Origin of the sequence: Novosphingobium marinum, from assembly GCF_013408095.1 — a bacterium.
Lineage (GTDB): Bacteria > Pseudomonadota > Alphaproteobacteria > Sphingomonadales > Sphingomonadaceae > Novosphingobium > Novosphingobium marinum.
Map to the genome: position 1 here is coordinate 504,223 of NZ_JACBZF010000002.1, position 54,375 is coordinate 558,597.

Sequence of the window (54,375 nt, forward strand, 5' to 3'; positions counted from 1 at the left end):
GGGCGAATTCGGCTTCGTCCTGTTCGCACAGGCGCAGGAGGCGCTGCTCATCGCGCCGGAGGCGGTCAGCCTTTTCGGGGCGGTGATAACGATCTCGATGGCGTCCACGCCGTTCCTGATGGCGGCGACCCGACGCCTGCGCCGGGAAGACGCCGCGCAGGAGGCGACAGGCGAACGCGACGGCCCGCTGGCGGACGGGGCAAGCGCCATCGTCATCGGCTACGGGCGGTTCGGCCAGACCGTTTCGCAGATGATGCTTGCCAGCGGTGTCTCGGTCACGCTCATCGACCGCAACGTGAGCCAAATCGACATGGCGGGCGAATTCGGGTCGAAGGTCTACTTCGGCGATGGCACGCGGCTCGACGTGTTGCGGCAGGCAGGTGCCGCCCAGGCCGATGCCATCCTCTACTGCGTCGATGGGGAGCGCCTCACTCCCGAATTCCTCGACGAGGTGTGCAAGGCCTTCCCGAAGGCCCAGATCTACATCCGCGCCTTCGACCGGCGTACCGTCATGCGGCTCGGCGAGCCGAAGGGCATCACGGTCGTACGGGAACTGCTCGAATCCGCGATCCGGATGTCGCGCCAGTCGCTCGAGGACATCGGGCTCTCGCTGGAAGACATCGACCGTGCCGAGGACCGCTACCGCCGCAACGACCGCGAGCGCCTCGACCGGCAGATCGAGTCGGGCGACCTCAAGGCCGCGCGCGACAGGATATTCACCCGGCCCGCCAGACCCGGAGACGATGCCTGACGGGCAGCGAACGAACAAACGAGAATTGCAGCGCACACACTAACGGAGGCCCGATCGATGAACACTGCCAGCCCCTGGTCCCACCAGCGCCAGTCGGGCGTTTCCGACGACATCGATTTCGAGGTCAGGGGACACGAACTCCAGTTCGTCGAGATCGAGCTCGATCCCGGCGAAAGCGCGGTTGCCGAGGCGGGCGCGCTCGTCTGGAAGGACGGGACGATCGAGATGACCACGGTGTTCGGCGACGGTCGCGGCCAGGACGGCGGTTTCATGGGCAAGATGCTCGGTGCCGGCAAAAGGCTGGTGACGGGCGAAAGCCTGTTCACGACCGTCTTCACCCACCGCGGATCGGGCAAGGCGCGCGTCGCCTTCGCCGCGCCGGTGCCGGGCATGATCATGCCGCTCAAGCTCACCGACGTGGGCGGCACGCTCATCTGCCAGAAGGACAGCTTCCTCGCGGCGGCGAAGGGCGTTTCCATCGGCGTCCACTTCCAGCGCCGCATCCTCACCGGGCTGTTCGGAGGCGAAGGTTTCATCATGCAGAAGCTCGAGGGCGACGGGTGGATATTCGTCCAGATGGGCGGCACCATCGTAGAGCGCGAACTGGCCGCCGGCGAGGAATTGCACGTCGATACCGGCTGCCTTGCCGCCTACACGTCGGGAGTGGACTTCGACCTGGTGCGCGCGGGCGGGGTCAGGAGCATGGTGTTCGGCGGCGAGGGCGCGTTCTTCGCGCGGTTGACCGGGCCGGGCAAGGTCTGGATCCAGTCACTGCCCTTTGCGCGCCTGGCGGGCAGGATGCTTGCCGCCGCGATGCCCAGAGGCGGCCAGAACCGGGGCGAGGGCTCGGCGCTCGGCACGCTGGGAGACCTGATCAGCGGCAACTGACGGCCTGCATGGTTACTTGACCGAAAGGCGATTGGCGCTACAGCGCTTTCGCCCCGGCAAGCCGGGACAGGGCGGTTAGCTCAGTTGGTAGAGCATCTCGTTTACACCGAGAGGGTCGGCGGTTCGAGACCGTCACCGCCCACCACATTTCCATCCAGTAGTGTCCAAATTCGTCTTTACAGCGGCAGGAAAACCGCCGTATTTTGCCTTTCATTGGCCGATAGCGTCCAAGCGTGTTCGCTGGAAGCCACTCCGGATTGGGGGCCTGATTGGGGCCTTTTCGAATCCGGGGCTTTTGAAAGGCCCCCAGAATGGCGCTCACAGACACGGCAATCAGGAAGGCCAAAGGTCGCGAGAAGGAATACAAGCTCGCAGATGGGGGCGGGCTCTACCTTCTCGTCACGCCGGCTGGCGGACGACTCTGGCGCCTCAAGTACCGCGTCGATGGCCGCGAAAAGAAGCTGGCGATCGGCAGCTATCCGGAGATCAGCCTGGCCGATGCCCGCAGGCGGCGCGATGAAGCCCGCGAACTGATCGCGGCCGGCGTCGACCCTTCCCGCGAGAAGCAACAGGCGAAGCATCGTGCCAAGGTGAATGCCGCCAACACCTTTGGCGAGATCGCACAGGAGTTCATCGACAAGCGTCGCCGCGAAGGGCTTTCAACGTCCACGGCGGACAAGAGCGAGTATTACATTTCGCGCATGGGACCAGCGATTGCCCGCCTGCCAATTTCAGAGATCACTGCCCCCGATCTGCTGGCGGTGCTGCGCCGGATCGAGGCCAAGGGAAATTATGAGACGGCGCGCCGGGTGCTGCAGCTGGCTGGGCGCGTCTTCCGCTATGCCGTGGCCACCGCGCGGCTGGCATCGGACCCCAGCCGCGATTTGCGCGGCGCGCTTACCTCTCCCCAGCCCAAGCATTATGGCGCAATCATCGAGCCCAAGCGTGCTGGCGAACTGCTCCGGGCTATCGACGGTTATGAAGGGCAGGCGATAACCAAGATCGCCATGCAGCTTTCTGCCAACGTGTTCGTTCGTCCCGGCGAACTGCGCCACGCCGAATGGGGCGAGATCGATCTGGACGGGGGCTTGTGGACCATCCCCGCCGACAAGATGAAGATGCGCCGGCCACACCAGGTGCCGCTGTCCCGCCAGTCCGTTGAACTGCTGCGGCAGGTCCATGAGATCAGCGGGCCAAGCGGATACGTGTTTCCGTCGATCCGCACTAGCATGCGACCGATGAGCGAGAATACTATCAACGCGGGTTTGCGGCGGCTGGGATTCGGCGGCGACGAAATGACCGCGCATGGCTTCCGCGCCATGGCGTCTACGTTGCTGAACGAGAGCGGCAGGTGGCATCCCGATGCGATCGAGCGCGCCCTGGCACATGGCGACGAGGACCGCGTGCGCGCGGCCTACCATCGCGGCGCGCATTGGAGAGAGCGTGTCGCAATTGCCCAATGGTGGAGCGATTATCTCGATCAACTCCGCAAGGGCGCGGACATCGTGCCGTTTCCCGACAGGGAAGCGGGATAAATCCGATGGACGACAGACCCCGTATCGGCATTGATCTGGAGAAACTCGCTGACGCCCTGCCAGCCGAGTACACACAGCTGGCCGGCAAGATTCGCCGATGCCGCGATAGCCATTCGGTCCATACTGACCTTATGCTCGCATCCGACATGATCGGCTCAGTTGAGGCCGCCTTCCGAGCGACGCAGGACGGGGTTGAGTGGGCGCAGCATGCTGTCCCCGCTTTGGTCTACAGCGCCATCATTCTGTATGCCCGCGCGATACACACGGGCTCTGGACATCGCGCGCGGATCAACCTGACCAAACATCTCACGCCAGCTCAAAAGGCGCGCCACGAACGTATTGTGACACTCAGGAACGATGCTCTTGCGCACTACGGTCCTGGCGAGACTACCGAGGGCTTTACATGGAACGAGGAACGGCTGGTGATCCCCCTCGATCGGCCGAACGATGCTCGGATCATGTTGGCCAGCCGCCGGGTCGGATATGCTCCGGGCCTACCTTCCGAGATGGCCGTCCATATCGCTCAGGTGTTGCTCTTGGCCCAACGGGAAATTGAACGGCGCGATGCCGAGTTGGTCGATGCGCTGAACGCCGCCATCGATAGCGATGACGGGTTTTTCGATTTGGCCGCTCAACACAAGATCGATCTGAACGCCATGTTTGGAGGCCACCCGGCAGCAGCGCTGCTTGACGGGGACCGCACTGGCTTGCGGACGGAGATCGTATGGGGCTCGAAGGTGTAGGCAGCGCAAAAGCTCATGTGTCTAACTGGCGCTGCCCTCAAGTATTAGGCAGCTCGAAGATCACGTCTCTGCCAAACACCACACCGCATGCTTCGCAACCCGCTTTCATGATGCGATGTTTCTCCCGATTTGCGATGTTCGTCCCAACAAACCAGCCTGGCACAAGTTCTACAACGGTGTGTGCTAGGTCAGGTCGATCAGGATAAACTTCTGCGGGCGAACGCGCGATATGATTGCGGGTACGTCCTTTGGCGGCGGTGGCGATTTGCTCCATTCTTTCCGGAAATTCGGCTGCCAGCGCCCTCAACAACTCGAGAAACATCGCTGTCGCATCTCGCCCGTGGAGGACGTTTCCACGAAATGTTGCAGAAAGCTGTCGCGGAGTAGCCGGCCTTATCGGACGCGGCTCGGAGCTGGTTTCGGCATCGAGAAAAGCAGGCCGTTGTTCCGGGGGCGCCTTTATAACGCTCGTTTGCCTTTCGGTCGCAAAATCCAAAGTTGATGGCCTACGTAGGATAAAATTCTCGGCCGCTTCCAGCGGGGGACGGATTCCGCACAATGCCTCTGTTCTCTCAACCAACAACTCGATTAGCAAAGGGTCGGGTTCGGTAACGAGTTCCGACCAGGCACGCGCCAAGGTGTCGGAGGCCATGCGCTCGTTGGCACGACTTGCATAGTCTTGCTGCGCATCGGATTGAGCTACACCGCTCCGTTGGCGATCATATGAGAGATAGCGAAAGAGTATGCGCTCACACTCCTCGGGAGACCGTTCCAACAAATCTAGTTTGTAAAGGCGGCGATCTTCATAACTTCCTTGCGCGGATGGGAGATAAAAGCTCCATTTCCTTCCATCAGTAAGGACCGCAAATGGAATGCCTTCGTGAAACGCATACTCAAATAATTGCCTGTCAGCCGCTTCGACTTTTCCTATAGCTTTCGCTTCAATGAAAACACTCGGGCGAGCAGGATAGGCGCACAGCGCATAGTCAACTCGTCTTCCCTGCGAGCTATATTCGGGTAAAACTGTTTGCGGATCGGCGGTATCCCATCCCAGCTTTCCGAGAATAGGCTCGATAATCCCAATGCGAATGGCTGCCTCATTTATGTAGGAGCCACTTTCTAGCCGATGTGCAATCTTTTGAAGAAGGTCAATCATCCCTGTCCCCCCCCTCTCTGAGGGGAACGGTAAAGCTTGAGAGCCCCTTGAGCAACGGTTCACGGTGGACGATGATGGATCAGATTGAACGCGCCAGTACTGTATCTGCCAGCAGACGGGATGGGTAAGGCGAGCCTGCCAGCGCGCTTTTCCGGCGTCCTGTAGAGCTGATTGCGAGAGGGTTATGTCGAGTGATATTCCGCGCGATCTTCGCCGCGTGGTGTTCTTCAAAAATAGAGACGGCACGCGGGGAAAGGATGCGTCCGGCAACCTGCTTGTCGACGCTCTTGGCATGCCAAAACGCCATGAGGTGTCGCCGATTTGGGCAATGGTCGGCCCAGAAGGCAACAAGGCCGATGGTGAAATTCTCCCTCGATACCAGGAGGCGGCCATCTCTCTCGCCACCTCCCCTTTCTTCAAGCGCACATGGGATTCGGACTTCGACGGCGCGAAGTTCTTTATGATCCGCGATCGGTGGATCGAGGCGTGCGAGGCAGCTCGAGCGCACGATTGGGATGTTGATCTGCGTCATGCCGAGTTTCGCCGGTCCATGGACGAAAGAGCTGCCGAAGTCGGGCGGTCCACACGGCGGTTTCGCAACGCGATCGCCATGGATCGACAATGGGGCGCACAAAAGCTCGCATTCTTCCTTTGGGCTGCATTCGAGAATCGCGACGTCGGAGACGATGAAGCCGGGAAGATGATGAGTTCGGTTCCGACCGACGCGATTCTTTGCGCGCTCGATCGCTTCGCAGAGCACTGTGAAACGCCATTAGGTCGCGGCAGCGGCTCGATACCCTTCGGGCCAGTTCATTTTCTCAAGCTACCAAGGCGGCTGACCGCAAGTATGGTTGAGGTGGCGCTGGCGCTGGAACTGGCGGACCTTTTTTCTTGCTGGCGGGCCTATACACCGAAAGTGCTGCCATTGGCGGGGCGCACGCCGAGCCTCACTAGCGGTACGCCGTGGAAGCCGCTTACGCACTTTGTCGATGCGGCGTTCGGGAACGAGGGATCAACGCCCGGCCTTCAAAAACGGGCGGAAGCTATGGCCGTGAACGTCGTGATCTGGGGTCTTCCTTCCCGCTGAACGAACGGTGCCATCATTCTTTGAGCTTCGTTCAGTGGTCGAGGTCGCAATAATTGGCCGGGCTTGTCGAACGTCCATAACTGTTTAGCCCTCGCCAACCGCAAACGAGGTGCGCCAATGCAGTCTCAAAATCTCAATCCTCCGAAGATCGCCTACAGCATCCGCGAGGCCGTTCAGGTCTCCAGCCTGTCCCGCAGCACGATCTACAACCACATCACCGCCGGCCGCCTGAAAGCGAACCGGATTGGAGGCCGCACGCTGATCCCAGCCGACAGTCTGCAAGCGCTGATCGCAGGGGAGGCATGACCAATGTCACAGACATGCAAAACCCCGCCGGTGGGCGGCGGGGCTTCGCGCGATCAACTTGGCGGCTGGTCGCGAAGCCTTCATACCTCTGAGGTCCACCGGACGCAATTCCCGATGGCCCGGCGCCATGGCGACCGCGGCGATGCGCTTCGGGAGGGCATCCGCAATGGCTGAGCCCTTCACAGACTTTCGCGCCGCGGCGCGGGCGCTGCTGACCGTCGATGTGCTTTCCGAGAAGGAAGGGCAGTTCTGCGGCGGGCTCGCGTTTCGATCGGCATCGCTAAGCGAGAAGCAGGCGAACTGGCTGCGCATCCTGCTCGCCCGCCACGCCCTGCCTGCGCTGACCGCGGGAGGCGAGGATGGTTGATCCCCCATCAGGTCGCCAGGAGGCTCCACAGGCCGCTACGGAGCATCTGGGACGGTTGCAGCGTCTTTCCCTCGCCGTCGTGCGCCTGGCGGGCCCTCAGGGGCTTACGGCACACGAAACGGCATATTGGCTCAGGATTGACCGCGCCACGATCCAGCCGCGGCTCTCCGAGCTGCGTAGCAAGGGTCGGATCACGGATAGCGGCATGCGTCGCCGCAATGCCAGCGGCCGACGCGCGATCGTCTGGGTCGTGAGGGATGCCTTTGCCGGTGGTTAAGGATCGCAGGCGACGCAACAGGCCGAATGCTACCGGGAGGAATGATACCAGCCGTTTCGTTCGGCTGGACTATCGCCTGCTCCACAGCAACGCCTATCGCAGTCTCACGCCCAATGCTCGCGTCCTGCTGATCGAACTCGGCATGCTCTACAACGGTGACAACAACGGCTCGCTCTATCTGGGCGTGCAGGATGCCGCCCACCGTATGGGCCTGGCCGATCATCATGCCGCCGGCCGCGCCTTTGACGAGCTGCAATCGCTGGGTTTCATCGAGATGACGCAGGATGCTTATTTCGAGGTCAAGGCATCGGAAACGTCACGGGCACGAACCTGGCGTCTCACATGCTTTCCGCGGCCGGGTCGCAAGCAAGCGGACTGGACATTCATGGAGCGGGAGCCCGAACCGCAGACGGCGGAGCGGCGGCGAATGGAACGCGGTCAGCGCGCCTTGAAGGCATACCGGAAGGCCCGCGATCTGAACAAGCTACCGGTGGTGGATTCCACCACGATAAAGAAAAATGCCGGTGGTGGATTCCACCATGATGGCCCTGTTTCGGACGGAGACCGGTGGTGAATTTCACCACGCGAATCGAGCGTAATGGGGGTTTTCCGCCAAAGCCCTGCGTGGTGGATTCGCACCACTACATAGCTATTACCATGCGTACTGTAGCGCAGCGGTGCGAACTTCGCTGCGTACCCTGTTCGCAAGCTCGTCCGACCTTTGAATGCTTGCGAGACTGGAACTTCTAACTGAACCCAATGCCCGGAATGGCATCTGGCAGGAAAAAAGCGGTCCCCTAGCGCTTCGGCTGGATGGACTTGCGAGGTAGGACCCACGGATTTCATGCATCCGATCGCTGCACGTTGACTCGATGCCTCGCTCGCATAGCTTGCTGCCCATACCTGAACGAAGGGGCAATTCGTGCACAACGGCTTCACCAGAACGCTAATGCCGTTTCTGCTTATCGCGCCTACGGCCTTGTCTGCGGCCATCCCTGTCAGGCAGCAATGGAAGGTTGGCGAGGAACGAGAGGTCGATGAAGGGATTTACTTCCGGCTCCTCAAGGTCGAAAGCGGCTGGCGGTTGTGGCGTATCGAGACGCGGGGGAGCGTCGAATGCCGCGCGGTCAAATCTGCTCGCGGACAAGTGCACCCGTTTCCGATCGGTGCTGGTGCGATGTTTGGCTTTGGTGAGCCCTACATCACGATCTGGAAGCATCGGGGTGAATTGCGGTATTTCTGGAAGGGCGTCGATTTTGAGAACTCGATGGTGCAGATCAGGCGTCAAGGTGCAAAGTTTTGGGACATCGATAACGGCGAACAGGTCTTCAACGACACCAACGTTGTCGAGGTGAAAATCGGTAGCTGGGAATATCCCGCTGTCCGTGTTGGCTATCATGAGACCAAAGGGGTGATGGACTTCGCAGGCTGGTCGGCAATGAGAATGGCCGTCGACGAATGTGATGAAGCCCGATGATGTCCCAGCGAGAAACTGGAAGTAACTGTTCCTTACGATCGCGCATGGACGTGACAGAGGGGGACCGAGAAACAACGGTTCTTGGCGGGTTTCGTCGCCCATAACGCAATGGTGCTTGGCCCCCTGGCGGCAAGAACAATGTTCGAGAGGAGCACTCAGTGCATGTTTTTCGGCCCAACCGGTGGGTCAAGAACAAGCCACCTGATTGGTGGAGCAGTTGCGGTCAGCGATGGCGGATTCCTGCGCCTTCGCGACCGAGTTATGCAGATTCAAATGGCCCGCCTCCTACCAAGTCAGATTTGATTGAGAAGCTGCCATCTCCCGAATGCCCCGGCTTTCCGCCATTTTTGACCGCGATTTGTCGCGCAGAGTGTGTAGTCATTCACTCGCCAGCCGGGACCGGTGATCCTCCCCGACTCGGTCAACGGACCTGCAGCTTCATTCCGGCTGGTGTTCCGGGAGTCGGTTTCAGCGCTCAAGCATCGACTTTGGGGGCCTGATTGGGGGCTTCTCAAAATTCACATTCCCACAGAACGTCTAAAATAAGCCAATCTTGGCTGCCTATGTGAGCCCGTCACCGCCACCATGGCCTCAAGGCGGCGCTACAGCCCCTCGGCCAGCATCTCCGCGGCTTTCGCGTCGTTCCATTCCATTCCCCCGACATAGCGCCACACTTCGCGGCCCTGCGCGTCGTAGAGAACGGTCGTCGGCAGCGTGCCCGTGGCGTAATGGAACGAAAGCTGGTTTTCCGGATCGAGCCACGCCTCCAGGTTGTCGCCCCCTTTCTCGCGCAGGAAATCGGCCACTCCCGATGCGCGCCCGGTGTCCTGCGACACCGTCAGCACCTTCAGTTCCTCGCCACGCTTTGCGGCGACTTCGTCGAGCGTCGGCAATTCGACGACGCACGGAGCGCACCAGGTCGCCCAGAGGTTCAGGAGCACGGGCTTGCCCCTCAGCGACGGGAGCGAGAGGCTTTCGCCGTCGGCGGTGCTCACCGTGAAGTCGGGGATCGGCTGTCCGGCCCGGCTGCGGTCGATCACGCCCGCAAGGCTCGGCGCGTTCGATTTGCCCGCGTCATCGCCAGGTTGCGCCGGGGCGGTGCTTTGCCTATCGCAGCCGCCGGCCATCAGGGCGATCGACAAGGCGAAAAGCGTGAGTGGACGGGACGTGAGCAAGACGGAAGGCTCCAATGCCATGTGGGGCGGGCGGTTCGCCGAGGGACCCTCGGCGATCATGCGCGAGATAAATGCCTCGATCCCCTTCGACAAGGCGCTCTGGCGTCAGGACATCGCCGCGTCGAAGGCGCACGCGGCGATGCTGGGAGCGCAGGGCATCGTCGCGGCGGCCGATGCCGAGGCGATCATCGAGGGCCTGGAGCGCGTCGCTGCCGAGTACGAAACCGATGGCGTGCCCGAGGACTGGGACCTCGAAGACATCCACATGACCACCGAAAGCCGGCTTGCCGAACTCATCGGACCGGCGTCGGGCAGGCTGCATACCGCGCGCAGCCGCAACGACCAGGTGGCGACCGATTTTCGCCTGTGGGTGCGCGATACGATCGACCAGATCGATCGCGGGCTGGAAGCGCTGCAGGTGGCGTTCGTCTCCCGCGCGGGCGAGCATGCCGGTTCGATCATGCCCGGCTTCACGCACCTGCAGACCGCGCAGCCGGTCACGCTCGGCCACCACCTGATGGCCTACTATGAGATGATTGCACGGGATCGTTCGCGGTTTTACGACGCCCGGGTGCGCCTCAACAAGTGTCCGCTCGGTTCGGCAGCGCTTGCGGGAACTGGATTCCCCATCGACCGGTTGATGACCACGCAGGCGCTCGGCTTCGATGCGCCGACGGCCAACAGCCTCGATGCGGTGTCCGACCGCGACTTCGCGCTCGATTTCCTCTCGGCGACCGCGCAGTGCGCGCTGCACCTGTCGAGGCTCGCGGAAGAGATGATCGTCTGGGCGAGCCAGCCGTTCGGCTTCATCCGGCTGCCCGACAGCCTTTCCACCGGCAGCTCGATCATGCCGCAGAAGAAGAACCCTGACGCCGCAGAACTCGTGCGCGGCCATGCCGGGCGCATCGTCGGCTGCCTGACCGCCCTGATGGTGACGATGAAGGGCCTGCCGCTCGCCTATTCGAAGGACATGCAGGATGACAAGCCGCCCGTGTTCGAAGCCGCCGGCCTCCTCGCGCTGTCGATCGCCGCGATGGAGGGCATGATCGCCGGCGCGACTTTCAACGTCGAGCGAATGCGCGGCGCCGCCGAACTGGGTTACGCGACGGCGACGGACCTGGCCGACTGGCTCGTCCGCAAGAAGGACATCCCTTTCCGTGAGGCGCATCACATCACCGGGGCGGCGGTGAAGCTTGCCGAAAGTCGCGGCGTTGCCCTCGATGCGCTGTCGCTTGAGGACCTGCAAGGCATCGACAGGAGAATCGACGACGACGTCTACTCGGCGCTTTCCGTCGAAGCTTCGGTGGCGGCTCGTTGCAGCCACGGCGGCACGGCCCCCGACGAGGTGCGCAAGCGCGTTGCCGAGGCCCGTGCGGAACTGGGGATCGAGCCATGAACGTTCGCGCATTCGCCGCGCTGCTGATCGTGGCCGGGCTGGCCGCCTGCGGGCAGCGAGGCGATCTCGAACCGAGGCCCGGCCAGTCGCTTCCGGTCGCGCCCTATGGTCGCGAGGAGCGACCGACCGCCTCCGAACTGCTCGAAACGCCGCCGCTCGCCATGCCCGAGCGAAGCGTGGAACTGCGCCGCCGGTCCGAGGAGCGCGAGGACGATCCGTTCGACCTGCCCCCGCCCGAAGACGCGTACGACGAGCCCGACGCCGCCACCGGCGTTGCCGATCCGGACTGAGGCATGGACCATTTCGCGCTCAGGAACGGCGTTCTCCACGCCGAGGACGTCCCGCTTCCCGAAATCGCCGAAGCCGTCGGGACTCCCGTCTACGTCTATTCCCGCGCGACCCTGACACGTCATGCGCGGGTTTTCCGTGACGCGCTTTCGGCGCTGCCGAAGGTGCACCTGGCGTTCGCGGTGAAGTCCAATCCCAACCTTGCCGTGCTGCGCGTGCTGGGGCGCGAGGGCTATGGCGCGGACGTCGTGTCCGAAGGCGAGATGGACCGTGCGCTTGCCGCCGGGATCGCGGCGTCCGACATCGTATTCTCCGGGGTTGGCAAGACCCGCAGGGAACTGCATGCGGCATGCCGTGCCGGGATCGGGCAATTCAACATCGAAAGCGAGGAGGAGGGGCTCGAGCTCTCGCGCGTGGCGGCAGGACTGGGAATGCGCGCGCCGGTGGCGCTACGCGTCAATCCCGACGTCGATGCCGGCACTCACTCGAAGATTTCCACGGGCAAGGCCGACAACAAGTTCGGCGTTCCCTATCACGAGGCAGCCGGGATCTTCGAGCGTCTGTCCGCGCTCGCTTCGCTCGACATGCGCGGGCTCGCGGTCCACATCGGAAGCCAGATCACCGACCTTGCACCTTCGCGCGCGGCGTTCGAGAAAATGGGTGCCCTGATGCGCGAGCTCCGCGGTCGGGGCTTGTCCGTGACGCACATGGACCTCGGTGGCGGGCTCGGCGTGCCGTACAAGTCCGGAGAGAAATTGCCGGGGCCTGCCGAGTACGGCGCCATGGTCGCGGAGGTCACCGCCGACTGGGACGCCACGATCATGTTCGAGCCGGGCCGCGTCATTACCGGCAACTCGGGCGTTCTTGTTACCGAGGTCGTGCGGGTAAAGCCGGGTGCGGCCTGCCCGTTCGTGGTCGTCGATGCCGCGATGAACGACCTGGCGAGGCCGGCGCTGTACGATGCCTGGCACGATTTCGTGGCCGTCCGCCCCTCCGGCGAGCGGATGACCGCGTCCGTTGTGGGCCCGATCTGCGAATCGTCCGATACCTTCGCCACCGCGCGAAAGATCGACGCGGTCGCGGCAGGCGACCTCGCCGTGTTCCGGACCGCCGGCGCCTATGGCGCGACGATGGCAAACACCTACAATTCGCGCGCGCTGGTGCCCGAAGTCATGGTCGACGCAAGCCGCTGGGCGATCGTCGCCAACCGCATCGAACCTGCCACGATCCTGGCTGCCGAGCGCGTTCCGGAATGGCTTGAATAGTGCCTGCCCGATGATCTCCTCGCTCCCCCTGTTCCACCGGGTCGCGGGACAACCGGTGATCGTGCTGGGATCGGGCGAGGCGGCAGAGGCCAAACGGCGGATCGTCGAGCGCGCCGGAGGCGTGGTCGTGGACGACATGCAGGAAGGCATCGACAAGGGCGCCCGCCTTGCCTTCATCGCCTGCGACGATCCCGATGCGGCACAGGGGGACGCGATCCGGCTGCGGTGCGCGGGCCTTCTGGTCAACGTCGTCGACCGGCCGGAGCTGTGCGATTTCACCACGCCGTCGATCCTCGACCGCGAGCCGGTGCTGGTGGCCATCGGCACGGGCGGGGCCTCCGCTGGTCTTGCCAAGGCGCTGCGCCTGCGGCTCGAAGCGCTGCTTCCGCAGTCGCTTGGAGAACTGGCGAGGAAGCTGGGCGGCGCGCGTTCGGCATTGCGCGAACGCCTGCCCGACGCTGGCGAGCGACGACGCGCTCTCGACGGGGCGCTCGCGGCATCGGGACCGCTCGACCCGCTCGACGAGAATGCGGCGAATTGCGTGGACGAATGGGTTGCCAGCGGGACATCCGGCAGGGGCGGCGGCGTCGTGGAAGTCGTGCTGCGAAGCGCCGATCCGGACGACCTGACCTTGCGTGAAGCGCGGCTGCTCGGCTCTGCCGATCTCGTCGCGCACGAACCCGGCGTGCCCGCATCGGTCCTCGTCCGCGCGCGGGCCGACGCATCGCGGGTAGCGATCGCGACAGGCGAAACGCCCCGGGCCCCGGACGGGCTGGTCGTCATCCTGAGAGCCTGACCCCGGCAACCTCGCCCGGCATATGTAATATCCCGCAATTACAGAATTTTAACTGGGTTAGCCAACGCTGCCACCCCAATGGTCCTGCCCCGGAGCGCTCCTGCTCCGGAACATGCAATCAATGGGGGACCCTGATGAACCTTCCGAAAATCGATCTTTCGATGCTTCCCGATCTCGAAAAGCTGACCGGCGTGTTCGGCAGCGTGGCCACCGACCTCGTCCGCCTGCAGTCGGACGATTCGCTCGCCATCATGATGGCCTTCATTTACGACCTGAAGTGAGGCCGGGGGGTCGGGACGAATGATCGAGCACCCCGACCTGCGCGCGCTGCGGGGCGATCCCGCCCTGCAGCGCAAGGCGCAGGATCGTCTGTTTGCCGCCGTCGGAGCGTGGCAGGAACGCGATCCCGCCGCCGAGGTCCTTGCCGAGGTGAAAGCATTCGCGCGCGCCCGCTCGCTGGCCGAATGCACCGCGCTGTCCGCGCTCTTCGAAGATGGCGGCATGGCTGCGATCGAATTCGCCTCCGGCTTCGTCGAACAAGTCGCGCGGACGCTTTCCGAAGCGCCGCTCGCGCAAGTGCCCTTGCGCCATTTCACCGACGGGTCGCTGTCGACGCTGGTGCTGGCGCGCGAAGGCCCGGTGACGTTGACGCTGGTGTGCACGACGGCCGAGCGCCTGCGCGGGCTGGCGGAAAGCGAGACTGCGCAGTTTCCCGCCACCGAATGCTGGGAAGTATTCGTGGCGGGGCGCGGACGGGCGGAACTGATCGAGCGACGGCCTGCTCCGGGTGGTAGCCATTCGATCCGCCGGGCGCCCCTGTCGATCGAGCCTGGCAGGACGGTTTGCCGCGATGCGCAGCGACAGGCGCTGCACCTGCTCGCCTGCGACGGAAATCTCGTTTCGCTGCGCCTTCAACGCCGCAAGGCCGGCTTCGCCGCCACGGATGGAATCGGTTTGCGCGACGGCGCGATCGTGCGTCGCTCCGCCGGGGACCCCCTTGAAAGCCGCGTCGAACTGGCGATGGCGATCCTCGGAAGGATGGCGCCGACGCAGCGCCGCACATGGCTGCAATCGCCCGGGAGAGCGGTAGCCCGGCGTTGCGCTGGCAAGCCCTGCGCGAGTGCCTGTCCCTCGACACGCTCGCTGGATTCACTGTGCTCACGGAAATTGCCCGCTCGCCGTCCGACGAACTGGCGCCCGCTGCCGGAGCCTTGCGCTCGCAACTTGTCGAGGCCCATCCGGAACTGGACGAGGTTGTGCCATGCCCCGCGTGATGTCGCCGGAAGGCTGCGAGACGCACACGCTGGAAGAGTGTATCGAGGCCCTGCGCATTCGCGGCTTCGATCCTTCCGACGAGGAAAGCCTCCAGCACGGCGCGCAGGCGTTGCGCGCGCTCGGCAACAACCGGACGTTCCTTGGCGACCGGCTGGTTTCGGAAATCGCTGGCCTGTCGCGCGCCGAGGATACCGGTGGATCCTACGGGCCGCAGGTCATCGTGCTGTCGCGCCCCGACCAGGGCGACTTCTTCCTCCGCGCGAACGTCTGGCCATCGCGCGACGAGCACATGATGCGGGCCAGCGGCGATGCCAGTTTCGTCTACGGGCTGGCGCATGATCACAACTTCGACTTCCTCACCATCGGATACTTCGGTCCCGGCTACTGGAGCGAGTACTACGAGTACGAATATGCCGATGTCGCGGGATATGCGGGCGAGCCGGTGGACTTGCGCTTCGTCGAGCGGTCGCGGCTGGAGGAGGGACGCATCCTGCACTACCGCGCGCATCGCGACGTGCATGCCCAGCAGCCCGCCGATGCGCTTTCGGTGTCGATCAACATACTCCATCGCGACCCCGCGCAGGGCTGGCGCGATCAGTACGCCTTCGATCTGGAAGCGGGCCAGGTCGCGCGGATCGTCAATCCCAGCTCGAGCGAGGCGTTTCTTCGCATCGCGGTGGGCCTCGGCACGCCGGAGGCGCTGGATCTGGCGGAGCGGTTCGGCAAGCGGCACCCTTCCGACCGCATGCGGTTCGCCGCGTGGGATGCGCTTGCCTCGCAGGCGCGGTCCCCAGGCGAGGCGGACCGTATCTGGGCCGGTGCGGAGGCCTCGGGCAGTCGCCTGGTCGCAGGCGAAGCGCGGCAGCGGCGGGCGGCCCTAGAGAATCCCGCCCGATAGCGCGTCGATGGCGCCCTGCAGGATGACGGCCGCGGCAGCCGCATCGATCCGGTCGGCGCGCTTTGCGCGGCTCATGTCCTGTCCGATCAGTCCGCGCTCGGCGTCGGCGGTCGACCAGCGCTCGTCCCACAGGAGGATCGGCAGGCCGAGGACGCCAAGGTTGCGTGCGTAGGCGCGGCTCGCCTGCGCACGCGGGCCCTCGCTCGCATTCATGTTGAGCGGAAGGCCAAGGACGATCCCCGCAATCGAGCGCTCCTTCGCCAGCTTTTCGAGCGCTTGTCTGTCAGCGCCGAACTTGCCGCGCTTCAGCGTCCTGGCAGGAGATGCGAAGTGCCAGCCGGCATCGCAGAAGGCAGTGCCGATCGTCCTGGTGCCGAGGTCGAGGCCCATGAGCGGGCCGCCTGCGGGCAGCGCCGAGCGAAACTCGGCCTTCTGCGTGGTGATCAGGGTTTCCATGCCTCGATCCGGCGCGTCACGTCGGCGCGAAGGTTCGCCCAGAACAGCGGTATGTCGTAGACGTGGTAGTTGTTGCCGGGCAGCACGTAGGGGCCCATTTCGGGTGGCTCGCCGATCAGCAGCAGCCCGCGTTCGTCGCACCGCGCCGGGACGAGGTCGGGCTGGAGGCTCCCGGCGAGAAGGTCGCCCGATGGCACCAGCGTGCCGAGATTGGCATCGGCGGGCGCGCTGCCTCCGACGCCGCCGGTCAGCGGGTTGGTGCACAGCGGCGCTGCATCGAACCGGTTGCCGCCGTCGAGCGCCAGCCCGGCGGGATAGCCCGGCTTCGCCTCCGGAGGCTCGGCCGGTTCGGCAAAGGTCGACCAGCTCATCACGCATCCCGACTGCGCCGGCGTGGCGCATGCGGGCAGGCCCATTTCGGGCAAGTCGTGTTCGAGCGAGATCGGCCAGCCGACGACGTAGGCGGCGGCGATGCGGCCTGCCAGCGGTTTTCCGGCGACCCTGTCCTTCAGCAGGCGCATCAGGTGGAGCGAACCCTGGCTGTGTCCGGCAAGGACGATGGGCTGACCCTCGTCGATACCCTCAAGGAAATAGTCGAACGCGCGCAGGACGTCGTCATAGGCTGCGTCCACCGCCATCTTGCCTTCCGGCTCCTCGGTCAGGAAGGCGCCGAACGTGGCCTGCCGGTAACGCGGCGCCCACAGTTCTGCGGCGACGTTGAAGGGGCTGGCCATCCCCTTGACGTAGGTGAGGGCGCGATTGCGCGATTCCTCGTGGTCGAGCGGGGCGTTCCAGCTTTCCTTCTGGAGGTAGCTGGTCGGATGCACGAAGAAGACGGCGGCATTCAGCTTCTCGACCGGTTCCTCAGCGCCCTCCGGCAGCCAGAGGGCCGGATCGGTCTCGCCCATTCCGGGCCGAGCGATCCACATGTCCGGCATCGCGTAGACGTTGCTTTCCAGCGCAGGCTGCCGGGTGAATTCGGCCGAAGGCACGAACGTCAGCTGCGTGATCTCGTCCGCCCAGATGCGCAGGGCCAGCAGGCCGAGGAGGATCAGGACGACGATCGCCGCCACGAAGTACAGGAACTTGCGTGCCATCAGGTCTCTTCCGCTTGCGCTTCCTCTTCATGCCGGGCGGCGGAGCGTTCGAACCAGGTCTTGATCATCGCGACCAGCGGATCGGCGAGGAACAGGCCGAGGATGCCGAACAGCACACCCATGATGAGCTGTGCGCCAAGCGTGAGAGCGGGCGGCATGTCAACCGTCCGGCGCGCGACCATGGGGATAACGATGTACCCGTCGAACGCCTGGACGAAGACGTATACGCCAATGGTGTAGAGACCCATGTCGGTGCCGCCGGAAAATCCGACCAGCACCATCAGCAGTCCCGAAACGATCGCGCCGATGTTCGGAATGAAGGCAAGCAGCCCGGTCAGGATACCCAGGAGCGCGGCCATCGGCACGCCGTAGATCGCCAGCAGAGCCCAGGTCGCCACGCCTTCGATCACCATCCCGAGCAGGCGGCCAGCCAGCAGCCTGCGCAGCGAGCGCCCCATGAGCGAGGCCGTCTCGCGATAATAGTCGCGCTCGTGCCGGGGCACCATCCATGCGACGCCCCGGTTGTAGAGCTTTGGTTCGAGCGAGATGTAGATGCCGAGCACGACGATCAGCACCATCGTGGTGCCCGCGCCGATGATGCCGCCGACCATGCTGGTGAGCTGGCCCATGCCGCCAAGGACCTGCTGCGCCATGCCGCGCACGTTCTCTCCCCGGATGCCGAAGCCCTGTTCCTCGAGCCAGGAAAGCACCATCGCCGTCTGCCGTTCGAGGATCGCGGGCAGGGAGGCCGCCTGCGCGGCAATCTGCGAACCCGCGAACATCACGAGCCATACAAGGAAGATCGCCGTCAGTATCAGGACGATGGCGACGCGCCAGGTGCGGCCGATGTCCAGCACCCGTCCCAGCAGCCGCGCACCGCCGTCGATCAGCGCCGCGAACACGATTCCGCCGAAGATCGTCAGTATCGATTGCGAGACGAAGACCGCCAGCGCGATCAGCGATGCGATACCCAGCCAGACGAGAGCGCGGCGCGCCTCGACCCGCATCAGCGGATCCTGGATATCCGTGGGCCCCGCACCGTGTCTGTCCGAGTTGGGGCCCTTCAGTCGCGGGTCGTCATTCGCCATCGGCGGCTGGTCCTCTTCTCAGTTCCGGTCGCAGGCTGCGCCATGCCCGGTCGGTCCGCAATCCGTCCCACCACGACAGCGGGTTCCAGCCTTCGCTCCCGCTCAGCGAGAAGGTAATGAACTCGGCACGCCCGCCGATGTCCGACAGCGGGACGGGGCCGCCAAGGCCATTGCCCGCCAGCGTCGCGCGGCTGTCCGCGGAATGGTCGCGGTTGTCGCCCATGAGAAAGACGTGGCCTTCGGGAATGCGTGTCAGCTGCATGTGGTCCAGTGTCTGGTCGAGGTGATCGATGACAAGGTAACTCGCGCCGTTCGGCAGGGTTTCGCGCATGACCGGCAGCTCGCACACCTCGCGCCCGGATGGCAGGCGCGCCTTCATCTTCGGGAAGGTGAAGGCCTCGCACGGCTGGTTTTCGTCGACCGGCAGTTCGATTGCGGGTTCGACGTCCTGCGGGACGGGCTTTCCGTTGAGGATGATCCGTCCGTTACGCACCTCGATCGTGTCGCCGGGAAGGCCGACGACGCGCTTGATCAGGTCCTCGCGCCGGTTGCGCGGAACGACGATCACGATGTCGCCGTACTGTGGGGTATGGCCCAGAAACCGCCATTCGCCGCGCGGAAGCACATGGAACGAGGCGGACGACCAGTTCCACCCGTACGGGTACTTGCTGACGACCAGCCGGTCTCCGACCAGCAGGTTGGGCATCATCGAGATGGACGGAATGTAGAACGGCTTGGCGACGAGGCTGTGGAACGCGAGCACCGCCAGCAGCATGAGGGCGAGGCCACGCAATTCGCCCAGCCAGTCGACCTTCTCGTCGGCTTCCTCGACGGGAGGAACCTCCGGCAACTCGAAATCGGAAGAGGGCGGTTCGGTGGTCAAAGCGGGCGCGCCTCGATCACGACGAAGGCCAGTGCCCACGGATGGTCGTCGGTAAGCGTCACGTGTACGAACGGCTCATGCCCTTCGGGGATGAGGGAAGCAAGGCGCGCCGCCGCGCCGCCGGTCAGCGCAAGCGTCGGCGCTCCCGATCGCGCGTTGACCACCCCGATGTCGCGCATGAACACGCCGGCCCTGAACCCGGTGCCGACTGCTTTCGAGAACGCCTCCTTGGCCGCGAACCGCTTGGCGTAGGTGCCTGCGCGCGTATAGGGCCGCCGCCGCGCCTTCGCGCGCTCGACTTCGGTGAACACGCGGTTTTCGAAGCGCTCGCCGAAGCGCTCGAGAGAGGCCTCAATGCGCTCGATGTTGCAGAGGTCGGATCCGATAGCGATGATCATGTCAGCGCGCCGCGTCCATGAGCTCGCGCATGCGGCGCACACTCGCTTCCAGGCCCACGAAGATCGCCTCGCCGATCAGGTAATGCCCGATGTTGAGTTCGGCGATCTGCGGGATCGCGGCGACCGGCTGCACGTTCTCGAAGTTCAGCCCGTGGCCGGCGTGCGGTTCGATCCCGTTCTTGCTGGCAAGCGCGGCCATGTCGGCGATCCGCTTCAGCTCGCCCGCCCGGGCCTCGTCACCGGCATGGGCATATTCGCCGGTGTGAAACTCGACCACCGGCGCGCCCAGCCGCATCGCCGCCTCCACCTGCCGCGCCGTCGGCTCGATGAACAGGCTGACGCGGATGCCCGCGTCGCCCAGCCGCGAAACGATCGGCGCAAGCTGGTTGTGCAGGCCGGCGGCGTCCAGCCCGCCTTCGGTCGTGCGCTCTTCGCGCTTTTCGGGCACGATGCATGCGGCGTGCGGGGCGTGGCGCAGCGCGATCTCCACCATCTCGTCGGTCGCGGCCATTTCGAGGTTGAGCGGCAGGCCGGTCGCATCCTGCACGCGGGCGAGATCGTCGTCGCGGATGTGCCGCCTGTCTTCGCGCAAGTGCACGGTGATGCCGTCCCCGCCTGCGGCTGCGACGATTTCGGCAGCGCGGACGGGATCCGGATGATCGCCGCCTCGGGCGTTCCTGATCGTCGCCACGTGATCGATGTTGACGCCGAGGCGCAGGGTGCTGGTGTCGCTCATGGGCATACCGTCCGGGACAGGATGTCGTGCGAGAGGCCGGAGCCCGTCCAGATTTCTCCGAACGGGTAGACGTCCTCTCCCTTTCCGATGAAAACGGCCACCGCCACGCCGCGTTCCGGAACGATGAAATTGCGCGCCTGGTAGCCGCCTATGGCGCCGCGCCGCTCGACGATCCGGACCGGATCGGCGCATCCGGAAAGCGGTGCCGAAAATTCCCACTGACCGAGTGCGGTGTAGCCGAGCGCCGGGTCGCCCGCCCACATTTCGGCGAGCGCGTCGCTACCCAGCAGCCCGCCTTCCATGAGCGCGCGGTCGAACGCGAGCAGGTCCGTCGCCGTCGCGATCATCCCGCCCGATGCGCCGTACGCCGCGATTTCCCGCACCGGCGTACCGTTCAGGCTGGGCGCGACTTTCGAATTGGCTTGCGCGAATCCGAGACTTTCGAGGCCGAGCGGACCGGCGATCTCGTCGGAGAGGAGTTTGTCGAGCGTTCTTCCTGTCACACTTGCCAGCACCTTGCCGACGAGCAGGGTATCGCAGTTGGTGTAGTCGAATTCGCCGCCCGGAGCGCGATCCCTGCGCGCGACGCACATCATCGGGTCGAGTGGAAAGGCACCGGTCCGGTCGAATTCTGGATCGTCCTCCGGATCGTAGAGACCCGACTGATGCCTTAGAAGCTGACGAAGCGACGGTGCCTGCGGCCCGCTTCCCGGCCAGCTCTCCAGATAGGCCGACACCGGCGCGTCGAGGTCCAGCTCGCCTTTCTCGACCTGCTGCATGACCAGTGTGGCGACGAACTGCTTGCTGATCGAGGCCAGCGGCCAGACCTGCCCCGCACCGCTTCGGAACCCGTCGTAGCTGCCGCCGGTGACGGCGATCTCGCCATCGAAACCATGGCGACCGAGAACCTGCACGAGTTCGGGCTCGCCGGCGATCCCGGCCGTTGCCGGACGCTCTCCGGCCTGGGCCGGAAGGGCGGCGGCCAGCCAGACGGCTGTTGCCGCGATGACCGGCAGGCACGGTTTCATCAGGCGCGGCTTCCCGGCTTTATTGCGGGCGACGAGGCGAGTTCGGGCGGCAACTCGTCTTCGGCGTATGTCGGGAAGCTGATCTCGATCAGCGGATGGAAAGGCACGCCGAGATCGGCTTCGCCACCCGATCTGTCGACGAGCGCCGCAGCCGCCACGACATGTCCGCCCGCCTCGCGAATGGCATCGATGGCCTCGCGAGAGGATTTCCCGGTGGTGACGACGTCCTCGACGAGAAGGACGCGATCACCCTCGTCGAGCGCGAAGCCGCGGCGAAATTCGAATGTTCCGGTCGGCCGTTCGACGAACATGGCCTCGACCGCCAGCGCGCGGCCCAGTTCGTGCCCTATGATGATGCCGCCCATTGCGGGCGAGACGACCTTGTCGATCTCCTTGCGCAGTTCCCGGGGCAGCTTGTTGGCGAGCGCGATGGCGAGTCTTCCGGCCCGGTCGGGATGCATCAGTACGCGTGCGCACTGCAGGTAGTGCGCGCTGTGCCGACCGGACGACAACAGGAAATGTCCTTCGAGCAGCGCCTGACTTGCACGGAATTCCGCCAGAACCTCGTCTTCGGTCATGTCGTTAGTCTTCCTCGAAAATTCGTGTGGCGATCTTGCGGCAGGCCATAAACTGGCCCCCGAGGCAAAAATTCCCTAGATGCGCTTGAGACACGCCGCAAGCGCGCGTATAGGCCGCCGCGCAAGGGGCGCTCCCCACGGGTTGGATGGTGCGGGAACTGCGGTTTCCCGCGAAAGACGGAAAGCGAAAGCACGAAGACGATGAAATTGGGCAACTACGCTACAAAGGCGGGCCTGGCGGCCAGGGCTCTCGGTCTCTCCCTTGCTCTGGCGGTTTCCGCCCAACCCGCGCTGGCGACGACGGCCGCCACCGGTGAGCAGGTTTCCGTCGCTTCCGACGAACGCGCCGACGTTCCCGTCGTCGAGGAAATGGCCGAAGGCGTTGCGGGCGGTCCCGCCGATACCGCGAGCGAGGCTCCGCAGGCAGCGGGTGCCTACACGCCGATGACGCCGACAGAGGGTGTCGGCATGCCCGTCGATGGCGGAATCGGCATCCAGACGCAGTATTCGGCGCTGGGCGACTACGCTGCGTGGATCCACGATGCGGTGCTCATGCCGATCATCGCGGTGATCAGCCTGCTCGTGCTCGGACTGCTTATTTGGGTGGTCGTGCGCTACAACCGCCGCGCCAATCCGGTCCCGTCGAAGACCAGCCACAACACGGTGATCGAGGTCATCTGGACGCTGGTCCCGGTGCTCATCCTTGTCGGGATCGCGATTCCGTCGATCGACCTCCTCGCCAAGCAGTATCGCCCGGCGCCTGCCGATGCCCTTACCGTGAAGATAACCGGCAACCAGTGGTACTGGACCTATGCGTACCCCGATAACGGCGACTTCGAGGTGATCTCGTACATGCTGAACGAGCCGGGTCGCCCGGTCGTGAATGCCGGCGTCCGCGAAGTCGGTTCCGAACCGTGGGACGGCCCGGCGCAGATGGAAGTCGACAACCGCATGGTCGTGCCGGCCGGGGAGCCGGTCCGGCTTCAGATCACCGCTGCCGACGTCATCCACTCGTTCGCGGTGCCCTCGCTCTGGTTCAAGCTCGACGCGGTCCCGGGCCGGGTGAACGAGAAGATGCTCTTCATCGAGCGTCCGGGCGTGTACTACGGCCAGTGCTCGGAACTGTGCGGCGCGAAGCACGCCTTCATGCCGATCGCGATCGAGGCGCTGCCGCGCGAGCAGTACAACCAGTGGGTACTCACCCAGGCCGGCGGCATGATCGACGGTCAGGACGAGCCGGCAGCCGCTGCCGAGCCTGCCGCCGCGACCGAGGGCGAAGCCGAAGCCGCGCCCGAAGCAACCGAATCCGCGGCTCCCGCCGCCTGAGCCCGAATTCGACAAGGGTAAGACAGACCATGGCCACTACCGCCCCCGAATCCTTCCAGCCGCACGCAGAGGATCACCACGATCACGCGCATGAGCATCCCGGCTTCTTCGCGCGCTGGTTCATGTCGACGAACCACAAGGACATCGGCACGCTCTACCTGATCTTCGCGATCTTCGCCGGCATCATCGGCGGCGCCTTTTCGGGCATGATGCGCGTCGAGCTGGCCGAGCCGGGCATCCAGTACCTCGATACGTTCGCGCGCTGGTTCGGCGCGACCAACCCGACGTTCGACCAGTCGCTCCATCTCTGGAACGTGCTGATCACCGCGCACGGCCTTATCATGGTCTTCTTCATGGTCATGCCTGCGGTCATCGGCGGCTTCGGCAACTGGTTCGTGCCGATCATGATCGGTGCGCCGGACATGGCGTTCCCGCGCATGAACAACATCTCGTTCTGGCTGACCGTTGCCGGTTTCTGCTCGCTGATGATCTCGGCCTTCGTGCCGGGCGGCATGGGACCGGGCGCCGGTATCGGCTGGACCGCCTATGCGCCGCTGTCGACCTACGGGGCCACCGGGCCTGCCGTCGACTTCGCGATCTTCTCGCTGCACCTTGCCGGTGCCGCCTCGATCATGGGCGCGATCAACTTCATCACCACCATCTTCAACATGCGTGCGCCTGGCATGACCCTGCACAAGATGCCGCTGTTCGTGTGGTCGGTGCTGGTCACCGCCTTCCTGCTGCTGCTCGCGCTGCCGGTGCTGGCCGCCGCGATCACGATGCTGCTGACCGACCGCAACTTCGGTACGACCTTCTTCGATCCGGCCGGCGGCGGCGATCCGGTGCTCTACCAGCACCTGTTCTGGTTCTTTGGGCATCCCGAGGTCTACATCATGATCCTGCCGGGCTTCGGCATCATCAGCCAGATCGTCGCGACCTTCAGCCGCAAGCCGGTATTCGGCTACCTCGGCATGGCCTACGCCATGGTCGCGATCGGCGTGGTCGGCTTCGTCGTGTGGGCGCACCACATGTACACAACCGGCCTTTCGGTTAACACGAAGATGTACTTCACCGCCGCCACGATGGTCATCGCGGTGCCCACGGGCATCAAGATCTTCTCGTGGATCGCGACGATGTGGGGCGGCAGCCTCGAGTTCAAGTCGCCGCTCGTCTGGGCGATGGGCTTCATTTTCCTGTTCACCGTCGGCGGCGTGACCGGCGTGGTCCTCGCCAACGGCGGCGTCGACGACGTGCTGCACGATACCTACTACGTCGTGGCGCACTTCCATTACGTGCTGTCGCTCGGCGCCGTGACCGCGCTGTTCGCCGGGTTTTACTACTGGTTCCCGAAGATGAGCGGGCGCTGGCACTCCGAACTGCTCGCCCACGTCCACTTCTGGGTGTTCTTCGTCGGCGTGAACCTGATCTTCTTCCCGATGCACTTCCTCGGGCTGCAGGGGATGCCCCGCCGTTACCCTGACTATGCCCAGGCATATGCGTACTGGAACGAGATCGCGACGCTCGGCTACATGATCATGGCAGCCTCGATCGTCGTCTGGTTCGTGAACATCGTCTACGCCTTCACTGCCGGACGCCGCGCAGAGGACAACTACTGGGGCGAGGGCGCGACGACGCTCGAGTGGACGCTGTCGAGCCCGCCGCCGTTCCACCAGTTCGAGACGCTCCCCGTTATCGAGGACCACCACCACCACCGCTGACCGGGCCGGGCTCTTTCCGCAATCGGGAAGAGCCCGTCCATACGAAGTCTTCGCCATGGTGCGAACGAAACGAACATGAACCAGACCGCAGTACTTCACGCTCCGACCGACTGGCGCGACTTCTTCGCGCTGACCAAGCCGCGCGTGATGCGACTGGTGATCTTCACCGGGCTGTGCGGCCTGCTGGCAGCGCCGGTCGCGATCGACCCGGTGATCGGTTTCACCGCCATCCTGTGCATCGCAATGGGTGCCGGCGGCGCCGGGGCACTGAACCAGTGGCTCGAGGCCGATCTCGACGCGAAGATGCGGCGGACCGCCGCGCGGCCGCTGCCTTCGGGGCGCATGAACCCGACGTCTGCCCGCGACTTCGGCTTTGCGCTGTCCGGCGCGTCGGTCTTCCTGATGTTCTTCGCCGTAAGCTGGCTTGCGGCGGCGATCCTGCTGTTCTCGATCTTCTACTACGTCGTCGTCTACACGATGTGGCTGAAGCCGCGCACGCCGCAGAACATCGTGATCGGCGGAGCTGCCGGCGCCTTTCCGCCGCTGATCGGCTGGGTCGCGGCGACTGGCGAAATCACGCTGATGCCGGTCGTGCTGTTCGCGATCATCTTCTTCTGGACCCCGCCGCACTTCTGGGCGCTCGCACTGTTCGTGCGCATGGACTACTCGCACGCAGGAGTGCCGATGCTTCCCGTCGTCGCGGGCGAGCAGGTGACCCGCCGCCAGATCCTGGTCTACTCGGTCCTGCTTCTGCCGCTGACGGTACTGCCGTGGATCATCGGCGGTGCCGGTGCGGTCTACGGCGTCTCGGCGATCGTCCTTTCGCTCGTGTTCCTGGCGCTCGGCTTCCGGGTCGGGATGCGCACTTCGGTCGAGGATGACCGGATGAAGCCGGAAAAGCAGCTCTTCGCGTGGTCGATCGTCTACCTGTTCGCGCTGTTCGGGGCCCTGGTGATCGATCGCTGGACCATGCTGATCATGGCAGGCCAATGAGCGATCCGAAGCACGACAGGATCCGTCGCAACCGCAATCTCGTCCTTGCGGGCATTCTCGCGGCGTTCGTCATTCTCGTGTATTTCATCTCGATAGCCAAGATGAACTGACAGACCATGACCGCAGCCACGCTTCACAATCGCAATCGCAGGACCGGTGCCATTTTCCTGCTCGTCGCGCTGGGAATGCTGGCCCTCGGTTTCGCGTCGGTGCCGCTCTATCGCCTCTTCTGCCAGGTGACCGGGTTCGGCGGAACGACGCAGCGGGTGGACGCAGCGCAGGCAGCGACCGTTTCGGCTACGAACAAGACGATGTCGGTCCGCTTCGATGCGAACGTCGAGCGCGGCATGCCCTGGGAATTCAAGCCGCTGCAGGTGACCGACACGGTCAGCATCGGCGCACGCGACATGGCGATCTACACGGCGAAGAACACTTCCGACCGTCCGATCACCGGCACCGCCACCTTCAACGTCGAGCCGGCCTATGTCGGCAAGTACTTCAGCAAGGTCCAGTGCTTCTGCTTCACCGAGCAGACGCTGGAGCCGGGGCAGGAAGTGCGCATGCCGGTGCTCTACTACATCGACCCCGCGATCCTCGACGATCCGGACGCGGACTGGGTCGAACAGATCACGCTCAGCTACACGTTTCACCCGGCCGCGGACGAGACGAAGTCTCTGGACCGCACGGGATCGGGAAGTTAAGGGGCGCTCCATAATTTCGATCGCGGCGATCTGGCCGCGAATGCTGCAAGACGGGGACACAAGGCACCATGGCCGGAACCAAGAACCACGATTACCACATCCTGCCACCCGACATCGTGCCGCTGATGGCCACGATCGGGGCCTTTACGTTCACCTCCGGCATGGTGCTGTTCATGCACGACATGGCGGCGGGCAAGTACATCACGCTGGCTGGCCTCGCGCTCCTGCTGTTCTCGATGTACCAGTGGTTTTCCAAGATCGTGGCGGAATCGAAGGCGGGCGATCATACTCCCGTCGTCCAGCTTCACCAGCGCTACGGGATGATCCTGTTCATCGCTTCGGAAGTGATGTTCTTCGTCGGCTGGTTCTGGGCCTTCTTCGACTTCGCGCTGTTCCCGTCCGAGCTGTCCGAGGCCGTCGACGGCGTCTGGCCGCCCGCCGCGATCGAGGCGGTACTCGATCCCTTCGACCTCCCGCTTCTCAACACGCTGATCCTGCTGTGTTCGGGCACGACGGTCACCTGGGCGCACCACTCGCTGATCCATGGCGACCGCGATGGCCTGAAAAAGGGCCTGTGGCTGACCATTCTGCTCGGCCTGCTGTTCACCTCGATCCAGGCCTATGAATATTCTGCCGCGCCGTTCCCGTTCGGCGAGAACACGTACGGTTCGGCCTTCTACATGGCGACCGGCTTCCACGGCTTCCACGTCATCGTCGGCACGATCATGCTGATCGTCTGCCTGAAGCGTGCGTACAACGGCGACTTCACGCCGCGCCAGCACTTCGGATTCGAGGCGGCTGCGTGGTACTGGCACTTCGTCGACGTCGTGTGGCTGTTCCTCTTCGTCGCCGTCTACGTCTGGGGCGGCTGGGGCGCGCCGATCCACTGATGGACGGACCGCAAGACACTTCGAAAGGGCAGCCGGGACTCGTTCCGGCTGCCCTTTTCGGTTTGTGCCCGCGCTGCGGAGCCCGGACGCTGTTCGACGGCATGGCGAAATTCGCGCCGCGTTGCCGTGTCTGCACGCTCGATTTCGACCGGTTCAATGTCGGAGACGGGCCTGCGGCGTTCCTCACCCTCATCGTGGGTGCGATCATCGTGATCGGCGCGGTATGGCTGCAACTCGCGGTGGAGCCGCCCTTCTGGGTGCATGTCCTGCTGTGGGTCCCGCTGGCGACGCTTGGCGTGATATGGGGCCTGCGTGCCGGCAAGGCCGCGCTGCTAGCCGCCGAATACCAGCGCGAGGCAGGAGAAGGTCGCCTGCGCAAGTGAGCCTCAGGTCGTCGCCCGTGTTCTCGACGCTGCCTGTCTTCTCGACGCTGGTCGTGCTCGCCGCCGTTGCGGTGATGATCGTGCTGGGGTTCTGGCAACTCGACCGCGCCGATGAGAAGGCGGCGATGAAGGCCGGCTACGCCGCAGCGGCGGACAATCCCGAAGTTCTCGACTGGCCCGCGCTCGGGGCTGACGGCAAGCCTCAGCTCTACCGTCGCGCCCGCCTTGTCTGCGCGCCGATCGCCGGCAGTTCCTCGATCGCCGGGCGCAATGCGAAAGGCGAGAGCGGGCTGGCGGTAACCGCCGAATGCCTTACCCCGGAAGGCGAGCCGGCGCTCGTCGTGCTGGGCTGGCAGCGCGCGCCAGAGAGGATCGAGTGGGGCGGCGGTACGGTGACCGGCATCGTCGCACCGGGGCCGCGCCTTGTCGCCGATCCCCCGGTCGCAGGCCTGCAGGCCAGTGCCCTGCCCGATCCGTCCGAAGTGCCGGACAACCATCTCGCCTACGCCGTGCAATGGTTCTTTTTCGCAGTCATCGCGCTGGTGATCTACGCGCTTGCCGTCAGGAAGCGCCTTGCCGGGCGCGACGGGCCTCGCTAGGCGCGGCGGCACGATGGAATACGTAAGCACCAGGGGGAGCGCCGCGACGCTCGATTTCGCGGGCGCCACGCTTGCCGGGCTGGCATCGGACGGCGGGCTCTACGTACCGAGCGAGTGGCCGCGCTTTTCCGAAGCGGAAATCGCCGGTTTCGCCGGGCTGCCCTACGCCGACCTCGCCCAGAAGGTGATGCAGCCTTTCGTCGGGGACTGCCTTTCGCCCGCGCGGCTTCTCGAACTGACGCGCGAGGCATACGGACGCTTTGCCCATGCCGCCGTCACCCCGCTTACCCAGCTGGACGAGCGCAACTGGCTGCTCGAACTGTTCCACGGGCCGACGCTGGCGTTCAAGGACGTTGCGCTCCAGCTTCTCGGGCTGTTCTTCGAGGAGTTTCTCGCGCGTGGCGGCGATCCGCTGACCATAGTCGGCGCGACGAGCGGCGACACCGGGTCCGCCGCGATCGATGCGGTGGCCGGGCGCGACCGGGTCGAGATCTTCATGCTCCATCCCTCGGGCCGTGTCAGCGACGTCCAGCGCCGCCAGATGACCACGGTGCTTGCGCCCAACGTCCACAACCTCGCCATCGACGGCAGCTTCGACGATGCGCAGGCGATGGTAAAGCGCATGTTCAACGATCCCGACATGAACCGGCGCTTCCGCTTCTCGGCGGTCAATTCGATCAACTGGGCGCGGCTGATGGCACAGGTGGTCTACTATTTCGCCGCAGCGCTCCAGCTCGGCGCGCCGCAGCGCCGGGTCGCGTTCGCCGTGCCGACGGGCAACTTCGGCGATGTCTTCGCAGGCTACGTCGCGGCCCGGATGGGACTGCCGATCGAGCGGCTGATCGTGGCGACCAACGTCAACGACATCCTCCACCGCGCGCTGACCACCGGCGATTATTCGCAAGGGACGGTCACGCCCACCGCCGCGCCATCGATGGACATCCAGGTTTCCTCGAATTTCGAGCGTCTGCTGTTCGATCTCGGCGGTCGCGACGGCGGCGCGCTGTCGCGCCAGATGGCGGGTTTCGAGCAGACGAAGGCGATGCAGCTTACCAACGCGCAGCGCGAAGGCGCATCGGCCCTGTTTTCGAGCGCCCGCGCCGATGCCGACGACATGGCCCGCACCTTGCGCTGGGCCTGGTCCGAATGCGCCGAAATCGTCGATCCGCATACCGCTATCGGACTTCATGCCGCGCGGACCGCCGACCTGCCTGCCGACGTGCCCGTGGTGACGCTGGCGACCGCGCATCCGGCGAAATTCCGTGATGCGGTCGAACGCTCGACCGGCCAGCGGCCGTCGCTGCCGGCACGCGTTGGCGACCTGTTCGACCGCGAAGAGCGCTACACCGAACTGGACGGAACGTACGAGGCCGTGTCCGGCTTCGTGGCAGAGCACGCCGTCCCGCGCGCCTGATGGCGGCGCTTGCATCCGGCCCCGTCGTTCTGGCCGGGGAGGCCTGGCAGGACTACGGCCTTGTCGATTCGGGGCATGGCCGCAAGCTGGAACGCTATGGCGGCTTCCGCTTCGTTCGGCCCGAGCCTCAGGCGATGTGGTCGCCCCGGCTCGATCCCGCGGGCGCGCAATGGCACGCGGATGCCGAGTTCGTCCCCGGTTCCGACGAGGACGGCGGCGGGCGCTGGCAATTCGCCCGCAATGTCCCGCGCGACGGCTGGCCGCTTGCCTGGCCCAACGGGGAGGAACAGGTCCGCTTCACCGCGCAATGCACCCCGTTCCGCCATCTCGGCTTCTTTCCCGACATGGCTCCCGTCTGGAACTGGATGGGAGACCGGGTGGCCGACCGCCAGGGCGACGCCGCAACGCTCAACCTGTTCGGCTATACCGGCGTCGGCTCGCTCGCGCTGTCGCGCCACGGCCCGGTCACGCACGTCGATGCATCGAAGAAGTCGGTCGCCCAGGCGAAGGAAAACGCCGCGCTCTCGGGCTTCGGGGACCGGACGATCCGCTGGCTTGTCGACGATGCGGCCAAGTTCGCCGCCCGCGAGGTCCGGCGCGAGAAGCGTTACGACGGGATCATTCTCGATCCGCCCAAGTTCGGGCGCGGGCCGGGCGGCGAAGTCTGGCGTCTCGAAGAGCACCTCCCCGGCCTTGTCGCCGACTGTCGCAAGCTGCTCGACGAGGACAGCCGCTTCCTTTTCCTCACCGTCTACGCGGTTCGCATGTCCTCGCTCGCCATAGGCGGCCTGCTGGCGGAGCTTTTCGCGGACCTTCCCGGCATCGTGGAACATGGCGACCTCGCCGTGCGCGAGGAGGGCGAGGGCGGGCGCCTGCTCCCCACCGCCATTTTCGCGCGCTGGAGCAATCCGGGCTAAGGGGCGGCATGACCGATTCGCTTATCCTCGAAGTGGCCGACCTCGATGTCGACGTGCTCACCGGGATCTATTCCGAAGAGACCGGCAAGCCGCAGCCGCTGCGCATTTCCATCGCCGCCAGCCTTAAGCCTGCCGACCGTTACGCGGCGGATACTCCGCTCGGCGCGTCCAAGAATTACATGGACCTGAAATTCGCCGCGACCGGGGCGCTGCCGCCCGGCGTGCACTTCAAGCTGATCGAGGCGGTCGCCGACCACATCTGCGAAACGCTGTTCCTGCAGGACGACCGGGTCGAGGCGGTCACCGTCAAGATCGTCAAGCTGGCGATTGCCGAAGCGGGCGAAAGCATCGGCATCACCTTGCGGCGCGAACGCCGGTGATCCTGCGGGTCGCTGCCTTGCCCGAAGGGGCGCTGGCCGCGTCTGCCGCCTTCCACGGTCGCGAGTTGCCCCGGATCGTCTCCGCGCTTTCGGAAACCCGCGACCCGATCACCGTCGTCTTTGCTCCGGCGGACCATACCCATAGCGCGTGGCGGATGGCCGCCGTGCAGTCGCTCGCCCGCTCCTGCGCGCCGCGCCGCGTCAATGCCGTGGCGTCCGACGACGAGGACGCGGTCGCGGCAGCGGTCCGCTACCTTGCCGATGCAGACGGCGTGACGGGTCAATACCTGCCCCTGGATGGAACCGGTGCGGGCACCGTGCTATTCGACGAGAGATGAGTTCCGCCAAACCACTGGTCGACCGGTTCGCGCGCGCGATCACCTACCTCAGGCTGTCGGTGACCGATCGCTGCGACCTGCGCTGCGCCTACTGCATGCCCGAGCGCATGACCTTCCTGCCCAAGGCCGAGGTCCTGTCGCTCGAGGAGCTTCACCGCATGGCGCTCGGCTTCATCGACCGCGGCATTCGCAAGATCAGGCTGACGGGCGGAGAGCCGCTGGTGCGCCGCGACATGATCGAGCTTGTCCGCGCGCTGGGGCGCAAGCTGGGCGACGGGCTCGACGAACTGACGATGACGACCAACGGAACGCAGCTTGCCGGCTTCGCGCACGAACTTGCCGAAGCGGGCGTGCGGAGGATCAACGTCTCGCTCGACACGCTCGATCGTGAAAAGTTCGCCCGCCTGTCCCGCCGCGATTCGCTGCCCGCCGTGATGGAGGGGCTTGCCGCGGCTCGCGATGCCGGGCTCGCGGTCAAGATCAACACCGTCGCGCTCAAGGACCTCAACGAGGACGAGATTCCCGACATCGTCGCCTGGGCGCACGGGCAGGACTTCGACGCGACTCTCATCGAAGTGATGCCGCTGGGCGAGGTCGAGGAAGACCGGATCGATCATTTCCTTCCGCTTGTGGCGGTCAAGGAGCGGCTCGACCGGCTCTGGACGCTGACGGCGAGCGAGCACCGCACTGGCGGTCCTGCACGCTACTTCGACGTCGCCGAGACCGGCGGCAGGCTCGGACTGATTACGCCGCTCACCGGCAATTTCTGCGAAGGCTGCAACCGCCTGAGGGTGACCGCGACCGGACAGCTTTTCGCCTGCCTCGGCGGCGACGAGCGGGTCGACCTGCGCGCGGCGATGCGCTCGGCGAACCCCGAGGCCGAACTGCACGCAGCGCTTGATACCGCGATGCGAATCAAGCCCGAGCGCCACAACTTCGCGATCGACCGGCGCGGACAGGCGCCGGCACTCGCGCGCCACATGTCGATGACCGGGGGCTGACATGGCGATCAGGCTCGTATTCCTTGGCAAGCTGGCCGACGTCGCCGGGGCACCGGAAGTGGAGGTCGATCCCGCGCCGAACATGGACGGGCTGCTGCGGCAGGTGGACGAGGGATTGGCCGGCCAGCTCGAAACCCACCGCATCCGCGTTTCGCTCAACGGCGAGATCGTCGCCGACGGGCGTGGCATCAGGCCCAAGGACGGAGACGAGATCGCGTTCCTGCCGCCGGTGAGCGGAGGCTGAGGAGCCCCGCGTGAAGGACGTCCGCCTGCTCGACAAGGGCTTTTCGCCGGGCAAGTCGCTGGGCCTGTTCGCCAAGGCGCACCCGGAGGCGGGCGGCATTGCCAGCTTCGTGGGCAAGGTGCGTCCCGACGAGGAAGTCAAGGTCCTCGAACTCACGCACTACGAGCCGCTAACGCTGCCCGACATGAACGCGCTGGCGGACAGGGCGCTGGCGCGGTGGGATCTCGACGGCATCCTCGTCCATCACCGCGTCGGCATGATGCGACCCGGCGCGCCCATCGTCCTCGTCGCCGCGGCGGCGCGGCACCGGCGCGATGCGTTCGAGGCGACCGACTTCACGATGGATCACCTCAAGAGCGCGGCCTGGTTCTGGAAGCGCGAGCGGCGATCCGACGGCTGGCACTGGATAGAGCCGCGCGAGGCCGACCATGCCGACCTGCGCCGCTGGACCTGACGTTCAGGCGCCGGGCAGCCTGCCGGACAGCGAACCGATCGTATCGGTCTGCGCCTGTACCCACGAATCGACGGTGTCGCGAGCGGCGGCGATGGCCTCGGCGGTTGGCGAAACCGCGTTGAAGTTCTCGAGCCGTTCGGCCGCGTAGAGCTGGTCGAGCTCTGCCAGCGCGACCATCGCGCGGCTGCGCGCCGCTTCTAGACGGGAAAGCGCGACGTTCGCGTCGATCCAGCTTTCCGATGCAACCCCTCCGGCCCCGGCGACCGCGTTCTGCGCCTGCGGCCTGACCGCGAGGAAGCGCTGGTTCGCCTCGCGCGCCTGCGCAAGCAACTCGGCAAGGCGCGCCTCGGTCGCCGCGCTCGGCGGAAGGGGCGGAACCTGCGGCACGGCTGGCTCCACCGGCATCGCAGTGCCCGACACGCGCTCAATGTCGCGCCGGGCCAGCGAGGGGTACTCGCCCGCGGTCGAAGCACAGGCCGACAGGAGGAGCGCGCCTGCAATCGTTGCGGGAAGGGCGACAATGCGGTTCATCGGCGTTCCATAGCACGCCGCGCGGCGCTGGCGAGAGCAAGTCTCGACAGGTCCCGAGTTCGGTTGACACGAGTCGGCTCTTGGACTAACGGCATCGCTCTTTCCGGCCCCTGCATTCGGCGGGGTGACCGGCGCGTCGCTCGCGCGCACTTCCGCAAGGGATTGCAGCGGCCGGGGCGGCCAGACGAATTTGAAGGTAAGGGCACCATGTTCGCAGTAGTGCGCACGGGCGGCAAGCAGTACCGGGTTGCCGCCGGAGACAAGATCGCGGTCGAGAAGCTGGCGGGCGACGCCGGCGACAAGATCACCCTGGGCGACGTCCTGCTCGCGGGCGACGACGGCAAGGTTGCCGATGCGTCGAAAGTCACGGTTTCGGCCGAGATCATCGCGCAGGCCAAGAGCGAGAAGGTGGTCGTCTTCAAGAAGCGCCGCCGTCACAACTATCGCCGCAAGCAGGGCCATCGCCAGCAGATGACCCTCCTGCGCATCCTCTCCGTCGGCGGCGAGGAAAAGAAGACCAAGAAGGCAGCGCCCAAGGCCGACAAGGCCGAAGACGGCGCCGCCGAATAAGTTCGGAGTAGAGCGAGATGGCACATAAGAAAGCCGGCGGTTCGTCGCGCAACGGTCGCGATTCAGCAGGCCGCCGCCTCGGCGTGAAGAAGTTCGGTGGCGAAAACGTTATCGGCGGCAACATCATCGTGCGCCAGCGCGGTACCAAGGTGTATCCCGGCGTGAATGTCGGCATGGGCAAGGATCACACGCTGTTTGCGCTCGCCGAAGGTCGCGTGCGCTTTCACGACGGCAAGCTCGGTCGCAAGTACGTGTCGGTCGACGCGCAGGCCGAAGCGGCCGAGTAACACCGCGACTCGCAGGCGGCCTCTCTCAGGCGGCCCTTGACGCATGTTAAGCGAATCGGGGGAGGGCCGCAGGCCTCTCCCCTTTTTCGTGCGCGCGCCATTTTGCGTTGCAGAAATATCGTGATTCTGGTGCAACTTGGCGCAAGCGGTCGCGCTTATGTAATATTCTGACTATAGTCGCTGCCAGCGGGGGCGATTTCGTGTCGGAGTTGCCGAGAATGTTTATTAGAACGGAGAGGTTGTTCCTGCGGCCGGGGTGGCCCGAGGACAGCGAAGAGGTGCTGACCCTCCTTCATGAGGAAGAGGTCGCGAGGAACGTCCCGGCAGCGAGCCTGCCGACCAGTGCGCGCGAGGTTCGCGAAGCGCTGCAGGAACCTCGCGGCAAGCTCATGCCGTACTTTTTCATCACCATTCCCGCAGGTCGCGGAACGAAGCTGGTCGGGTGCATCTGGCTTTTCAAGGAAGGCCCCGACACCGAATTGTTCTGCTGGATCGGCAAGGACTACCGGGGCAGGGGATATGCGACCGAGGCCGTGCGCGCGGTCGTCACGCAAGCCCGCGCACTCGGCTACAGGCGCATCCTTGCCAGCCACTTCGCCGACAACAAGGGCGCCGCACAAGTCCTGAAGGAGGTCGGGTTCGAACCGACCGGCGAGACGCGCAAGCGTTTCTGCGCCGGGCGCGGCGGAGACGTGACCTCGGTGATCTACGTCGCGGATTGCCGAGCCTCGTTCGGTGGCGGCGACGACGACGGCTCCGAGGGCGACCGGCAGGCTGCCTAGGCCGAAGGCTCCGGAAGCCAGTCCGGCCGGAGATCTGGCGTGATGTCGTCGATGCGCAGGTGGTCGACCGCGAGCTCCAGCTCGGGATAGGCCGCCCTCCTGCGCTTTTCGTCCGACCGGTCGAGCGGCACCACGATCAGGCGACGGTTTACCTTCTGCCGCCAGTTCATGCGCGCGGTGTTCTCCTGACCGACGTAGCAGCCCTTGGCGAAGCTGACGCCGTTCAGTTCGATCGCGTTGCATTCGAGCCAGAGCGTCTTGTCGCTGCCCAGTTCGGCCACACCCTCGGCCACCCCGAGCGAGAGGCGATGCGCGCGCCACGCATCGTCGGCAGGGGCGTCCCCGTCCGATGCAGGCGCCAGCCAGCGTTCGCCCAGCGCCGCCAGCCGGGGATCGGTCGCCGCCCCGTCGCCGGGGTGGGCGCGCCAGTGCACTGCAATCGAATCGTCTCGCCCGATCGTCAGCTTGCGGCGCAGCTTGTAAAGCGACAGCCGCCTGGCGAGCGCGTCAGCCTGGCCGTCCTCGCAATCGATCAGCAGGTCGTCGCCTGAAGGCCAGACGATGAAGTCGAACAGGGCCTTGCCCTGCGCCGTGAGCAGCGCGGCCCAGACCGGCAGCGACCCCTTCACGTCGCTGGTGACGAGACCTTGCAGGAATTCCGCCGCATCCTCGTCCGGGGCGTCGGCGGAAATACGGATCAGGGCTCGGTCGAACAGGCGGGTTCCGGTCATGGACCGAAGGTGGGGGCTGCAGGACGCGTTGGCAATCGCCCGCCTGCTTCAATTCCCGCCTTCCTCACTCCCCGCCGGACAGTCGCCGAGCCGGTCAGTGAAGGCGTCGAGCGTCCAGCAGGCGGCGGGGCCGGGCGGGCAATCGCGGCGCCAGATGGCGGAGAGCCCGTATTCGAAGACGGGACTCTCGGGCAGCGGCAGGCGCACGAGCGTTCCGTCGGCGAGATCCTTGGCTATCGCGTGGAGCGGCATCGAACCCCAGCCGATGCCCTCGCGCAGGAGGGCATGCTTTGCGCCGAGATCGGCAAGACGCCAGGTCCGCGCGCCGAAGACCGAGAAGTCCTGCCCCTCGGTCAGTTTCGAACGGTCGGTCAGGACGAGCTGCAGGTGCTTGCGCGCTTCGCCCGGCGGGATGCGGTCGAGTGTGGCAAGCGGATGCGACGGCGCGGCCACGGGGGCCAGCGCCACCGACCCTACCGATTGTCGCTCCAGGTCCGGGTGCGTCCCGACATCGGGTCCGGCGATGCCGAACGTCGCCGTGCCGTCGAGCACGAGCGCCGCGATCGCGCCGAGTCCCTCGACCTGCAGCCGCAGGGTGACCGAAGGGAACATGCGCTGGAATTCGCGCAGGACGTGCGCGGTCACCTCTCCCGGTACCATCACGTCGACGGCGATCGAGAGTTCGGCCTCGAGACCCTGCTTCAGCGAGCGGGCGCGCGCCATCAGCCCGTCGATGTCCCCGGCGACGAGACGTGCGTCGGGGATAAGCGCCCTGCCCGCCTCCGTCAGTTCCGGACGGCGCGAGCCCTCGCGCTCGAACAGCGTGGTGTCGAGAACCGCCTCGAGGTTGCGGATTGCGTAGCTGACCGCCGAAATCGCCTTGCCCAGGCGCTTCGCCGCCGCGTTGAAACTGCCCTCCTCGGCAACCGCAAGGAAGATGCGCAGTTGTTCGATACTGGGCTGGCCTACATCCAATGTTCTGAAACCTTGAACATTTCAGATGCTTTTATCGCAATTTTCAGGACGAAGCGCAAAGACTATCTGGGGCTCGACCAAGAGATACAAGGAGCGACAGATGATTGAAGTTCGTCCTTTCGAAAGCCTCGGCGCGGCCGATCACGGCTGGCTCGATGCACGTCACCACTTCTCTTTCGCCGGCTATCACGATCCGGCGCGCACCAACTGGGGCCGCCTGCGCGTCTGGAACGACGACACCATCGCGGCGAAGAGCGGCTTTCCGTCCCATCCGCACCGCGACATGGAAATCGTCACCTACGTGCACGAAGGCGCGATCACCCACCGCGACAGCCTCGGCAACGAAGGCCGGACGGGCGCGGGCGACGTGCAGGTGATGAGCGCCGGAACCGGCATCGAGCATTCGGAATTCAACCTCGAAGACGAGCAGACGAGGCTGTTCCAGATCTGGATCCTGCCCGACCGGCGCGGCGAAGCGCCGAGTTGGGGCGCGCGTCCCTTTCCGAGGGGCGATCGCAGCGGACGTTTCGTCACGCTCGCATCCGGCATCGAAGGCGACGATGCGCTGCCGATCCGGGCCGATGCCCGCGTTCTGGGCGCAACGCTCGCTGCCGGAGAGCAGGCGACCTACGAGACCGAACCCGGCCGCCACCTCTACCTCGTTTCCGCGAGCGGGCGGATCGATGTCGACGGTACGCCCGCCAATGCGCGCGATGGTGTCGCGATTACCGGAGTCGACCGCTTCACCGTAACCGCCGCCGAGGACAGCGAACTCGTCCTCGTCGACGCAGCCTGACCTTTCCAACCCCGAATCCCAAAACCCGAAGGAAAATCCCCATGCCAGAACGCAACGAAGCAGATCCGCGTGTCGAGAAGCTGATCGTCGAGCGGTGGTCGCCGCGATCCTACGACGAGAGCCCCATGCCGCAGGAGGACCTCGAAGTGATTTTCGAGGCCGCCGGCTGGGCGCCTTCTGCCTTCAACGTCCAGCCATGGACGTTCCTCTACGCGCATCGCGGCGACGAGAACTGGAAGCGTTTCCTCTCGGTTCTGGTCGAGTTCAACCAGGGCTGGGCGAAGAATGCTTCGGTCGTGCTGTTCATCGTCTCGGCGCGGAATTCGAGCGGCCCGGACGGCAAGTCCTCGCCCAATCACAGCCACAGCTTCGATGCCGGGGCAGCGTGGGCGATGATGGCGCTCCAGTCGCATGCGATGGGCTACCACGCCCACGGCATGACCGGGATCGATTTCGAGAAGGCTCAGGCCGAACTCGGCATTCCCGACGACCACCGGCTCGAGGCAGCAGTCGCGATCGGGCGAAAGGATGCGAAGGAGAAGCTGCCCGAGGACCTGCGCGAGAAGGAGAAGATGAGCGGTCGCAAGCCGGTGTCCGAAATCGCGATTGCGGGCAATTTCCCGGAGGACTGAGGCGGGTATATCTCGCGAAAACGGCGGAGCGGGGACCAACTCGCTCCGCCGGAACGCAAATCAGAGCGACGTGATCGTGCTTTCCATCAGGCTGGCGAGACGCGCGTTCTCTTCCTGCAGGCGTTCGATCGCGGGGCGCTGGCCGGGAAGCCAGTCGGGCACGAGCAGCATCGCAAGCTCGGTGGCGCGCGTCAGGCAAAGCCATGTCTCCTGCACCCCGTGGTGGAGGCTGACCCGGCTGATCTTGTCGAATTCGAGATCGACGTAGCGCGGCTTGGCGATCGCCCTGCGCACGTCGCCGCCTTCAGCCTGCGGCGAGGGCAACGTCATGCGCCAGTGTCGCTTTTCCTCGAGCGCCCGGTCGGTGAGACCCGGCAGGTTCACCACCGTGATCGGCTCCAGGCTTTCCTCGTCGTAAATCACCACGCGCATGGCATTTTTCCTTTCGCGTGCGCAGGATAGCGCGGCTTGCGTCCGCGCTCAATGTAGTAGCGATGGAACGCCCCCGCCATGCCGGAGGTTGCACTGGTTGACTGGCTGCGGGATGCGCCCGATGCGATGACCTGCGCAAGGCGCACGCCCGAATCGACGAAAGGAAGCGACATGGACGGCACGTCACCCGAACTCGTATTGACGGGCGGAACCGTACACACGCCCTCCGGCCCCGCGCAGGCGGACGTGGCGGCGCGCGATGGCCGGATCGTCGGTGTCGGCAGCTATCCCGATGCAGTGCGGCGCATCGACTGTACCGGCCTCGACATCCTGCCGGGCGTCATCGACAGCCAGGTGCATTTCCGCGAGCCGGGGCTGGAGCACAAGGAAGACCTCGAAACCGGGAGCCGGGCCGCCGTGATGGGCGGGGTGACGGCGGTTTTCGAGATGCCCAACACCAATCCCAACACCGACACCGCAGACCGGATCGCCGACAAGCTGAAGCGCGCGCATCACCGTATGTACTGCGACCACGCGTTCTACGTCGGCGCGACGGCGGACAATGCGGAGGAACTGCGCGAGCTCGAGAGGATTCCCGGCACCGCCGGCGTGAAGATTTTCATGGGCGCTTCGACGGGCAGCCTGCTCGTGGCCGAAGATGCGGAGCTGGCGCGCGTTCTGGCCAGCGGATCGCGCCGGGTCGCCATCCATGCCGAGGACGAGTTCCGCATGAACGAGCGCAAGGACCTGCGTGTCGACGACGATCCCTCCTCGCACCCCGTATGGCGCGACGACGAGAGCGCGATGCTGGCAACGACGCGCATCCTGCGGCTGGCGCGACAGGCACGGCGACCGATCCACATTCTCCACATCACCACGCCCGCCGAACTCGAACTGATCTCGCGGCACCGCGACATCGCCAGTTGCGAGGTAACTCCCCAGCACCTGACGCTGGCGGCGGAAGAGGCCTATCCCCGGATCGGGACCTATGCGCAGATGAACCCGCCGATCCGCTCCGCCGAGCATCGCGAGGGTCTCTGGCACTGGCTGCGGCAGGGTGTGCCCGACGTGATCGGCTCAGACCACGCGCCGCACACGCGCGAAGAGAAGGCCAGGCCCTATCCGCAAAGCCCCAGCGGGATGCCCGGCGTCCAGACGCTGCTGCCGCTGATGCTCGATCACGTCGCCAAGGGCCGGATGACGCTCGACCGGCTGATCGACATGACGAGCGCCGGGGTACAGCGCATCTTCGGGCTGGTCGGCAAGGGCCGGATCGCCACCGGCTACGATGCCGACTTCACCGTCGTCGACCGCAAGGGCAGCTTCACCGTCACCGAGGACTGGAACGAGAGCCGCTGCGGCTGGACGCCGTTCGCCGGGATGGAACTCGAAGGCCGGGTCGTCGGCACGATCGTTCGCGGCCGGTCGGCGATGTGGGAAGGCCAGCTCGCCGACGCGGCGAATGGCGAGCCGCTACGCTTCGCGGCGGCGCTTTAGCGACCGGGAATAGAGGTCCCAGCAAAAGATCGCGAGCGCGCTCCAGATGCCGATGAAGCAGGCCAGCTGGATCGGGCGGAGGGCTTCCTTGAAATAGAACAGGCCGAGCAGGAAGACGATCGTCGGGGCCAGGTACTGGATGAAGCCGAGCACCGAATAGTCCATCCGCCGCGCCGCCGTCGCGAACAGCAGGAGCGGCACGGCAGTCACCACGCCCGCGAACGCGATCAGCGCGTCGCGGCCGAAGCCCGAGCCGATGGCGGTCCCCTGCGGACCGGCCGCGAACCACGCGACGACGCCGGCAGCAGGTAGCAGGAGGATCGCCGATTCGATGGTCAGTCCCGGCAGCGAGCCGACCGAGACCAGCTTTCGCACGATCCCGTAGGCGCAGAAGCTGAAGGCGAGCGTCAGGCTGATGCCCAGCATGTCGCGTGCTCCCCACGCGAGGATTCCCACCGCCAGCGCCGCGATGCCGACGGCGACCCATTGCAGCCTGCTCAGCCGCTCGCCGAGAAAGATCGTCCCCGCAAGGACATTGATCAGCGGGTTGATGTAGTAGCCGAGGCTGGCGGCGAAATAGTGCCCGTGCTGGATCGCGAGAATGTAGACCAGCCAGTTGGTGCCGATGAGGATCGAACTGACAAGCAGCAGGCCGAGGGCGCGGCGGTCGCGCAGGGCCTTGACGAGGTCCGCGCCCTGTCCGCGCAAAGCCACGATCGCCAGGCACAAGGGCAGCGTAAAGATGATTCGCCAGCCGACCAGCTCGACCGGCGGCACGAATCGCACCACCATCAGGTAGAGGGGCATCAGCCCCCAGATCGTGTACGCGCCCAGCGCGTAGGGAAGGCCGCCCGAAGGGCCCCGGTCGTTCAGCTTGTTCAATCGAAAGGCTCCGTCGGCCGCCCCTAGTCCCCGCCGGAAGCCGCCGCAAGCATCGGCTCGCCGACGATCTCCTCACGGTTCGTCGCAAATCTCGAATCTGACGCAGATGTTGCCGATCGTTCAGGAATGGAGGCGTATTCATGAACACATCGGCCGCTCAGGTGGGAGGCCCGAGAAGCCGAACGAGGAGACGAATTATGAAGATCATCAAGACCACCGCCCTCGCCGCAGCCACTGCCGGCATGCTGGCGACCGCAGTTCCGGCGACCGCCGCTACAGCCTGGAATTCCGAGCGCACGACGATCGGCGCCGGCGAGACGAGCGCGCAGAACTCGCGCTACAGGGACGACCGCCGCTATTACTCGCAGCGCGGCTATCGCGACTACGACCGTCGCGGCTATCGCGGCGATCCGGTCTACCGCGACACCCGCGTCTGGCGGGGCCGCGACGGCCGGGTCTATTGCCGGAAGAAGGACGGCACCACCGGCCTGATCATCGGTGGCGCGGTCGGCGCGCTCCTCGGTCGCGAAATCGATGGCGGCTACGACCGGTCACTCGGCACCATCCTCGGCGCTGCCGGCGGTGCGCTGCTCGGCCGCGAAGTCGCCAGGGGCAATTCGCGCTGCCGCTGATCCGACACCCCGTTTCCCTGTTCTCCTTCGCGTAACGGCGACGCGTTGGGGGACGGCGCGGCATCGCGGGTCGCATGCCGCGCCGAGAGGGCGCTCCTGGCCTGCCGGGGGCGCCCTCTTTCCGTGCGCAAGGCCTTAACTCTGCTTTCCGAAGCTTTCCCGATTTGGCACGCCGGAATCGCTGCGCGTGCATTAACCGTGCTTGGCAATAATGCGTTAACGATTAGCCGCAAAGGCTAACGGCATGTTAAGCGTCGTCCTGCGCGAGAACAGCAGGCTGCGCGCACCGAAGCATGGAGCATAACCGATGACGTCTCCCGCCCGTTTTACCCTGGCAAGTGTCGCCAGCCTCGCGCTTCTCGCGGCCTGCAGCGGCAGCGACAACGAGGCGGGACAGTCGGCGGAGGATGATCCGGCCGCGTCGGGCGCGCTCGAGGACCAGATCATGGTCGATCCCGAACTGTCCGGTCAGAACCAGGGCGGGGCAGGGGTCTCGGCGGGCAGCAACCGCGTCGAACTTCCGCCCGAGCAGCGCAGTCCCGAAGCGATCGCGGCGGCCAGGAACGAGGCGCAGCAGAAGGCTGGCGGATCGCTCCGGACGGCTCCCTCGCCCGCGAGCGGCGGCACCGCCTCGCTCGTCGAAAGCGCGGCGACGGCTGCGCAGGTGGCGCAGGCCACCCGCAGCAGCCAGGTCGATTGCACCCAGCGCGTCGAATACTCGATGAACTGGGCATCGCGCCTGCCCGAGCCGCTGTCGGTCTATCCGCGCGGGTCCGTGCAGGAAGCGGCGGGCACGAACAGCAACGGTTGCGCGCTGAGCGTTGTCAGCTTCGTGAGCCCGGTCACCCCCGACGACGTGCTGAACTATTACTACACGCGCCTGCGCAAGGCCGGCTACAGCGCCGAGCACCGCACCGAGGGCGGCGACCGCGTGCTTGGCGGCGAGAAAGGCAGCCAGGCATACGTGATTTATGCGCGCGAGCTGGACAACGGCCTGACCGAAGTGGACCTCGTTTCCAGCGGGAAGTAAGGCTCCGGGCGGCGGCCTATTCGCCGCCGCTGCGCAATCCGATCCCGATAAGCGCGCGTGGCTGGTCAAGCTCTCCGGAAGACACCGGGTAGGCGCAATAGTCGGCCGCGTAATAGCCGGTCGGCCGGTGGTTGCCCGAAAGGCCGATACCGCCGACGGGTGCCGCGTGGCTCGGGCCGATCGTGCCCTTGTTCCAGTTGATGACGCCCGCCCGCACGTTCGCCCAGAAGCGGTTGTATTCCTGCGGCGTGCCTCCGATCAGAGAGGCGGCAAGGCCGAAGCGCGTATTGTTTGCCTCGGCGATCGCCTGGTCGAAATCGTCGACCTTGATGACCTGCAGGATCGGTCCGAACAGTTCGACATCGGGCCGGTCGGGCATCGCGGTCGTGTCGATGATCGCGGGCGACAGGAACGGCAGGTTCTCGTCCGGTCGAACCAGGTGCTTGATCGCCTTGCCGCCGCGGCTGAGCAGATAGAGAAAGCTCTCCGTCAGGCCGTCGGCCGCGGCATTGTCGATGACCGGTCCCATGAACGGCGCGGGCTCGGCAAAGGGTTCGGCGAAGATCAGCCGGTCGGCCAGCGATTTCAGTTCGGGCACGATGCTGTCGTACATCGAGGACTTGACGATCAGCCTGCGTGCGGCCGTGCAGCGCTGTCCCGCGGTCGAGAACGCCGAACGCACGATCAGCGCGGCGGCGTCGGTCAGCTTAGGGGTGTCCCACAGGACGACGGGATTGTTGCCACCCATTTCGAGCGCGACGATCTTGTCGGGCCGCGTCGCGAGCTTGCGGTTGATGTTGATGCCGGTGTTGGCGGACCCTGTGAACAGCACGCCGTCGATGCCGTCGTGCGCGACCAGCTGCTTGCCCTCTTCGGGACCGCCGCAGACGAATTGCATGATCGCCGAGGTGATGCCCGCGCGGTTGAAGCAGCGCTGCAGCATCTCGCCCGTGGCGGGGGCCTTCTCGCTCGGCTTGAAGATCACCGCGTTGCCCGCGATCAGCGCGGGCACGATGTGCGCGTTGGGCAGGTGCGCCGGATAATTGAACGGCCCGAGCACGGCGAGCACGCCGTGCGGCTTGTGGCGGACGGCGGAGGTCCCCTGCATGGCATTGTCGAATCGGCGCTGAGCGGTGCGCTCGGCAAAGGCGCGGATCGAAACCTCGACCTTGGCGATCACGCTTTCGACTTCGGCGGCCGCCTCCCACTGGGGCTTGCCGGTCTCGCGCGAGATCATCGTGGCTAGTTTCTCGGCATCCTTGCGCACCTCGTTGGCGAATCGGCGGACAAGTTCCATGCGGGTGGAGAGCGGCTGCGCCGCCCAGGCGGGCCAGGCGCGCCGGGCGCGCTTTATCGCCTCGTCGATGTCCGAGACCGGTGCGCGCCAGATTTCCTTGCCGGTAGCCGGTTCGAACGAGACGATTTCCGGGCCGAAGACAGGCGCACTCATCGCCTCGCCATCACCCGTGGACAGGGCGCTGCCGGAGACTACCGCGTCCATCGTGCCCTTCCTTTCCGTTCCATCGGGAAGCCCGTATTGCCAATCATCGAAACCATCCGGTTCGACCCTGATAGACAAAGAGGGTTAACCAAGCCTTTGCGGCGAGGTCCCCAATGCGGCGCCGAGTTCGCGGATCGCGCCGACCTTGTCGCGGAGAGGTTGCCAGTCGTCGTTCTCGGCGATCGCCGCCCAGACCCGCTCCACTTCGTCGATGTGCAGCGTGGGCGGCGCATCGGCCTGCCAGAACGAATTCCCGCCCCCCTCGGTACTCTCGAAAGTGCGGAGCAGGTCGCCGAAAGCGCCCGTCGGAGCATCCCGGCCGCCACGGTGGCGAAAGTGCAGTTCGTCGGGCGAAATGCCGGCATCGCGCATGTGCGCTTCGGCGGCGGACACCAGCGCGATGTTTTCCTCTACGTCCTTCGGGCGAACTCCCAGTCGCCAGGCGAAGCGCAGCGCGAACCGCTCGCGGTAGAGGCCCGCGAAGCTATCGAGCGCCGCGATCAGCGGTTCGCTGTCCGCAATGGGGCGCAGCGCGATCGCCAGTTGCGCGCAATTCCAGTGAAACGCTTCCGGCTGGCGACCGAACGCGTAGAGGCCGGCGTGATCGAAATAGGCTGCGGTGAAGGCCGGGTCCCACCGGGGCAGCCAGCGCCAGGGACCGTAATCGAAACTTTCCCCGGACACGTTCATGTTGTCGGTGTTGAGAACGCCGTGAACGAAACCGGCGGCCATATAGGAGGCGGCAAGGTCGGCCATCCGGGCCACGACCTGGTGCATGAAGATCACGGCAGGCTCGCTCGCCGCCGTCGCTCCCCCGGGTGGCTGCGCGCCGGGAAACGCCTCGAGGCAATAGGAGACGAGTTCCTCGATGCGCTCGATCTCCTCAAGGACGAGGAGCCGCTGGAAGGTCCCGATACGGATGTGCCCGTGACTCAGCCGGACCATCACGGCGGAGCGCGTGGGCGAAGGTTCGTCCCCGCGCCGGAGTTCCTCTCCGGTCTCGATCACCGAGAAGGTCTTGCTGGTGCAGACGCCAAGCGCCTCGAGCATCTCGGTCGCGAGGATTTCGCGCACCGCGCCCTTCAGCGTGAGGCGCCCGTCGCCGTCGCGGCTGTAGGGCGTCCGCCCCGAACCCTTGGTCCCGAGGTCGAGCAGGCGGTCCTCCCCGTCGCGCAACTGAGCGAACAGGAACCCGCGCCCGTCGCCGATGTCGGGATTGTAAACGCGGAACTGGTGCCCGTGATACTTCAGAGCGAGCGGGCCGGGCATATTGTCCGGCAGCGGCTCGAACCTGCCGAAATGCGCGATCCACTGCTCGTCGGAGAGGCTCGACAGCCCCACCGCCCCGGCCCAGCGGTCGTTCCGGAAGCGCAGGCGATGTTCGGGAAAGTCCGCCGCGGCCACTTCGCTGCCCAGCCAGCGGGCCAGCGGCTTGAGGCGGTAGTCGGGACGATAGGGGCTCGCTTGCGGTTCCTGGCTCATCAAGGCAATAGTGGGCGGCACATGCCCGCCACGCAAGCGGGGCGAGGGGACGGCGGGCTTTTCCGGGATCGCAGATGACGCACTATGCCGATGGGTACTGGACGAGCGAGGACGGGCTCGAACTGCATTACCGCGACTATCCCGGTCGCGACCGTTCAAGCCGCGACGATCGTCCGCCGGTGCTCTGCCTGCCCGGCCTGACCCGCACCGCGCGCGACTTCGAGGGACTGGCAGCGCACCTCGCGGGCGAATGGCGCCTCATCTGCCCGGAAATGCGCGGGCGCGGGGACAGCGACTATCCGAAGGACGCAGAGAGCTACAAGGTTCCGGCCTATATCGCCGACATCACCGCGCTTCTCGCGAAGCTGGAAGTCGATCGTTTCGTAGCGGTGGGCACCTCGCTTGGCGGAATCATGGTCATGGCGATGGCGATGACCGCGCCGGATCGCATCGCGGGCGCGGTGCTGAACGACATCGGCCCGTTCCTCGATCCGCCGGGCATGCGCCAGATACAGGACTACGCGGCGCAAGGACGCAGCTTTCCCACGTGGATGCACGCCGCGCGCTGGCTGGAGGAGGTGCATGGCCACGGCTATCCCGACCATGACATCGCCGACTGGCTGCGGATGGCCAAGCGCCAGATGGTGCTATCCGGCAACGGGCGCATCCTGCTCGATTTCGACATCCGCATCGGCGAGGCTTCCGCCGAGCTCGATCCGGAAAGGCAGCCCGACGTCTGGGCGGGCATCGACGCGCTTTCCGACAAGCCGGTGCTCGTCCTGCGCGGCGAGCTGTCCGAACTGCTGAGTGCGGCCACCGTGACCAGCATGCTCGAACGCATGCCCCTTGCCGAAGCCGTAGTCGTGCCGCGTGTCGGCCATCCCCCGTCGCTCGACGAGCCCGAGGCTCTCGCGGCGATCGACGCGCTACTGGCACGCATTGGCTGACCGGGTCCTGCATTCCATGCCGATAAGGATCCTCCACCTCCATTCGAGCTTCCATGCCGGCGGCAAGGAATTGCGCGCCGCCAAGCTGATCAATGCGTTCGGCAAGGGGGCCGGGCACACGATCGTGTCGGCAGTCGAAGGCGCGACCGGCGCGGGCGACGCAATCGACCCGAAGATCGCCGTCGCCTATCCGCGCGAATTCCCCTCGCTCGAAGGCAAGCCGCTGCCCGGACGCCTGCGCCGCATAGCGCAGGCGATGGCGGGCCACGACCTGATCCTCACCTACAACTGGGGCGCGATGGATGCGGTGATGGCGCACACCGTTTTCCGCGACGTCTACCGGCTGGCTCCGCTCGTACACCACGAGGACGGCTTCAACGCAGAGGAAGCGAACGGCCTCAGGCGCAGCCGCAACTGGTTCCGGCGGATCGCGCTGGGGCGAACCTCCGCGCTCGTCGTTCCCTCGAAGCGGCTCGAGGCGATCGCGCTCGACGCCTGGCAGCAGCCACGGGCCCGCGTCCGGCGGATTCCCAACGGTATCGGCACGAAGGCCTACGCCCGCAAGGTGAAGCCCGACGCCCTGCCACGCGTGGTCAAGCGGCCGGGCGAGAAGTGGCTGGGCACGCTGGCGGGACTGCGCGCCGTGAAGAACCTGCCGCGACTGGTCCGCGCGTTCGCCGGGCTGCCCGACGAATGGCAACTCGTGATCCTCGGCGAAGGACCCGAGCGCGACGCGATCCGCGACGAGGCGGTGCGGCTCGACGTCGGGCACCGCGTCCACCTGCCGGGGTTCGTCAGCGATCCGGCGAGCGCGGTCGGGCTGTTCGATCTTTTCGCGCTCTCGTCCGAAAGCGAGCAGTTTCCGGTCTCGGTGCTCGAGGCGATGGCGGCGGGACTCGCGGTAGCCTCGCCCGATGTCGGCGACGTCGCCGACATGCTCGCGCCGGAGAACCGGCCCTACCTTGCGCCCGGCGGGGACGAGACGGCGCTGTCGGGCGCGATAGCTGCGCTGGCCGCGGACGAGGCGCTTCGCAACGAGATCGGCAAGGCGAACCGGGCCCGCGCCCGCGAATTCTACGACGAAAAGGCCATGATCGAGGCTTACAGGTCGGTCTATGCCGGGGCGATGAAACGCGAAAGCTTCCCGTGAATCGAGCGGGTGTTCAGCGCGGCTTCACCGAAGAACGGCCAGTCGATGGAGGCGGGACCATGATCATTTGTTGAAATGGTCGGTCCATCCGTTAAACAGCGCCCCAAATCGTCATAAATCCAGAAGAAAGCGCGATCCTTGGCCCTGCGCCCCGACAAGAACTCCACTCCCGAAGACCAGAAGGAAAAGCGCAAGGCGGCCGAGCAGGACGTCTTCATGCGCGAGGTGGACGATGCCCTCCGCCAGGACGAAATGTCCAATTTCTTCAAGCGCTTCGGCATTCCTGTCATCGCCGCCATCGTCATCGGCCTCGCGGCTCTGGGCGGCTACCTGTGGTGGCAGCACAGCAAGACCGAGAGCGAGGGCGAGCGCGGGGAGCAGCTGATCGTCGCGATCGACCGCGTCGAAGCGGGCAATCTCGATTCCGCGCAGGAGCAGCTTGCCACCATTGTGGCGGACGGTTCGGGGGCAAGCGTCGCGCTCGCCAAGCTGCTGCAGGGCGGTATCGCACAGCGGCAGGATCGCACCGCTGACGCGGCAAAGCTGTTCGCCGAAGTCGCCGCCGATGCAGAAGTGCCCGAGCCGTTCCGCGACCTGGCGACGATCCGCGAGGTCTCGGCGCAATTCGACACGCTCGAACCGCAGGCCGTCGTCGACAGGCTCAAGCCGCTGGCGACGCCGGGCAGTCCGTGGTTCGGCGCGGCGGGCGAACTCGTCGGCGTCGCGTACCTGAAACAGGGCAAGGAAGACCTTGCCGGCCCCCTTTTCGCCCAGATTGCACGCGATGAGAACGCGCCAGAGACGTTGCGCAGCCGCGCGCGCCAGATGGCGGGCCTGCTGGGCGTCGACGCGGTCGACGATCCCGAAGAGCTTGCCACCGGCGCGAGGGCTCCGGGCGTCGGCCAACTGGTCGAGAAAAAGAATTGATCGAGGATCACCGAATGAATTCGCGAGTACCGATGAAACGCCGTCTCTCCGTCCCGCTGGCCCTGGCGATCGCTCTCGGCCTTTCGGGCTGCGGCGTGTTCGGCGGTAAGGACAAGCCCAAGACGCCCACGGTCGGTGAGCGCGTTCCGATCCTGTCGCGTATCGAATCGGGTGCTCAGGTCGATCCGACGCTGGCGACGGTCTCGGTGATCCTCCCGCCCGAGCAGGCCAACGAATCGTTCCCGCAGGCTGGCGGCACCGCCGACAAGAGCTATGGCCACCTTGCCCTGGCTCCCGCTCCGCAGCGCGCGTGGACCGCCTCGATCTCGGGCGCCAGCAACAAGCAGCGTCTCGCCGCGTCCCCCGTCGTCGGCGGCGGAAAGCTCTTCGCGATGGATACCGACGGCGAGGTCCATGCCTTCGATGCGCAGAGCGGGGCGCGGCTGTGGTCGCGCAGCCTGCGCGGTTCGGGCGGAAACGCGTCGTCGGCGTTCGGCGGCGGAGCCAGCTTCGACAATGGCCGCCTTTACGTCACCACCGGCCTCGGCACGGTTGCGGCGCTCGAAGCCGATACCGGCAACGAGATCTGGAAGGTGCAGCCGGCAGGGCCGCTGCGCGGGTCTCCGACCATCGCCTTCAACGCTGTCTACGTGATGACGCAGAACAACGAGCTGCACGCGCTCAACATCGCGGACGGCACGCAACTGTGGAGCGAATCGGGCTCGCTGGGTCAGGCGGGCGTCTTCGGCGTCGCCGCTCCGGCGGCGGGACAGGGCACGGTGATCGCGGGCTACAGCACCGGCGAACTCGTCGCCTATCGCTACGAGAACGGGCGCCAGCTCTGGTCGGACGCGCTGGCCCGGACCTCGATCTCGACCGAGGTGGGCAGCCTGACCGACGTCGATGCCGATCCGATCATCGACCAGGGCCGCGTCTACGCGCTGGGCCAGGGCGGACGCATGGCGGCGTACGAGCTGGTGACCGGCCAGCGGATCTGGGAACTTAACCTCGCCGGCATCTCGACCCCGGCGGTCGCGGGCGACTGGATCTTCACGCTGACCGACGATGCGCAGCTCCTTGCCATCGCGCGCAGCAGCGGCAAGGTGCGCTGGCTGACCCAGCTTGCCCGCTACCGCGATCCCAAGGACAAGGACGACCCGATCTTCTGGGTGGGCCCGGTGCTTGCGGGTGACAAGCTCTGGATGGCGAATTCGCGCGGACAGGTGGGATATGCCGCGGTGGCCGATGGCACTTTCACGCCGGTCGTCCGCCTCGACGATCCGGTGTCGCTCCCGCCCATCGTCGCGAACCGTACGCTCTACATCCTCGACGACGGCGGGCGGATCACCGCGTTCCGCTGAGGTCGCGCTGCCGCAAGGCGTTTCGCGGGCATTAACCTTTTCCGGCTAGTCCCGGCGCATGAACGTCGAGGACCAGCCGGACAGGGTGGAGCACGCCGGCCCCAGACCTGCCAGCGACGTCTCGTCTGGCGTGGGCCTGGCGGGGCTGCTCGGCATGTTCGCGTGGCTGGCGATCTGCCGCAACTGGCCGGGCATCGCCGACGCCTTCGGCCTGCCGGGACCGCGCGAGCCGCTTGCCGGACCCTATTCCTCGCTGGCCACGTTGCTCTTCACCGCTGTGCCGATGGTCGCCTGGTCGATCCTCGTCGACAAGGTGCACAGGCGCGCCTCGACCGGGATCGACTGGGACAGGCCCCGCGCCGCGCCGGCGACGCTCGACATATCGATCACCAAGCTGGCGGGCCTCTGGGCGACGTGGGCGATCATCGGTTTCCTGTACTGCGTGGCGCGCTGGTACTGGCGCGACCAGTACCTCTTCGCGATGGAAGTGATCGGCGCGGCGGCGGTGCCGCTGTTCCTGCTTTCGGTGCCATATGTCGTGTGGCTCGACCGCCGGCTCGTCGATCCGCGCGACGGGGCATGGCATTTCGGCGCGATGCTCGTGGGGCGCGAGCCTTACGACATCGAAGCGGTGAAGGCGCATTTCCGCAGCTGGGCAGTGAAGGGCTTCTTCACCGCCTTCATGATCTCGATCCTGCCCATCGGGTGGATCAACCTCGTCAACCTCGATCTCGCCTCGATCCCGTTCGAGCCGGTCCGGCTTTCTTGGGCGCTCATCGAGCTGCTTTTCGTGATCGACGTGCAGATCGCGATGGTCGGGTACCTTCTGACCATGAAGCCGCTCGACGCCCAGATTAGGAGCGCGAACCCGTTTCTCGGCGGATGGGTGGCGGCGCTGATCTGCTACCCGCCGTTCATCCTGATGGGCGATGGCGGCCCGCTCAACTACCATCCGAACACGTCGGACTGGGCGTACTGGCTGCAGGGACACGACATGGTCCTGTGGGCGTGGGGAGCGTTGCTCGTATTCCTGACTGCGATATACGCGTGGGCGACCGTCATCTTCGGCATCCGTTTTTCGAACCTGACCTATCGCGGCGTCATCACCAACGGCCCCTACCGCTTCACGCGGCATCCGGCCTACCTGTCGAAGAACCTCTTCTGGTGGTGCGCGACCATGCCCTTCTTCGCCACGAGCGGCTCGCTGGTAGACGTCGTGCGCAACACCACGATCCTCGCTATGGTGAGCGCGGTCTACTTCTGGCGCGCGAAGACCGAGGAAGCGCATCTCCTGTCCGAGGACCCGAAGTACCGCGAATACCATGCATGGATGGCCGAAAACGCCGTGATTACGCGCGGCCTTTCGAAAGCGATGCGCGCGTTCCGTCCGCGCGGGCCGCAGCTTCAGCCCGCCGAGTAGGCCTCAGAAGCTTTCCTCGTAGACGCGGGAAATGTCCCCGCCCCATTCGCCGTGGTACTTGTCGAGCAGGCGCCGGGCCGGGACCTTGCCGCTCGCGACGATCTCGTCGAGCGGTTCGAGGAAGCCCGTCTCGTTGTCGCCGCCCGTGTTCAGTCGCTTTCTCGCCTTGAGGCCGCCGCGCGCGATCGTCAGCGCCTCGCGCGCCAGGTCGCGCAAGGTGCCGCCACCCGGCACGGGTGCATCGAGCGCCAGCTTCGGCACGGCGTTGCGCAAGTCCTCGCGCTCGTCGATCGACCAGTGCTTCACGAGGTCCCAGGCCGCGTCGAGCGCCGCCTGATCGTAGAGGAGGCCGACCCACAGCGCGGGCAGCGCGCAGATCCGGCTCCATGGCCCGCCGTCGGCTCCGCGCATCTCGAGGAAGCTCTTCATCCGGACTTCGGGAAAGGCGGTCGACAAATGGTCGTTCCAGTCGGACATGCGCGGGCGCTCGCCCGGCAACGCGGGGAGTTCGCCGCGCAGGAAATCGCGAAAGCTCTGGCCCGCCGCATCGATGTAGCGCCCGTCGCGGAACACGAAGTACATCGGCACGTCGAGCATGTACCGCGCGTATCGCTCGTAGCCGAAACCGTCCTCGAACACGAAGGGCAGCATGCCGGTGCGGTGCGGGTCGGTGTCCGACCAGATATGGCTGCGATAGGATAGGAAGCCGTTGGGCTTGCCCTCGGTGAAGGGCGAGTTGGCGAACAGCGCGGTCGCCAGCGGCTGCAGCGCCAGGCCGACGCGGAACTTCTGCGCCATGTCGGCCTCGCTCGCATAGTCGAGATTGACCTGGATGGTGCAGGTGCGCAGCATCATGTCGAGGCCCATCGATCCGACGCGCGGCATGTGGCGCAGCATGATGCCGTAGCGCCCCTTGGGCATCACCGGCAATTCCTCGCGCGTCTTGTCGGGCCACATGCCGAGGCCGAGAAAGCCCTTGCCGGTGCGTTCCCCGATGGCCTTTACCTGCGTCAGGTGGCGCCCGGTTTCGGCGCAGGTTTCGTGCAGTGTTTCGAGCGGCGCGCCAGACAGTTCGAGCTGGCCGGCTGGTTCCAGGCTGACGGTCCCGTCCTCGCCTGCCATGGCGATGACCTTCCCGTCTTCCTCGACCGTGTGCCAGCCGAATTCCTCTAGCGCGCAGAGCAGGTCGCGTATCCCGCCGGGTTCGTCGTAGGACGGCGCGTGCTTGTCGGAGAGGCAGTAGACGAGCTTTTCGTGCTCTGTGCCGATGCGCCAGTCCTCGCGCGGCTTTTCGCCGGCCGCCATCGGCTGCGCCAGTTGTTCGATCCCCTCGATGACCGGATCGTCGTTGTCCGAGGCCTTGCGCGTGCTCATCGCGGCCCGGTTAGGGAAGCGTGAAAGCTTGCGCCAGCATTAATTGCGCCAGTCCCCCGCACACCCCATCCAAAGCGCGGTCGCGGCGATCGCCGCCGTCTCGCCGCGAAGGATGCGCGGGCCGAGCGAGATCGGGCGGGCCTGCGGCAACGCGCGCACCGCCTCGCGCTCCTCGTCGTCGAAGCCGCCCTCGGGGCCGGTGAGCAGCGCGGCTGGTCCATCGTGTGCGACAAAGGCCGAAGCGGCGGGCTCGCCGCCCAGCTCGTCGGCGAAGAACAGCGCGCGATTTCCGGGCCAGTCGCGCAGCAGCGCATCGAGCTTTGCGGGCCCGGCAAGTTCGGGGAGCGCGGTGCGCGCGCATTGCTCGGCTGCCTCCGTCACTATCGTGCGAGCGCGGCCGGGATTCAGCTTGTCGGCAACGCAGCGCCGCGCCAGCACAGGCCGGATCGTCCTCACGCCCAGCTCGGTCGCCTTTTCGAGCAAGACGTCGAAGCGATCCTTCTTGAGGAGTGCAGGCAGCAGCCAGAAGTCGGGCACCTGCTCGCGCTCGCGCAGCCTGCGCACGGGGTTCAGCACGACGCAGCGCTTGTCGGCAGCCGCGACCGCGGCCTCCCACTCGCCGGTCATGTCGTCGCAGAGGATGACCGCGTCGCCTTCCTTCACGCGCATCACGCGCGAAAGGTAATGCGCCTGACTACCCTCGACGTCGACGGCGGCGCCCTCGGCCAGCGGACCGGGTACGAACAGGCGCGGCGCGCTTCGGGGGGGCCATGCAGGGGTTGCGGGCATAGTCTCCCCTAGCCCAGGACCGGGCGCGGCGCTATGCCCGCAGGCGATGGCCCGGCCCGCTGATCCACCCGATATCGTTCCCGATACTGAGCATCGCGGCATCGTCGCGGCCTTGCCCGGAGGCATTCGCAACTACGCGCTGCTTGCCCGGTTCGACAGGCCGATCGGCTGGTGGCTGCTGTTCTGGCCGTGTGCGTGGGGCGTGCTGCTGGCAGGGGGCGCGGATCGCTGGGCGCTGGTGCTCTGGCTGCTTCTCGGCTCCATCGCGATGCGCGGTGCGGGCTGCGTGTACAACGACATCGTCGATGCAGACCTTGACCGCAAAGTGGCGCGAACCGCATCGCG

The 54,375-nt window shown here is 65.8% G+C and carries 64 protein-coding genes and 1 tRNA gene (2 of these 65 cut by a window edge); 45 read left to right on the forward strand and 20 right to left on the reverse strand.

Translation table 11 applies throughout. The features are described 5' to 3' along the window. From FHS75_RS07155 to FHS75_RS07175, 5 genes are all read left to right on the forward strand, one after another. Positions 1-751 carry the end of a cation:proton antiporter domain-containing protein gene (locus FHS75_RS07155; RefSeq protein WP_179406994.1) on the forward strand. Its footprint begins 1,019 nt before the window's first position, so only the last 751 of its 1,770 coding nucleotides appear in the window; the start codon falls outside the window, past its left edge; it ends in the stop codon at positions 749-751. Between the two features lie 57 nt (positions 752-808). Further along, a complete protein-coding gene (locus tag FHS75_RS07160; RefSeq protein WP_179406995.1) occupies positions 809-1,639 on the forward strand; it encodes a TIGR00266 family protein in 831 nt (276 codons plus the stop codon). A 69-nt stretch (positions 1,640-1,708) separates the two neighbouring features. Further along, positions 1,709-1,784: transfer RNA gene (locus tag FHS75_RS07165), tRNA-Val, on the forward strand. Between the two features lie 166 nt (positions 1,785-1,950). Further along, positions 1,951-3,174 carry a tyrosine-type recombinase/integrase gene (locus FHS75_RS07170; RefSeq protein ID WP_179406996.1) on the forward strand — a complete coding sequence of 408 codons (1,224 nt, stop codon included), beginning with the start codon at positions 1,951-1,953 and terminating at the stop codon, positions 3,172-3,174. A gap of 5 nt (positions 3,175-3,179) precedes the next feature. Next, a complete protein-coding gene (locus FHS75_RS07175; RefSeq protein ID WP_179406997.1) occupies positions 3,180-3,917 on the forward strand; it encodes a hypothetical protein in 738 nt (245 codons plus the stop codon). A gap of 37 nt (positions 3,918-3,954) precedes the next feature. On the opposite strand, the gene FHS75_RS07180 is transcribed toward FHS75_RS07175, so the two are convergent. Beyond that, positions 3,955-5,073, reverse strand: coding sequence for a hypothetical protein (locus FHS75_RS07180; protein WP_179406998.1), 1,119 nt, complete (start codon positions 5,071-5,073; stop codon positions 3,955-3,957). Between the two features lie 184 nt (positions 5,074-5,257). On the opposite strand from FHS75_RS07180, the gene FHS75_RS07185 reads away from it, so the two are divergent. From FHS75_RS07185 to FHS75_RS07205, 5 genes are all read left to right on the forward strand, one after another. Then, complete coding sequence (locus tag FHS75_RS07185) at positions 5,258-6,160, forward strand: hypothetical protein (protein ID WP_179406999.1); 903 nt, start codon at positions 5,258-5,260, stop codon at positions 6,158-6,160. Positions 6,161-6,223: 63 nt separating this feature from the next. Then, entirely contained in the window at positions 6,224-6,466 is a 243-nt protein-coding gene (locus FHS75_RS07190; protein ID WP_179407000.1) for a helix-turn-helix domain-containing protein, read from the forward strand. Between the two features lie 166 nt (positions 6,467-6,632). Further along, a complete protein-coding gene (locus FHS75_RS07195; protein ID WP_179407001.1) occupies positions 6,633-6,833 on the forward strand; it encodes a hypothetical protein in 201 nt (66 codons plus the stop codon). A 269-nt stretch (positions 6,834-7,102) separates the two neighbouring features. After that, entirely contained in the window at positions 7,103-7,684 is a 582-nt protein-coding gene (locus tag FHS75_RS07200; protein WP_179407002.1) for a hypothetical protein, read from the forward strand. Positions 7,685-8,032: 348 nt separating this feature from the next. Then, the gene (locus FHS75_RS07205) at positions 8,033-8,587 is read left to right on the forward strand and encodes a hypothetical protein (RefSeq protein WP_179407003.1); all 555 of its coding nucleotides are present in this window, start codon (positions 8,033-8,035) and stop codon (positions 8,585-8,587) included. A gap of 602 nt (positions 8,588-9,189) precedes the next feature. Here the strand turns inward: FHS75_RS07205 and FHS75_RS07210 are convergent. Further along, a complete protein-coding gene (locus FHS75_RS07210) occupies positions 9,190-9,762 on the reverse strand; it encodes a TlpA family protein disulfide reductase (protein ID WP_244959010.1) in 573 nt (190 codons plus the stop codon). 19 nt (positions 9,763-9,781) lie between these two features. Between FHS75_RS07210 and argH the strand changes: the two genes are divergently transcribed. The 5 genes from argH (at position 9,782) to FHS75_RS07235 (ending at position 13,788) form a co-directional block, all read left to right on the forward strand. After that, entirely contained in the window at positions 9,782-11,158 is a 1,377-nt protein-coding gene (gene argH / locus FHS75_RS07215; RefSeq protein WP_179407426.1) for an argininosuccinate lyase, read from the forward strand. Continuing rightward, positions 11,155-11,448: an LPS translocon maturation chaperone LptM gene (gene lptM / locus FHS75_RS07220; protein ID WP_179407005.1), complete on the forward strand. Its 294-nt coding sequence runs from the start codon at positions 11,155-11,157 to the stop codon at positions 11,446-11,448. The genes argH and lptM overlap by 4 nt, the downstream gene beginning before the upstream one ends. Before the next feature lie 3 nt (positions 11,449-11,451). Beyond that, positions 11,452-12,711, forward strand: a complete 1,260-nt coding sequence (gene lysA / locus FHS75_RS07225; RefSeq protein ID WP_179407006.1) for a diaminopimelate decarboxylase — start codon at positions 11,452-11,454, stop codon at positions 12,709-12,711. 10 nt (positions 12,712-12,721) lie between these two features. Then, positions 12,722-13,507, forward strand: a complete 786-nt coding sequence (locus tag FHS75_RS07230; RefSeq protein ID WP_179407007.1) for a precorrin-2 dehydrogenase/sirohydrochlorin ferrochelatase family protein — start codon at positions 12,722-12,724, stop codon at positions 13,505-13,507. A gap of 134 nt (positions 13,508-13,641) precedes the next feature. After that, on the forward strand, positions 13,642-13,788 hold the full coding sequence (locus tag FHS75_RS07235) for a hypothetical protein (protein WP_179407008.1): 147 nt from the start codon (positions 13,642-13,644) through the stop codon (positions 13,786-13,788). On the opposite strand, the gene FHS75_RS07240 is transcribed toward FHS75_RS07235, so the two are convergent. Beyond that, positions 13,769-14,578: a hypothetical protein gene (locus FHS75_RS07240; RefSeq protein ID WP_179407009.1), complete on the reverse strand. Its 810-nt coding sequence runs from the start codon at positions 14,576-14,578 to the stop codon at positions 13,769-13,771. The genes FHS75_RS07235 and FHS75_RS07240 overlap by 20 nt on opposite strands. On the opposite strand from FHS75_RS07240, the gene FHS75_RS07245 reads away from it, so the two are divergent. Together FHS75_RS07245 and FHS75_RS07250 are read left to right on the forward strand one after the other, a co-directional pair. Continuing rightward, positions 14,569-14,781 carry a hypothetical protein gene (locus tag FHS75_RS07245; RefSeq protein ID WP_179407010.1) on the forward strand — a complete coding sequence of 71 codons (213 nt, stop codon included), beginning with the start codon at positions 14,569-14,571 and terminating at the stop codon, positions 14,779-14,781. The genes FHS75_RS07240 and FHS75_RS07245 overlap by 10 nt on opposite strands. Then, on the forward strand, positions 14,769-15,680 hold the full coding sequence (locus FHS75_RS07250) for a transposase (protein WP_179407011.1): 912 nt from the start codon (positions 14,769-14,771) through the stop codon (positions 15,678-15,680). Before FHS75_RS07245 ends, FHS75_RS07250 begins: the two co-directional genes overlap by 13 nt. On the opposite strand, the gene ruvX is transcribed toward FHS75_RS07250, so the two are convergent. From ruvX to pyrE, 8 genes are read right to left on the reverse strand one after another with little or no spacing between them, the layout of a single operon-like run. After that, positions 15,660-16,136 carry a Holliday junction resolvase RuvX gene (gene ruvX, locus FHS75_RS07255; RefSeq protein WP_179407012.1) on the reverse strand — a complete coding sequence of 159 codons (477 nt, stop codon included), beginning with the start codon at positions 16,134-16,136 and terminating at the stop codon, positions 15,660-15,662. The two genes, FHS75_RS07250 and ruvX, sit on opposite strands and share 21 nt — an antisense overlap. After that, on the reverse strand, positions 16,124-17,233 hold the full coding sequence (locus tag FHS75_RS07260; RefSeq protein ID WP_179407013.1) for a DUF3089 domain-containing protein: 1,110 nt from the start codon (positions 17,231-17,233) through the stop codon (positions 16,124-16,126). Before FHS75_RS07260 ends, ruvX begins: the two co-directional genes overlap by 13 nt. Continuing rightward, positions 17,233-18,321: an AI-2E family transporter gene (locus FHS75_RS07265; protein WP_179407014.1), complete on the reverse strand. Its 1,089-nt coding sequence runs from the start codon at positions 18,319-18,321 to the stop codon at positions 17,233-17,235. Before FHS75_RS07265 ends, FHS75_RS07260 begins: the two co-directional genes overlap by 1 nt. Next, positions 18,311-19,204: a signal peptidase I gene (gene lepB, locus FHS75_RS07270; protein ID WP_373284971.1), complete on the reverse strand. Its 894-nt coding sequence runs from the start codon at positions 19,202-19,204 to the stop codon at positions 18,311-18,313. Before lepB ends, FHS75_RS07265 begins: the two co-directional genes overlap by 11 nt. Continuing rightward, a complete protein-coding gene (acpS, locus tag FHS75_RS07275) occupies positions 19,201-19,602 on the reverse strand; it encodes a holo-ACP synthase (RefSeq protein ID WP_179407015.1) in 402 nt (133 codons plus the stop codon). Before acpS ends, lepB begins: the two co-directional genes overlap by 4 nt. Before the next feature lies 1 nt (position 19,603). After that, positions 19,604-20,338, reverse strand: a complete 735-nt coding sequence (locus FHS75_RS07280; protein WP_179407016.1) for a pyridoxine 5'-phosphate synthase — start codon at positions 20,336-20,338, stop codon at positions 19,604-19,606. Next, complete coding sequence (locus FHS75_RS07285) at positions 20,335-21,366, reverse strand: serine hydrolase domain-containing protein (RefSeq protein WP_179407017.1); 1,032 nt, start codon at positions 21,364-21,366, stop codon at positions 20,335-20,337. Before FHS75_RS07285 ends, FHS75_RS07280 begins: the two co-directional genes overlap by 4 nt. Further along, on the reverse strand, positions 21,366-21,944 hold the full coding sequence (pyrE, locus tag FHS75_RS07290) for an orotate phosphoribosyltransferase (RefSeq protein WP_179407018.1): 579 nt from the start codon (positions 21,942-21,944) through the stop codon (positions 21,366-21,368). Before pyrE ends, FHS75_RS07285 begins: the two co-directional genes overlap by 1 nt. Before the next feature lie 201 nt (positions 21,945-22,145). On the opposite strand from pyrE, the gene coxB reads away from it, so the two are divergent. The 14 genes from coxB to FHS75_RS07360 all read left to right on the forward strand — a co-directional run bounded on the left by coxB (position 22,146) and on the right by FHS75_RS07360 (position 33,302). Beyond that, entirely contained in the window at positions 22,146-23,270 is a 1,125-nt protein-coding gene (coxB, locus tag FHS75_RS07295; protein WP_179407019.1) for a cytochrome c oxidase subunit II, read from the forward strand. A 29-nt stretch (positions 23,271-23,299) separates the two neighbouring features. Continuing rightward, positions 23,300-24,988: a cytochrome c oxidase subunit I gene (ctaD, locus tag FHS75_RS07300; RefSeq protein ID WP_179407020.1), complete on the forward strand. Its 1,689-nt coding sequence runs from the start codon at positions 23,300-23,302 to the stop codon at positions 24,986-24,988. A gap of 75 nt (positions 24,989-25,063) precedes the next feature. Beyond that, the gene (locus FHS75_RS07305) at positions 25,064-25,981 is read left to right on the forward strand and encodes a heme o synthase (protein ID WP_179407021.1); all 918 of its coding nucleotides are present in this window, start codon (positions 25,064-25,066) and stop codon (positions 25,979-25,981) included. A gap of 116 nt (positions 25,982-26,097) precedes the next feature. Beyond that, entirely contained in the window at positions 26,098-26,682 is a 585-nt protein-coding gene (locus FHS75_RS07310; protein ID WP_179407022.1) for a cytochrome c oxidase assembly protein, read from the forward strand. Between the two features lie 68 nt (positions 26,683-26,750). Beyond that, positions 26,751-27,572, forward strand: a complete 822-nt coding sequence (locus FHS75_RS07315; RefSeq protein WP_179407023.1) for a cytochrome c oxidase subunit 3 — start codon at positions 26,751-26,753, stop codon at positions 27,570-27,572. After that, entirely contained in the window at positions 27,572-27,955 is a 384-nt protein-coding gene (locus FHS75_RS07320) for a DUF983 domain-containing protein (protein WP_179407024.1), read from the forward strand. The genes FHS75_RS07315 and FHS75_RS07320 overlap by 1 nt, the downstream gene beginning before the upstream one ends. Then, positions 27,952-28,554 carry an SURF1 family cytochrome oxidase biogenesis protein gene (locus tag FHS75_RS07325; protein ID WP_268234534.1) on the forward strand — a complete coding sequence of 201 codons (603 nt, stop codon included), beginning with the start codon at positions 27,952-27,954 and terminating at the stop codon, positions 28,552-28,554. Before FHS75_RS07320 ends, FHS75_RS07325 begins: the two co-directional genes overlap by 4 nt. A gap of 13 nt (positions 28,555-28,567) precedes the next feature. After that, positions 28,568-29,968, forward strand: a complete 1,401-nt coding sequence (gene thrC, locus FHS75_RS07330; RefSeq protein WP_179407026.1) for a threonine synthase — start codon at positions 28,568-28,570, stop codon at positions 29,966-29,968. Continuing rightward, on the forward strand, positions 29,968-30,885 hold the full coding sequence (locus FHS75_RS07335; protein WP_179407027.1) for an RsmD family RNA methyltransferase: 918 nt from the start codon (positions 29,968-29,970) through the stop codon (positions 30,883-30,885). Before thrC ends, FHS75_RS07335 begins: the two co-directional genes overlap by 1 nt. An 8-nt stretch (positions 30,886-30,893) precedes the next feature. Then, positions 30,894-31,265, forward strand: a complete 372-nt coding sequence (locus tag FHS75_RS07340; protein ID WP_179407028.1) for a dihydroneopterin aldolase — start codon at positions 30,894-30,896, stop codon at positions 31,263-31,265. Further along, the gene (locus tag FHS75_RS07345; RefSeq protein ID WP_179407029.1) at positions 31,262-31,603 is read left to right on the forward strand and encodes a Rossmann fold domain-containing protein; all 342 of its coding nucleotides are present in this window, start codon (positions 31,262-31,264) and stop codon (positions 31,601-31,603) included. The genes FHS75_RS07340 and FHS75_RS07345 overlap by 4 nt, the downstream gene beginning before the upstream one ends. Then, positions 31,600-32,604 (forward strand): GTP 3',8-cyclase MoaA, encoded by a 1,005-nt coding sequence (gene moaA / locus FHS75_RS07350; RefSeq protein ID WP_179407030.1) that lies wholly within the window; start codon positions 31,600-31,602, stop codon positions 32,602-32,604. The genes FHS75_RS07345 and moaA overlap by 4 nt, the downstream gene beginning before the upstream one ends. A 1-nt stretch (position 32,605) precedes the next feature. Next, on the forward strand, positions 32,606-32,848 hold the full coding sequence (locus FHS75_RS07355) for a MoaD/ThiS family protein (RefSeq protein ID WP_179407031.1): 243 nt from the start codon (positions 32,606-32,608) through the stop codon (positions 32,846-32,848). A 10-nt stretch (positions 32,849-32,858) separates the two neighbouring features. After that, positions 32,859-33,302, forward strand: coding sequence for a molybdenum cofactor biosynthesis protein MoaE (locus FHS75_RS07360; RefSeq protein ID WP_179407032.1), 444 nt, complete (start codon positions 32,859-32,861; stop codon positions 33,300-33,302). 3 nt (positions 33,303-33,305) lie between these two features. Here the strand turns inward: FHS75_RS07360 and FHS75_RS07365 are convergent, their stop codons facing one another. Next, entirely contained in the window at positions 33,306-33,833 is a 528-nt protein-coding gene (locus FHS75_RS07365) for a hypothetical protein (protein ID WP_179407033.1), read from the reverse strand. Between the two features lie 207 nt (positions 33,834-34,040). Between FHS75_RS07365 and rplU the strand changes: the two genes are divergently transcribed. From rplU to FHS75_RS07380, 3 genes are all read left to right on the forward strand, one after another. After that, positions 34,041-34,403: a 50S ribosomal protein L21 gene (rplU, locus tag FHS75_RS07370; protein ID WP_179407034.1), complete on the forward strand. Its 363-nt coding sequence runs from the start codon at positions 34,041-34,043 to the stop codon at positions 34,401-34,403. Positions 34,404-34,420: 17 nt separating this feature from the next. Next, positions 34,421-34,690, forward strand: a complete 270-nt coding sequence (gene rpmA, locus FHS75_RS07375; protein ID WP_179407035.1) for a 50S ribosomal protein L27 — start codon at positions 34,421-34,423, stop codon at positions 34,688-34,690. A gap of 218 nt (positions 34,691-34,908) precedes the next feature. Beyond that, on the forward strand, positions 34,909-35,472 hold the full coding sequence (locus FHS75_RS07380) for a GNAT family N-acetyltransferase (RefSeq protein ID WP_179407036.1): 564 nt from the start codon (positions 34,909-34,911) through the stop codon (positions 35,470-35,472). Here the strand turns inward: FHS75_RS07380 and ygfZ are convergent. Both ygfZ and FHS75_RS07390 read right to left on the reverse strand, forming a co-directional pair. Beyond that, entirely contained in the window at positions 35,469-36,203 is a 735-nt protein-coding gene (ygfZ, locus tag FHS75_RS07385; protein WP_179407037.1) for a CAF17-like 4Fe-4S cluster assembly/insertion protein YgfZ, read from the reverse strand. The genes FHS75_RS07380 and ygfZ overlap by 4 nt on opposite strands. Positions 36,204-36,251: 48 nt before the next feature. Continuing rightward, positions 36,252-37,178, reverse strand: a complete 927-nt coding sequence (locus FHS75_RS07390) for a LysR family transcriptional regulator (RefSeq protein WP_179407038.1) — start codon at positions 37,176-37,178, stop codon at positions 36,252-36,254. A gap of 100 nt (positions 37,179-37,278) precedes the next feature. Here FHS75_RS07390 and FHS75_RS07395 point away from each other — a divergent pair, with 100 nt between their 5' ends. Next, positions 37,279-37,974, forward strand: coding sequence for a pirin family protein (locus tag FHS75_RS07395; RefSeq protein ID WP_179407039.1), 696 nt, complete (start codon positions 37,279-37,281; stop codon positions 37,972-37,974). Between the two features lie 41 nt (positions 37,975-38,015). Beyond that, positions 38,016-38,606: a nitroreductase family protein gene (locus FHS75_RS07400; protein ID WP_179407040.1), complete on the forward strand. Its 591-nt coding sequence runs from the start codon at positions 38,016-38,018 to the stop codon at positions 38,604-38,606. 60 nt (positions 38,607-38,666) lie between these two features. Here the strand turns inward: FHS75_RS07400 and FHS75_RS07405 are convergent, their stop codons facing one another. After that, entirely contained in the window at positions 38,667-39,038 is a 372-nt protein-coding gene (locus FHS75_RS07405; RefSeq protein ID WP_179407041.1) for a hypothetical protein, read from the reverse strand. A 171-nt stretch (positions 39,039-39,209) separates the two neighbouring features. On the opposite strand from FHS75_RS07405, the gene FHS75_RS07410 reads away from it, so the two are divergent. After that, positions 39,210-40,535 (forward strand): dihydroorotase, encoded by a 1,326-nt coding sequence (locus FHS75_RS07410; protein WP_179407428.1) that lies wholly within the window; start codon positions 39,210-39,212, stop codon positions 40,533-40,535. Here FHS75_RS07410 and rarD read toward each other — a convergent pair. After that, positions 40,512-41,417, reverse strand: coding sequence for an EamA family transporter RarD (gene rarD, locus FHS75_RS07415; RefSeq protein WP_268234535.1), 906 nt, complete (start codon positions 41,415-41,417; stop codon positions 40,512-40,514). The genes FHS75_RS07410 and rarD overlap by 24 nt on opposite strands. A gap of 197 nt (positions 41,418-41,614) precedes the next feature. On the opposite strand from rarD, the gene FHS75_RS07420 reads away from it, so the two are divergent. Beyond that, a complete protein-coding gene (locus FHS75_RS07420) occupies positions 41,615-42,049 on the forward strand; it encodes a glycine zipper 2TM domain-containing protein (RefSeq protein ID WP_179407042.1) in 435 nt (144 codons plus the stop codon). Between the two features lie 307 nt (positions 42,050-42,356). Beyond that, positions 42,357-43,079 (forward strand): hypothetical protein, encoded by a 723-nt coding sequence (locus tag FHS75_RS07425; protein ID WP_179407043.1) that lies wholly within the window; start codon positions 42,357-42,359, stop codon positions 43,077-43,079. 16 nt (positions 43,080-43,095) lie between these two features. Here the strand turns inward: FHS75_RS07425 and FHS75_RS07430 are convergent, their stop codons facing one another. Together FHS75_RS07430 and FHS75_RS07435 are read right to left on the reverse strand one after the other, a co-directional pair. Next, on the reverse strand, positions 43,096-44,529 hold the full coding sequence (locus FHS75_RS07430) for a succinylglutamate-semialdehyde dehydrogenase (RefSeq protein WP_179407430.1): 1,434 nt from the start codon (positions 44,527-44,529) through the stop codon (positions 43,096-43,098). Positions 44,530-44,664: 135 nt separating this feature from the next. Beyond that, the gene (locus FHS75_RS07435) at positions 44,665-46,062 is read right to left on the reverse strand and encodes a protein adenylyltransferase SelO family protein (protein WP_179407044.1); all 1,398 of its coding nucleotides are present in this window, start codon (positions 46,060-46,062) and stop codon (positions 44,665-44,667) included. 74 nt (positions 46,063-46,136) lie between these two features. On the opposite strand from FHS75_RS07435, the gene FHS75_RS07440 reads away from it, so the two are divergent. The 5 genes from FHS75_RS07440 to FHS75_RS07460 all read left to right on the forward strand — a co-directional run bounded on the left by FHS75_RS07440 (position 46,137) and on the right by FHS75_RS07460 (position 51,867). Then, complete coding sequence (locus FHS75_RS07440; protein ID WP_179407045.1) at positions 46,137-47,009, forward strand: alpha/beta fold hydrolase; 873 nt, start codon at positions 46,137-46,139, stop codon at positions 47,007-47,009. 16 nt (positions 47,010-47,025) lie between these two features. Beyond that, positions 47,026-48,159, forward strand: a complete 1,134-nt coding sequence (locus FHS75_RS07445; protein ID WP_179407046.1) for a glycosyltransferase family 4 protein — start codon at positions 47,026-47,028, stop codon at positions 48,157-48,159. Positions 48,160-48,297: 138 nt separating this feature from the next. Continuing rightward, the gene (locus FHS75_RS07450) at positions 48,298-49,086 is read left to right on the forward strand and encodes a tetratricopeptide repeat protein (protein WP_179407047.1); all 789 of its coding nucleotides are present in this window, start codon (positions 48,298-48,300) and stop codon (positions 49,084-49,086) included. 14 nt (positions 49,087-49,100) lie between these two features. Continuing rightward, positions 49,101-50,447, forward strand: a complete 1,347-nt coding sequence (locus FHS75_RS07455; RefSeq protein WP_179407048.1) for an outer membrane protein assembly factor BamB family protein — start codon at positions 49,101-49,103, stop codon at positions 50,445-50,447. A 58-nt stretch (positions 50,448-50,505) separates the two neighbouring features. After that, the gene (locus tag FHS75_RS07460; protein WP_179407049.1) at positions 50,506-51,867 is read left to right on the forward strand and encodes a methyltransferase family protein; all 1,362 of its coding nucleotides are present in this window, start codon (positions 50,506-50,508) and stop codon (positions 51,865-51,867) included. A 3-nt stretch (positions 51,868-51,870) separates the two neighbouring features. On the opposite strand, the gene FHS75_RS07465 is transcribed toward FHS75_RS07460, so the two are convergent. Together FHS75_RS07465 and FHS75_RS07470 are read right to left on the reverse strand one after the other, a co-directional pair. Next, on the reverse strand, positions 51,871-53,241 hold the full coding sequence (locus FHS75_RS07465; protein ID WP_179407050.1) for a glutamate--cysteine ligase: 1,371 nt from the start codon (positions 53,239-53,241) through the stop codon (positions 51,871-51,873). Between the two features lie 39 nt (positions 53,242-53,280). Continuing rightward, positions 53,281-54,030: a 16S rRNA (uracil(1498)-N(3))-methyltransferase gene (locus tag FHS75_RS07470; protein ID WP_179407051.1), complete on the reverse strand. Its 750-nt coding sequence runs from the start codon at positions 54,028-54,030 to the stop codon at positions 53,281-53,283. Between the two features lie 46 nt (positions 54,031-54,076). On the opposite strand from FHS75_RS07470, the gene ubiA reads away from it, so the two are divergent. Then, positions 54,077-54,375: the 5' end (the start) of a 4-hydroxybenzoate octaprenyltransferase gene (gene ubiA / locus FHS75_RS07475; protein ID WP_179407052.1), read on the forward strand. The gene runs 625 nt beyond the window's last position; 299 of the gene's 924 nt are visible here — the first part of the coding sequence; the start codon lies at positions 54,077-54,079; its stop codon lies off the right edge, out of view.

Coding starts and splice junctions, on each gene's coding strand:
- thrC (WP_179407026.1), top strand. CDS start 28,568: ATGGAATACGTAAGCACCAGGGGGAGCGCCGCGACGCTCGATTTCGCG.
- moaA (WP_179407030.1), top strand. CDS start 31,600: ATGAGTTCCGCCAAACCACTGGTCGACCGGTTCGCGCGCGCGATCACC.
- acpS (WP_179407015.1), bottom strand. CDS start 19,602: ATGATCATCGCTATCGGATCCGACCTCTGCAACATCGAGCGCATTGAG.
- FHS75_RS07470 (WP_179407051.1), bottom strand. CDS start 54,030: ATGCCCGCAACCCCTGCATGGCCCCCCCGAAGCGCGCCGCGCCTGTTC.
- FHS75_RS07460 (WP_179407049.1), top strand. CDS start 50,506: ATGAACGTCGAGGACCAGCCGGACAGGGTGGAGCACGCCGGCCCCAGA.
- FHS75_RS07425 (WP_179407043.1), top strand. CDS start 42,357: ATGACGTCTCCCGCCCGTTTTACCCTGGCAAGTGTCGCCAGCCTCGCG.
- FHS75_RS07340 (WP_179407028.1), top strand. CDS start 30,894: ATGACCGATTCGCTTATCCTCGAAGTGGCCGACCTCGATGTCGACGTG.
- FHS75_RS07180 (WP_179406998.1), bottom strand. CDS start 5,073: ATGATTGACCTTCTTCAAAAGATTGCACATCGGCTAGAAAGTGGCTCC.
- ruvX (WP_179407012.1), bottom strand. CDS start 16,136: ATGGAAACCCTGATCACCACGCAGAAGGCCGAGTTTCGCTCGGCGCTG.
- FHS75_RS07265 (WP_179407014.1), bottom strand. CDS start 18,321: ATGGCGAATGACGACCCGCGACTGAAGGGCCCCAACTCGGACAGACAC.
- FHS75_RS07445 (WP_179407046.1), top strand. CDS start 47,026: ATGCCGATAAGGATCCTCCACCTCCATTCGAGCTTCCATGCCGGCGGC.
- FHS75_RS07315 (WP_179407023.1), top strand. CDS start 26,751: ATGGCCGGAACCAAGAACCACGATTACCACATCCTGCCACCCGACATC.
- coxB (WP_179407019.1), top strand. CDS start 22,146: ATGAAATTGGGCAACTACGCTACAAAGGCGGGCCTGGCGGCCAGGGCT.
- lysA (WP_179407006.1), top strand. CDS start 11,452: ATGGACCATTTCGCGCTCAGGAACGGCGTTCTCCACGCCGAGGACGTC.
- FHS75_RS07170 (WP_179406996.1), top strand. CDS start 1,951: ATGGCGCTCACAGACACGGCAATCAGGAAGGCCAAAGGTCGCGAGAAG.
- FHS75_RS07175 (WP_179406997.1), top strand. CDS start 3,180: ATGGACGACAGACCCCGTATCGGCATTGATCTGGAGAAACTCGCTGAC.
- FHS75_RS07380 (WP_179407036.1), top strand. CDS start 34,909: ATGTTTATTAGAACGGAGAGGTTGTTCCTGCGGCCGGGGTGGCCCGAG.
- FHS75_RS07395 (WP_179407039.1), top strand. CDS start 37,279: ATGATTGAAGTTCGTCCTTTCGAAAGCCTCGGCGCGGCCGATCACGGC.
- FHS75_RS07160 (WP_179406995.1), top strand. CDS start 809: ATGAACACTGCCAGCCCCTGGTCCCACCAGCGCCAGTCGGGCGTTTCC.
- FHS75_RS07465 (WP_179407050.1), bottom strand. CDS start 53,241: ATGAGCACGCGCAAGGCCTCGGACAACGACGATCCGGTCATCGAGGGG.
- FHS75_RS07440 (WP_179407045.1), top strand. CDS start 46,137: ATGACGCACTATGCCGATGGGTACTGGACGAGCGAGGACGGGCTCGAA.
- lptM (WP_179407005.1), top strand. CDS start 11,155: ATGAACGTTCGCGCATTCGCCGCGCTGCTGATCGTGGCCGGGCTGGCC.
- FHS75_RS07430 (WP_179407430.1), bottom strand. CDS start 44,529: ATGAGTGCGCCTGTCTTCGGCCCGGAAATCGTCTCGTTCGAACCGGCT.
- FHS75_RS07420 (WP_179407042.1), top strand. CDS start 41,615: ATGAAGATCATCAAGACCACCGCCCTCGCCGCAGCCACTGCCGGCATG.
- argH (WP_179407426.1), top strand. CDS start 9,782: ATGTGGGGCGGGCGGTTCGCCGAGGGACCCTCGGCGATCATGCGCGAG.
- FHS75_RS07355 (WP_179407031.1), top strand. CDS start 32,606: ATGGCGATCAGGCTCGTATTCCTTGGCAAGCTGGCCGACGTCGCCGGG.
- FHS75_RS07405 (WP_179407041.1), bottom strand. CDS start 39,038: ATGCGCGTGGTGATTTACGACGAGGAAAGCCTGGAGCCGATCACGGTG.
- rplU (WP_179407034.1), top strand. CDS start 34,041: ATGTTCGCAGTAGTGCGCACGGGCGGCAAGCAGTACCGGGTTGCCGCC.
- FHS75_RS07235 (WP_179407008.1), top strand. CDS start 13,642: ATGAACCTTCCGAAAATCGATCTTTCGATGCTTCCCGATCTCGAAAAG.
- pyrE (WP_179407018.1), bottom strand. CDS start 21,944: ATGACCGAAGACGAGGTTCTGGCGGAATTCCGTGCAAGTCAGGCGCTG.
- FHS75_RS07230 (WP_179407007.1), top strand. CDS start 12,722: ATGATCTCCTCGCTCCCCCTGTTCCACCGGGTCGCGGGACAACCGGTG.
- FHS75_RS07245 (WP_179407010.1), top strand. CDS start 14,569: ATGGCTGCAATCGCCCGGGAGAGCGGTAGCCCGGCGTTGCGCTGGCAA.
- ygfZ (WP_179407037.1), bottom strand. CDS start 36,203: ATGACCGGAACCCGCCTGTTCGACCGAGCCCTGATCCGTATTTCCGCC.
- FHS75_RS07410 (WP_179407428.1), top strand. CDS start 39,210: ATGGACGGCACGTCACCCGAACTCGTATTGACGGGCGGAACCGTACAC.
- FHS75_RS07250 (WP_179407011.1), top strand. CDS start 14,769: ATGCCCCGCGTGATGTCGCCGGAAGGCTGCGAGACGCACACGCTGGAA.
- FHS75_RS07365 (WP_179407033.1), bottom strand. CDS start 33,833: ATGAACCGCATTGTCGCCCTTCCCGCAACGATTGCAGGCGCGCTCCTC.
- FHS75_RS07185 (WP_179406999.1), top strand. CDS start 5,258: ATGTCGAGTGATATTCCGCGCGATCTTCGCCGCGTGGTGTTCTTCAAA.
- FHS75_RS07280 (WP_179407016.1), bottom strand. CDS start 20,338: ATGAGCGACACCAGCACCCTGCGCCTCGGCGTCAACATCGATCACGTG.
- rpmA (WP_179407035.1), top strand. CDS start 34,421: ATGGCACATAAGAAAGCCGGCGGTTCGTCGCGCAACGGTCGCGATTCA.
- FHS75_RS07195 (WP_179407001.1), top strand. CDS start 6,633: ATGGCTGAGCCCTTCACAGACTTTCGCGCCGCGGCGCGGGCGCTGCTG.
- FHS75_RS07320 (WP_179407024.1), top strand. CDS start 27,572: ATGGACGGACCGCAAGACACTTCGAAAGGGCAGCCGGGACTCGTTCCG.
- FHS75_RS07310 (WP_179407022.1), top strand. CDS start 26,098: ATGACCGCAGCCACGCTTCACAATCGCAATCGCAGGACCGGTGCCATT.
- FHS75_RS07455 (WP_179407048.1), top strand. CDS start 49,101: ATGAATTCGCGAGTACCGATGAAACGCCGTCTCTCCGTCCCGCTGGCC.
- FHS75_RS07285 (WP_179407017.1), bottom strand. CDS start 21,366: ATGAAACCGTGCCTGCCGGTCATCGCGGCAACAGCCGTCTGGCTGGCC.
- FHS75_RS07335 (WP_179407027.1), top strand. CDS start 29,968: ATGGCGGCGCTTGCATCCGGCCCCGTCGTTCTGGCCGGGGAGGCCTGG.
- ctaD (WP_179407020.1), top strand. CDS start 23,300: ATGGCCACTACCGCCCCCGAATCCTTCCAGCCGCACGCAGAGGATCAC.
- FHS75_RS07400 (WP_179407040.1), top strand. CDS start 38,016: ATGCCAGAACGCAACGAAGCAGATCCGCGTGTCGAGAAGCTGATCGTC.
- FHS75_RS07305 (WP_179407021.1), top strand. CDS start 25,064: ATGAACCAGACCGCAGTACTTCACGCTCCGACCGACTGGCGCGACTTC.
- FHS75_RS07260 (WP_179407013.1), bottom strand. CDS start 17,233: ATGGCACGCAAGTTCCTGTACTTCGTGGCGGCGATCGTCGTCCTGATC.
- FHS75_RS07435 (WP_179407044.1), bottom strand. CDS start 46,062: ATGAGCCAGGAACCGCAAGCGAGCCCCTATCGTCCCGACTACCGCCTC.